The 57,671-nt window shown below is 49.6% G+C and carries 50 protein-coding genes and 1 tRNA gene (1 of these 51 running past the window's edge); 32 read left to right on the top strand and 19 right to left on the bottom strand.

Annotated features, from left to right (window positions below; all coding sequences use genetic code 11):
• The 5 genes in view from ACO0LM_RS24620 to ACO0LM_RS24600 are tightly spaced (at most 26 nt apart) and all read left to right on the top strand, a layout consistent with a single transcriptional unit that may run on beyond the window.
• A protein-coding gene (locus ACO0LM_RS24620) for a ribonuclease catalytic domain-containing protein (RefSeq protein WP_423040893.1) crosses the window boundary here: on the top strand, positions 1 to 1,636 show its 3' portion. It extends 443 nt beyond the left edge of the window; only the last 1,636 of its 2,079 coding nucleotides appear in the window; its start codon lies off the left edge, out of view; the stop codon is at positions 1,634 to 1,636.
• Between the two features lie 26 nt (positions 1,637 to 1,662).
• Entirely contained in the window at positions 1,663 to 2,589 is a 927-nt protein-coding gene (locus ACO0LM_RS24615; RefSeq protein ID WP_423040957.1) for a TonB C-terminal domain-containing protein, read from the top strand.
• Positions 2,586 to 3,437, top strand: a complete 852-nt coding sequence (gene aroE / locus ACO0LM_RS24610) for a shikimate dehydrogenase (protein WP_423040891.1) — start codon at positions 2,586 to 2,588, stop codon at positions 3,435 to 3,437. The genes ACO0LM_RS24615 and aroE overlap by 4 nt, the downstream gene beginning before the upstream one ends.
• Positions 3,437 to 4,132: a monofunctional biosynthetic peptidoglycan transglycosylase gene (mtgA, locus tag ACO0LM_RS24605; protein ID WP_423040889.1), complete on the top strand. Its 696-nt coding sequence runs from the start codon at positions 3,437 to 3,439 to the stop codon at positions 4,130 to 4,132. The genes aroE and mtgA overlap by 1 nt, the downstream gene beginning before the upstream one ends.
• Positions 4,129 to 4,605: a hypothetical protein gene (locus ACO0LM_RS24600; RefSeq protein WP_423040887.1), complete on the top strand. Its 477-nt coding sequence runs from the start codon at positions 4,129 to 4,131 to the stop codon at positions 4,603 to 4,605. The genes mtgA and ACO0LM_RS24600 overlap by 4 nt, the downstream gene beginning before the upstream one ends.
• Before the next feature lie 17 nt (positions 4,606 to 4,622).
• Here ACO0LM_RS24600 and ACO0LM_RS24595 read toward each other — a convergent pair whose 3' ends face one another.
• Complete coding sequence (locus ACO0LM_RS24595; RefSeq protein ID WP_423040885.1) at positions 4,623 to 5,144, bottom strand: GNAT family N-acetyltransferase; 522 nt, start codon at positions 5,142 to 5,144, stop codon at positions 4,623 to 4,625.
• A gap of 218 nt (positions 5,145 to 5,362) precedes the next feature.
• On the opposite strand from ACO0LM_RS24595, the gene ACO0LM_RS24590 reads away from it, so the two are divergent.
• Positions 5,363 to 6,130: a hypothetical protein gene (locus tag ACO0LM_RS24590; RefSeq protein ID WP_423040883.1), complete on the top strand. Its 768-nt coding sequence runs from the start codon at positions 5,363 to 5,365 to the stop codon at positions 6,128 to 6,130.
• Between the two features lie 95 nt (positions 6,131 to 6,225).
• Here ACO0LM_RS24590 and ACO0LM_RS24585 read toward each other — a convergent pair whose 3' ends face one another.
• Positions 6,226 to 6,630 (bottom strand): VOC family protein, encoded by a 405-nt coding sequence (locus ACO0LM_RS24585; protein WP_423040881.1) that lies wholly within the window; start codon positions 6,628 to 6,630, stop codon positions 6,226 to 6,228.
• A 163-nt stretch (positions 6,631 to 6,793) separates the two neighbouring features.
• Here ACO0LM_RS24585 and ACO0LM_RS24580 point away from each other — a divergent pair, with 163 nt between their 5' ends.
• Positions 6,794 to 7,192 (top strand): hypothetical protein, encoded by a 399-nt coding sequence (locus ACO0LM_RS24580; RefSeq protein WP_423040879.1) that lies wholly within the window; start codon positions 6,794 to 6,796, stop codon positions 7,190 to 7,192.
• 34 nt (positions 7,193 to 7,226) lie between these two features.
• Here ACO0LM_RS24580 and ACO0LM_RS24575 read toward each other — a convergent pair whose 3' ends face one another.
• Entirely contained in the window at positions 7,227 to 9,074 is a 1,848-nt protein-coding gene (locus tag ACO0LM_RS24575) for a pentapeptide repeat-containing protein (protein ID WP_423040877.1), read from the bottom strand.
• Positions 9,075 to 9,363: 289 nt separating this feature from the next.
• On the opposite strand from ACO0LM_RS24575, the gene corA reads away from it, so the two are divergent.
• Positions 9,364 to 10,332 (top strand): magnesium/cobalt transporter CorA, encoded by a 969-nt coding sequence (gene corA / locus ACO0LM_RS24570; protein WP_423040875.1) that lies wholly within the window; start codon positions 9,364 to 9,366, stop codon positions 10,330 to 10,332.
• 1 nt (position 10,333) lies between these two features.
• The gene (locus ACO0LM_RS24565; protein WP_423040873.1) at positions 10,334 to 10,732 is read left to right on the top strand and encodes a VOC family protein; all 399 of its coding nucleotides are present in this window, start codon (positions 10,334 to 10,336) and stop codon (positions 10,730 to 10,732) included.
• Between the two features lie 24 nt (positions 10,733 to 10,756).
• Here the strand turns inward: ACO0LM_RS24565 and ACO0LM_RS24560 are convergent, their stop codons facing one another.
• Positions 10,757 to 12,748, bottom strand: a complete 1,992-nt coding sequence (locus ACO0LM_RS24560; protein WP_423040871.1) for a hypothetical protein — start codon at positions 12,746 to 12,748, stop codon at positions 10,757 to 10,759.
• Positions 12,749 to 13,065: 317 nt separating this feature from the next.
• Here ACO0LM_RS24560 and ACO0LM_RS24555 point away from each other — a divergent pair, with 317 nt between their 5' ends.
• The gene (locus ACO0LM_RS24555; RefSeq protein ID WP_423040869.1) at positions 13,066 to 13,770 is read left to right on the top strand and encodes a hypothetical protein; all 705 of its coding nucleotides are present in this window, start codon (positions 13,066 to 13,068) and stop codon (positions 13,768 to 13,770) included.
• 207 nt (positions 13,771 to 13,977) lie between these two features.
• On the opposite strand, the gene fusA is transcribed toward ACO0LM_RS24555, so the two are convergent.
• Positions 13,978 to 16,074: an elongation factor G gene (gene fusA / locus ACO0LM_RS24550; protein ID WP_423040867.1), complete on the bottom strand. Its 2,097-nt coding sequence runs from the start codon at positions 16,072 to 16,074 to the stop codon at positions 13,978 to 13,980.
• Positions 16,075 to 16,610: 536 nt separating this feature from the next.
• Here fusA and ACO0LM_RS24545 point away from each other — a divergent pair.
• The 5 genes from ACO0LM_RS24545 to ACO0LM_RS24525 all read left to right on the top strand — a co-directional run bounded on the left by ACO0LM_RS24545 (position 16,611) and on the right by ACO0LM_RS24525 (position 18,852).
• Positions 16,611 to 17,009 (top strand): hypothetical protein, encoded by a 399-nt coding sequence (locus ACO0LM_RS24545; RefSeq protein WP_423040865.1) that lies wholly within the window; start codon positions 16,611 to 16,613, stop codon positions 17,007 to 17,009.
• 33 nt (positions 17,010 to 17,042) lie between these two features.
• On the top strand, positions 17,043 to 17,432 hold the full coding sequence (locus ACO0LM_RS24540; protein ID WP_423040863.1) for a hypothetical protein: 390 nt from the start codon (positions 17,043 to 17,045) through the stop codon (positions 17,430 to 17,432).
• A 20-nt stretch (positions 17,433 to 17,452) separates the two neighbouring features.
• Positions 17,453 to 17,851 (top strand): hypothetical protein, encoded by a 399-nt coding sequence (locus tag ACO0LM_RS24535; RefSeq protein WP_423040861.1) that lies wholly within the window; start codon positions 17,453 to 17,455, stop codon positions 17,849 to 17,851.
• Positions 17,852 to 17,869: 18 nt separating this feature from the next.
• Positions 17,870 to 18,337: a hypothetical protein gene (locus ACO0LM_RS24530; RefSeq protein ID WP_423040859.1), complete on the top strand. Its 468-nt coding sequence runs from the start codon at positions 17,870 to 17,872 to the stop codon at positions 18,335 to 18,337.
• A gap of 179 nt (positions 18,338 to 18,516) precedes the next feature.
• On the top strand, positions 18,517 to 18,852 hold the full coding sequence (locus tag ACO0LM_RS24525; protein ID WP_423040857.1) for a hypothetical protein: 336 nt from the start codon (positions 18,517 to 18,519) through the stop codon (positions 18,850 to 18,852).
• A gap of 137 nt (positions 18,853 to 18,989) precedes the next feature.
• Here the strand turns inward: ACO0LM_RS24525 and ACO0LM_RS24520 are convergent, their stop codons facing one another.
• Complete coding sequence (locus ACO0LM_RS24520; RefSeq protein ID WP_423040855.1) at positions 18,990 to 19,466, bottom strand: hypothetical protein; 477 nt, start codon at positions 19,464 to 19,466, stop codon at positions 18,990 to 18,992.
• Positions 19,467 to 19,480: 14 nt separating this feature from the next.
• Positions 19,481 to 21,172 (bottom strand): SulP family inorganic anion transporter, encoded by a 1,692-nt coding sequence (locus tag ACO0LM_RS24515; protein WP_423040853.1) that lies wholly within the window; start codon positions 21,170 to 21,172, stop codon positions 19,481 to 19,483.
• A gap of 128 nt (positions 21,173 to 21,300) precedes the next feature.
• On the opposite strand from ACO0LM_RS24515, the gene ACO0LM_RS24510 reads away from it, so the two are divergent.
• The 4 genes from ACO0LM_RS24510 to ACO0LM_RS24495 all read left to right on the top strand — a co-directional run bounded on the left by ACO0LM_RS24510 (position 21,301) and on the right by ACO0LM_RS24495 (position 29,423).
• Positions 21,301 to 22,539 carry a DUF2252 domain-containing protein gene (locus ACO0LM_RS24510; protein WP_423040851.1) on the top strand — a complete coding sequence of 413 codons (1,239 nt, stop codon included), beginning with the start codon at positions 21,301 to 21,303 and terminating at the stop codon, positions 22,537 to 22,539.
• 386 nt (positions 22,540 to 22,925) lie between these two features.
• Positions 22,926 to 23,900 (top strand): VirK/YbjX family protein, encoded by a 975-nt coding sequence (locus ACO0LM_RS24505; RefSeq protein ID WP_423040849.1) that lies wholly within the window; start codon positions 22,926 to 22,928, stop codon positions 23,898 to 23,900.
• Between the two features lie 482 nt (positions 23,901 to 24,382).
• Positions 24,383 to 28,375: a response regulator gene (locus tag ACO0LM_RS24500; protein WP_423040847.1), complete on the top strand. Its 3,993-nt coding sequence runs from the start codon at positions 24,383 to 24,385 to the stop codon at positions 28,373 to 28,375.
• 148 nt (positions 28,376 to 28,523) lie between these two features.
• Positions 28,524 to 29,423, top strand: a complete 900-nt coding sequence (locus ACO0LM_RS24495; protein WP_423040845.1) for a diguanylate cyclase — start codon at positions 28,524 to 28,526, stop codon at positions 29,421 to 29,423.
• A 40-nt stretch (positions 29,424 to 29,463) separates the two neighbouring features.
• Here the strand turns inward: ACO0LM_RS24495 and ACO0LM_RS24490 are convergent, their stop codons facing one another.
• The gene (locus ACO0LM_RS24490; RefSeq protein WP_423040843.1) at positions 29,464 to 29,685 is read right to left on the bottom strand and encodes a helix-turn-helix domain-containing protein; all 222 of its coding nucleotides are present in this window, start codon (positions 29,683 to 29,685) and stop codon (positions 29,464 to 29,466) included.
• A 90-nt stretch (positions 29,686 to 29,775) separates the two neighbouring features.
• On the opposite strand from ACO0LM_RS24490, the gene ACO0LM_RS24485 reads away from it, so the two are divergent.
• Positions 29,776 to 30,462, top strand: a complete 687-nt coding sequence (locus ACO0LM_RS24485) for a S24 family peptidase (protein ID WP_422982799.1) — start codon at positions 29,776 to 29,778, stop codon at positions 30,460 to 30,462.
• A 116-nt stretch (positions 30,463 to 30,578) separates the two neighbouring features.
• Here ACO0LM_RS24485 and ACO0LM_RS24480 read toward each other — a convergent pair whose 3' ends face one another.
• The 4 genes from ACO0LM_RS24480 to ACO0LM_RS24465 all read right to left on the bottom strand — a co-directional run bounded on the left by ACO0LM_RS24480 (position 30,579) and on the right by ACO0LM_RS24465 (position 33,480).
• Complete coding sequence (locus ACO0LM_RS24480) at positions 30,579 to 31,592, bottom strand: ribonuclease T2 family protein (protein ID WP_423040841.1); 1,014 nt, start codon at positions 31,590 to 31,592, stop codon at positions 30,579 to 30,581.
• Between the two features lie 130 nt (positions 31,593 to 31,722).
• Positions 31,723 to 31,796, bottom strand: a tRNA-Gly gene (locus tag ACO0LM_RS24475).
• Between the two features lie 282 nt (positions 31,797 to 32,078).
• Entirely contained in the window at positions 32,079 to 32,849 is a 771-nt protein-coding gene (locus ACO0LM_RS24470; RefSeq protein ID WP_423040839.1) for a VOC family protein, read from the bottom strand.
• Positions 32,833 to 33,480 (bottom strand): TetR/AcrR family transcriptional regulator, encoded by a 648-nt coding sequence (locus ACO0LM_RS24465; RefSeq protein WP_423040837.1) that lies wholly within the window; start codon positions 33,478 to 33,480, stop codon positions 32,833 to 32,835. The genes ACO0LM_RS24470 and ACO0LM_RS24465 overlap by 17 nt, the downstream gene beginning before the upstream one ends.
• Before the next feature lie 854 nt (positions 33,481 to 34,334).
• Between ACO0LM_RS24465 and ACO0LM_RS24460 the strand changes: the two genes are divergently transcribed.
• The 4 genes from ACO0LM_RS24460 to ACO0LM_RS24445 all read left to right on the top strand — a co-directional run bounded on the left by ACO0LM_RS24460 (position 34,335) and on the right by ACO0LM_RS24445 (position 36,351).
• Positions 34,335 to 34,769, top strand: a complete 435-nt coding sequence (locus ACO0LM_RS24460) for a GNAT family N-acetyltransferase (RefSeq protein WP_423040835.1) — start codon at positions 34,335 to 34,337, stop codon at positions 34,767 to 34,769.
• Between the two features lie 54 nt (positions 34,770 to 34,823).
• Positions 34,824 to 35,411 (top strand): transglutaminase-like domain-containing protein, encoded by a 588-nt coding sequence (locus tag ACO0LM_RS24455; RefSeq protein ID WP_423040833.1) that lies wholly within the window; start codon positions 34,824 to 34,826, stop codon positions 35,409 to 35,411.
• Between the two features lie 45 nt (positions 35,412 to 35,456).
• On the top strand, positions 35,457 to 35,828 hold the full coding sequence (locus ACO0LM_RS24450; RefSeq protein WP_423040831.1) for a nuclear transport factor 2 family protein: 372 nt from the start codon (positions 35,457 to 35,459) through the stop codon (positions 35,826 to 35,828).
• 79 nt (positions 35,829 to 35,907) lie between these two features.
• Entirely contained in the window at positions 35,908 to 36,351 is a 444-nt protein-coding gene (locus ACO0LM_RS24445; RefSeq protein WP_422982817.1) for a thioesterase family protein, read from the top strand.
• Between the two features lie 40 nt (positions 36,352 to 36,391).
• Here ACO0LM_RS24445 and ACO0LM_RS24440 read toward each other — a convergent pair whose 3' ends face one another.
• The 3 genes from ACO0LM_RS24440 to ACO0LM_RS24430 all read right to left on the bottom strand — a co-directional run bounded on the left by ACO0LM_RS24440 (position 36,392) and on the right by ACO0LM_RS24430 (position 39,081).
• Positions 36,392 to 36,607 carry a hypothetical protein gene (locus ACO0LM_RS24440; RefSeq protein WP_423040829.1) on the bottom strand — a complete coding sequence of 72 codons (216 nt, stop codon included), beginning with the start codon at positions 36,605 to 36,607 and terminating at the stop codon, positions 36,392 to 36,394.
• Between the two features lie 44 nt (positions 36,608 to 36,651).
• On the bottom strand, positions 36,652 to 37,548 hold the full coding sequence (locus ACO0LM_RS24435; RefSeq protein ID WP_423040827.1) for an amino acid ABC transporter substrate-binding protein: 897 nt from the start codon (positions 37,546 to 37,548) through the stop codon (positions 36,652 to 36,654).
• Positions 37,549 to 37,614: 66 nt separating this feature from the next.
• Positions 37,615 to 39,081: an aspartate/glutamate racemase family protein gene (locus ACO0LM_RS24430; protein ID WP_423040825.1), complete on the bottom strand. Its 1,467-nt coding sequence runs from the start codon at positions 39,079 to 39,081 to the stop codon at positions 37,615 to 37,617.
• 237 nt (positions 39,082 to 39,318) lie between these two features.
• On the opposite strand from ACO0LM_RS24430, the gene ACO0LM_RS24425 reads away from it, so the two are divergent.
• From ACO0LM_RS24425 to ACO0LM_RS24415, 3 genes are all read left to right on the top strand, one after another.
• Positions 39,319 to 40,215, top strand: a complete 897-nt coding sequence (locus ACO0LM_RS24425) for a LysR substrate-binding domain-containing protein (RefSeq protein ID WP_423040823.1) — start codon at positions 39,319 to 39,321, stop codon at positions 40,213 to 40,215.
• 178 nt (positions 40,216 to 40,393) lie between these two features.
• Entirely contained in the window at positions 40,394 to 41,818 is a 1,425-nt protein-coding gene (gene aspA, locus ACO0LM_RS24420) for an aspartate ammonia-lyase (RefSeq protein WP_423040821.1), read from the top strand.
• Between the two features lie 158 nt (positions 41,819 to 41,976).
• Entirely contained in the window at positions 41,977 to 43,278 is a 1,302-nt protein-coding gene (locus ACO0LM_RS24415; RefSeq protein WP_423040819.1) for a dicarboxylate/amino acid:cation symporter, read from the top strand.
• 75 nt (positions 43,279 to 43,353) lie between these two features.
• Here ACO0LM_RS24415 and ACO0LM_RS24410 read toward each other — a convergent pair whose 3' ends face one another.
• Entirely contained in the window at positions 43,354 to 44,091 is a 738-nt protein-coding gene (locus ACO0LM_RS24410; protein WP_423040817.1) for a TIGR00730 family Rossman fold protein, read from the bottom strand.
• Between ACO0LM_RS24410 and polA the strand changes: the two genes are divergently transcribed.
• From polA to ACO0LM_RS24395, 3 genes are all read left to right on the top strand, one after another.
• Complete coding sequence (gene polA, locus ACO0LM_RS24405) at positions 44,092 to 46,881, top strand: DNA polymerase I (RefSeq protein WP_423040815.1); 2,790 nt, start codon at positions 44,092 to 44,094, stop codon at positions 46,879 to 46,881. It abuts the gene before it with no gap.
• 32 nt (positions 46,882 to 46,913) lie between these two features.
• Positions 46,914 to 47,324: a hypothetical protein gene (locus tag ACO0LM_RS24400; RefSeq protein ID WP_423040813.1), complete on the top strand. Its 411-nt coding sequence runs from the start codon at positions 46,914 to 46,916 to the stop codon at positions 47,322 to 47,324.
• 93 nt (positions 47,325 to 47,417) lie between these two features.
• Positions 47,418 to 48,368, top strand: coding sequence for a DUF6414 family protein (locus ACO0LM_RS24395; RefSeq protein WP_423040811.1), 951 nt, complete (start codon positions 47,418 to 47,420; stop codon positions 48,366 to 48,368).
• Positions 48,369 to 48,612: 244 nt separating this feature from the next.
• Here ACO0LM_RS24395 and ACO0LM_RS24390 read toward each other — a convergent pair whose 3' ends face one another.
• Positions 48,613 to 49,587: a sugar kinase gene (locus ACO0LM_RS24390; RefSeq protein WP_423040809.1), complete on the bottom strand. Its 975-nt coding sequence runs from the start codon at positions 49,585 to 49,587 to the stop codon at positions 48,613 to 48,615.
• Positions 49,588 to 49,601: 14 nt separating this feature from the next.
• Positions 49,602 to 50,618: an SPFH domain-containing protein gene (locus ACO0LM_RS24385; RefSeq protein ID WP_423040807.1), complete on the bottom strand. Its 1,017-nt coding sequence runs from the start codon at positions 50,616 to 50,618 to the stop codon at positions 49,602 to 49,604.
• Between the two features lie 244 nt (positions 50,619 to 50,862).
• Here ACO0LM_RS24385 and ACO0LM_RS24380 point away from each other — a divergent pair, with 244 nt between their 5' ends.
• The gene (locus tag ACO0LM_RS24380) at positions 50,863 to 52,644 is read left to right on the top strand and encodes a tetratricopeptide repeat protein (protein ID WP_423040805.1); all 1,782 of its coding nucleotides are present in this window, start codon (positions 50,863 to 50,865) and stop codon (positions 52,642 to 52,644) included.
• A 244-nt stretch (positions 52,645 to 52,888) separates the two neighbouring features.
• On the opposite strand, the gene ACO0LM_RS24375 is transcribed toward ACO0LM_RS24380, so the two are convergent.
• Entirely contained in the window at positions 52,889 to 53,296 is a 408-nt protein-coding gene (locus ACO0LM_RS24375) for an integrase core domain-containing protein (protein WP_423040803.1), read from the bottom strand.
• A gap of 378 nt (positions 53,297 to 53,674) precedes the next feature.
• Here ACO0LM_RS24375 and ACO0LM_RS24370 point away from each other — a divergent pair, with 378 nt between their 5' ends.
• Complete coding sequence (locus tag ACO0LM_RS24370) at positions 53,675 to 57,550, top strand: LysM peptidoglycan-binding domain-containing protein (RefSeq protein ID WP_423040801.1); 3,876 nt, start codon at positions 53,675 to 53,677, stop codon at positions 57,548 to 57,550.
• The last annotated feature ends 121 nt before the right edge of the window (positions 57,551 to 57,671 follow it).

Genomic DNA, 57,671 nt, shown 5'->3' with positions numbered 1-57,671 from the left:
GGAAGAACTGAAACAAAACCACCTGCCCGATGTCATGAAGCCGCTGGCCTTGCAGCTTTTGTTCAAGCCAGATAAAAACAGTATTGAATACAAAGCCCTGGCAGAAGCCTGCGACGTCATGCAAATGTCGCCGCAACGTCTGATGCTGGCAACCGGCGGCATCGCCAGCCCCAAGCATCTGCACCTGGCCAGGTTTCATTACGAGCACTTCCCCAAGGGTGTGGCTTTCCCGGCCATCACGGTCCCGGCCTTGCCAACGGATTTGCCGGTTGCCGATGTACAGGCATTTTCTATCGATGACGTCACCACTACCGAGATCGATGATGCTTTTTCTGTCGTTGACATCGGCAATGGGCAATTGCGCGTCGGCATACATATCGCCGCCCCTGCCTTGGGCATACAGCGTGGCGACGCACTCGACCAGATAGCACGTGGCCGCATGTCCACCGTGTATATGCCTGGCGACAAGATCACCATGCTGCCGGATGAACTGGTAGAAACTTACACCCTCGGTGCTGGCCAGACCCGCCCCGCCTTGTCCCTGTATGCAACCCTGAATACTGAAGACTGCTCTGTCATCAGTACCGAAACCAAGCTGGAAGCTATTCCCATGGCCAGCAATCTGCGCCACAATGACCTTGATGAGCTGGTGACAGAAGACAACCTGGCGAACGATGCTGGCGAGTATCCGCATAAGGCAGATATTGCCCAATTGTGGAAATGGGCGCAGGTGCTGGAGCAGGGCCGCATGCTCAAGCGCGAAAGCTTTGGCATGAAGCCGGAACAGAATAACCGCGTCGATTTCAATTTTTATGTCGAAGATGACGTGGTCTCCATCGTCCGTCGCAAGCGTGGTGCACCGCTGGACAAGATCGTGGCCGAACTGATGATCTTTGCCAACAGCACCTGGGGCAAGCTCATGGCTGACCATGGCATTCCTGGCATTTACCGGGCCCAGGGTGTGGCCGGTGGTCGTGGCCCTGGTGGCTGGGCGGCACGTATGCAGGTGCGCATGCTGACCCATGCAGCGCCACATCAGGGCTTGGGCGTGGATCAATATGCCTGGAGTACTTCACCGCTGCGTCGCTATACCGATCTGGTGAATCAATGGCAAATCATCGCCTGTGTACAGCATGGCGTGACTGCACCGCTGGTTGCGCCGTTCAAACCCAAGGATGCCGACCTGTTCGCCATCGTCTCCGGTTTTGATGCAGCCTATGCGGCTTATGCCGATTTCCAGAACAATATGGAACGTTACTGGTGCCTGCGCTGGCTGGGACAGGAAGAAGCGCGCCAGGTGGAAGCTGTGGTATTGAAGGATGAAGTCTTGCGTCTGGTCGATATTCCCCTCATCATTCGTTTGCCGGGCATGCCGCAAACCGCACGCGGTGCCCAGGTCAGGCTGGATATTTTGCGCTGGGATGAAGTCGATCTCACGGTGGAAGCCCGCCTGCTGGAATTATTGTCCACCGTCACCGAACTGGGTGAAGATGAAGAACTGGATGAAGATACTACCGAAGTGATGGAAGAAATACCCACCACGGAACAAGATGGTGCAGCCGCTGATATAGCGGACGCCAGTGCAGTAGTAGATAAAAGCGATGAACCTACTGCCGAGCAGCCACAAGCAGATTAATGAATAGCCAGACCGATCAATCACCGATGCCGTCAACAAAACTTAAAGACAAGCAGCCTGAGAAAACAACTTTCGACAAGTTGATACTGACCGTTGCCGTCATCATTTCACTGGTCATCCATGCGACCCTGCTGCTATTGCATTTCGTCGCCCCAAGGCCAGAAGAAAGCCGGCCAGCAGACCCGGGGCTGGAAGTCATACTGGTCAACGCCAAGCACGACAAGGCACCCTTGAAGGCCGAGGCATTAGCCCAGGCTGATCTGGATGGCGGCGGTGCCCATGACAGTGGTCGCAGCAAATCCCCTTTGCCGGATATGCGCAAGACAGAAGATGGCGACAGTGCTCAAACCACCAAGCGCCGTATTGCTGAACTGGAGCAGCAACAACAGCAATTGATAGACCAGGCCAAGCGCAAGGAAATATTCCGCTTGCCACAGCAAGAAAAAAAGCCGCTGGATGATAGCCGCAAGCCCGCCACCGGGTCAGATCAGGTGGATACCTCGCAAGCATTGGCACGCATGGCGGCAGAAATTTCTCAAACCATAGAAGACCAGAACAAGCGCCCGCGTAAAACCTTTATTACCCCGAGTACGCAAAAAGCCGGGTATGCGATTTATTACAAGGCGATGCAAAAACGTATCGAAGATACCGGCACGCTGAACTTTCCGCAAAAAGATGGCAAGAAGCTGTATGGCGAATTGATCGTCTATATCCCGATTTTCCAGGATGGCACCATCTATGAAAAAGAGGGTGGCCCGCGCATAGAAAAATCTTCTGGTGACAAAGCCCTTGACACTGCCGCCCTGCGTATTGTCAGACGGTCAGCCCCATTCGGACGTTTTCCGCAAAACATGCGTTCTACCGACAAGGATGACTTGTGGGTAGTGATTACCCGCTTCAAGTTTACCCGTGAACTGCAACTTGAAACGGAACTGCGCGGAGATAAAAGTTGAAGACCACGGATACCAGGTCGGATGCCTATGTCGTTATCGGCAACCCGATCGCACACAGCAAATCACCCGCCATTCATGCCCGCTTTGCCGAACTGACGGTGCAGCATATTGATTACCAACGCCTGTTGGCACCACTGGATGGTTTTACAGCCAGTGTGCATGATTTTATCAAGGCAGGTGGCAAGGGGGCGAACGTGACATTGCCGTTCAAGCTCGAAGCCTTTGCCCTGGCGGACGAACTAAGCCCGCGCGCCCAAGCGGCCGGTGCTGTCAATACCCTGAAGTTTGAGCAAGGCCGCATTTATGGTGATAACACCGACGGTATAGGCCTGGTGGCCGATATCGTGCGGAATGCCGGTGTCAGCCTGCGTGGCAAACGTGTTCTTTTGCTGGGGGCCGGTGGTGCCGCGCGTGGTGCCCTGTTGCCCCTGTTGCAGGAACAACCGGCAGTCTTATTGATTGCCAATCGCACGCTGGCCAAGGCGCAGGATTTGCTGGTACAGACACACAAGCTGGCCGGTAACTGCACACTGCAAGCCTGTCGTTTTGAAGACATTGATCAGGCTGCGGATGTCATCGTCAATGCTACCTCGGCCAGCCTGAATGATGATGTGCCACCGCTGTCGCCAGCTTTGTTCACAGACACTACCCTGGCTTATGACATGATGTATGCCGCTGCACCCACTAGCTTTTTGCGCTTTGCCGCCAGCCATGGCGCACAATGCCGTGATGGCCTGGGCATGCTGGTAGAGCAGGCGGCAGAAGCCTTCGCACTGTGGCGTGGGGTACGCCCGCCAAGTGATGTAGTGCTGGCAGAAATGCGTGCCGCCATGCAGGTGAATGGCTGATGAAACTCCTGGGTCGCCTCTTGTTCTGGCTGCTGTTGATGCCCCTGCTGCTATTCACGCTGGTGCAGGCGTATTTCCTGGTGCAGATATGGTGGTGGATTGATCATAATCCCAGTTCCACCAGCTTCATGCGCCATCAGCTTGATGTCTTGCAGGAAAAGAAGCCGGACTTCAAGCTCCAGCATAAATGGGTGCCCTATAACCGCATTTCCAATAACCTGAAACATGCCGTCATTGCATCCGAAGATGACAGTTTTGTCGATCATGAAGGTGTGGATTGGGAAGCCATGCAAAAGGCTTACGAAAAAAATCAAAAGAAAGGTAAGGTTGTTTCAGGCGGTTCCACCATTACCCAGCAACTGGCTAAAAACCTGTTTCTGTCGGCTGAACGCAGCTATTTTCGCAAAGGTGAAGAACTGATCATTACCTATATGCTGGAAAAATGCATGGACAAGCAACGCATCTTGGAAATTTACCTGAATGTCGTAGAATGGGGTGTAGGCGTGTTTGGTGCTGAAGCTGCAGCGCAACATTACTTCCGTACCAGCGCGGCCAATCTGGGGCCATCCCAGGCGGCCCGACTGGCAGTCATGTTGCCCAAGCCACGGTATTTTGATAAGAACCAGGGTTCCGGGTATTTACAAAGGCGCAGTGAAGTGATTTTGCAACGAATGAATAGTGCGGAGTTGCCATGAGTCTACGTCATCAAAGGGGCATCAGCCTGATTGCAGTAGCCATCGTCTCCATGCTGGTGGCGCTGTTGTCCATGGGTTTGCTGTACTACATGCGCAATGGTCATCTGCCCATGCCAGAGATGTGGGCACGCTGGGGTAAGTCGGCCAATGTCATCACGAATGAATTGAAAAATGCCACTGGCGTGCAATTGCCTGGCAATAGCAACAGCAGCAATAGCAGCAGCGCCCCCGGCCTGCGTCAGGCTGCGACTGTAGAGGAAGGTGTACGCCGTTGCACCATCAATGGCAAGACCGTCTATTCAGACACACTGTGCACCGATACCAATCCCACTACTCGTCAGGTCAAGCTGCATGATGCCAGAGGGATGGAAGCCGCTAAAAGCCTGGCATCGCAGGCTGCTGCGTCAGAACCTGGTGAAGAAGAGCTCAAGAAAAAGATCATGGAACAGGCACTGGGGAATGGTAAAAAATAAGCCCCGTATTCTATTTTTCAGATAGTCTCAGACAGTTTTATTGCCAGCCAGTGTGTCAGCAGTTCTTGCTGATCATTCACCGCATTACCATTATTTTCAAATCCTAGTTTTTGCACTACCCTGGTCGATGCCAGATTATTTGGGCTGACTGTCGCCAGAACATTAGTTGCGCCACCCGCAAAAGCCAGTTGCAACAGGCTACGCACGGCAGCGCTGGCTGCTCCCTGCCTTCTGCATTCCGGCGAGATACCATAGCCAATTTCTACGCGGCCGTTCTGCGGTGGTGATTTGAATCCGCAACTGCCTACGATCAGGCGGTCTTCAATCGATACGATATAAAAAGTGCTGCACCAGTAAGCGGGCGCACCCGCATCAATTTGTGACAATGCACGGGCCGCCACAAAAGCAGGTGGCAGTGCATCCGTGGCGAGATGGTAGTTCAGCGTAGCGGGTATGACGGATCGTTCCAGATCACGCAGGTGTTCCAGGGATACGCTGACGAGTTGATAGCTCACGGTGTGCGACTTATTTTCATTCATGGGGGAGTTGCATTTCTGTTCAAGATTTCGCTCCCGTTTAATCTCGGCTGCTACCATTCGATCCCAGGTTATTACCACTGGTCGCAACTGGCTTGGGGGCGAAATTTTCCTAGCTTAGCATCTCTTGCATCTTACATCTTGCGGTTTTGAAAAACTGCTGGTCTAAGACTTTCATCTGCATCAGTTGAAAGAGTCCGTTCAACTCCCATAGGAAAACCATGAACCAACAACAAGAACTCATCCATCAGTTAAGTCGCCAAAATCGCCTGTTGAAACAGACCCTGGGTGTCAGCGCTGCGGGCCTGGCCATACTCTTGCTGGCAGCCGCCAAACCAACGGAAAATCACGGGAAATTTTCCGAAATCGATGTGGAGCGCATCAATATAGTGACCCCGGAGGGCAAGAATGAAATGGTGATTGCCAATCATCTGCGTGTGCCTGAGCCAATTGTGGACGGCAAACCGGGCAAGCGCAGCGGGCCACAAAGACCTGGCATGATATTTTATAATGCGCTTGGTGATGAAAACGGCGGTTTCATCTTTGATGGCAAGACCGACGAAAAGGGCAGAGCAATCTCGGGTATGCATCTGTCCATGGACCGGTTCGGTGGTGACCAACAGCTCTCGCTCGGTCATTATGAAAGTGGTGGCACCATGGAATCCGGCCTGAATATTTATGACCGTGGCTTGAAGAAGGACTATGCAGACCTGTACGATGCTTACGACAAAGCGCCAGCCGGGCCAGAAAAGGATGCCTTGCTACAGAAGTGGAAAGATGCTGGCGGTCAGCAAACCAATCGCCTGTTTGTCGGCAAGACCCGTGGCAAATCCTCTGCCATCATCCTGGCCGACGCCAAGGGCAAGCCGCGTATCATGATGCTAGTCACGCCGGAAGGTAAGCCCACGTTGAACTTTCTCGACGACAACGGCAAAGTCACACAGAGCTTGCCCCAGACGGATGCCGGTACCGCAGCAGTGGCAAAATAAGCCGCAGGCTGTACTCTACTGTTGGCGATATGTATTGCTCCAGCACATGCTGGAGCAGCGCGATCACACTAAACCCTCCATTTTCAGCTTGGTTGCTATCCGGGTGGCCCTTTCAGCTCAACCACATTCCCTTCCGGATCGCTGATGTAGATGGACGGGCCTTCGCCTTCTGCACCATACCTTTGCTGAACTTCGCCGGCTTCAATACCGTGGGTGTGCAGATATGCCTGTATGCTGGCGGCATCGAAGGGCTCAACCCGCAGACACAGGTGATCAAGATTGCGTGCTTCCTTGCCTGGTGCAGCACCACCCATGCGCCCCAATTTCCCATCGACAGGTACCAGGTCTATCATCGACCGGCCGACGCGCAATTGCACCAGGCCAATTTCATCCTGCCTGCGCTCAACCGGGCATCCAAGTATCTCGCAGTAAAAATGCAGCATGGCATTCAAATCCACTACCCGCAATACCAGATGATCAATTTCACGTATCTTTATCATGAGATGGCCCAGATGCTGTTTTTTGTTGGATGATATTAACTTGCTTCAGCAAATGCTGCAGGGCAGGGCGAAATCTGTATTTTCACTTCCCGGTTTCAGTGCTGATAAAATAAGCGCAATCATTTCTTTTTGTGATGTATATCTAAAATCAGGAGAGACAACCATGAGCGTCGCCTATTACATCGTACTTGATAACGATGAGCCGGGTTTTGATTCCTTCGTCAATGGCAAGGCGATTGCCCATGCCATTGAAGAACTGGATACATTGTGCGAACAAGCTGACTTGCCCAGGTTGGAATCCTTCATGGGACAATCTGCTGAGGATATGGCAGACATGCTGGGCGAAGAAATAGACTTACCTGAAGATGATGCGGCTCCACCTGTCTGGCACACGGCAGACGCCGGCATCGCCTATATTGAGGCCGTGATCTATGCAATAGACAATATGCAGCATGGCTTGCAGGCGTCCGACGATGTGCTGGAAGACCTTGAGGAATATCGACGTGTACTGGAACAGGCAAAAGAAGTTGATGCGAAGTGGTATTTGGCGCTGGATATGTGAGGGAGAGATTGGCTCCAAGATTCTCACTGACTATTTAACTGCCACCACTGCCACTACTGCCTTTTTGAAATCGTGCCCGTATTGCTAAAAAGAGCAAGGCTAGAATTGCCAATGAACCTATGCTTTGCAGTAGCGATAACGCTAGCACCCATCCGCTTGATGATGTTACCAAAGATTTCTCTGATAACAGTGCGAGTGGATTGAATATGTTTTGTAAAGCGAGTGTGAGGGTTGGGGACTCACTTAATATAGATTTCGTTTCACGCAATGCGTCTGAAACGTTGGCTATAGGCTCTTGTGATGAGAGGCCCAAACAATATTGGAATAGACAGATATTCTTTGCCCATAATGCATGTCCCCATTTCTCAAGGCAGTAGAACAAAGAAGAAAATAAGGTGTTCCATAATAGAAAACTCCACATCGCTCTGGATGGTGATTGACCATAAGCAGATACGTTGTCATAAAACAAGGAAATAAGCCACAAAAATGGGTGACCCAAGCGTGGAGGTTTCAATCGAGGCTGATATTCAACTGTGCGTTGCACCTTTAATTCTAGAGCAAAAAACATAGCTTCTTCTTGTTGAGCACGCAGACCTGCCATGAGCAATTTCAAAGTACGAAAGGCAAGCCTGTCGTCATTTGTCCAATGGTTTTTATTGGTCAGATTTTCATTTGAAGCAAAGAATTTGGATGAAAAAAAACTTGAACCTTGATGAAGTTTTGCCCCATGAAACAGTGGTGCACCATAAAATTTGCAAGAACCAAAATCGACAATATTTAGAAAACTACTATTCACATAGCTTGCAGAGGAATGGAATGTCGAGTCGGAGAAAAAAGTTTGCCCTGAGAATATTGCATCATCGAATGATGCTTTATTTTCGAAATTGACTTTTTGGAAATTGCTCGCATCGTGGAATTCTGCTCCGGTGAATAAAACGGTGCTTTTAAATTGTACTTTCCAGAAATGTGCCAAGTGGTTGAAATTTGATTTTTCAAAGATGGCATCATATTTAAATGTCGCGTCGTTAAAATTTGCAACATGTGAAAATTTTATTTTGTTAAACCGAGCTCTACCAAAGAATTGTGTTTCATTGAATGAAGCGAAGTCTTCAATTACTGCGCACGTAAAATCGACTTCGCTCTTAAACGTTACATGCTCAAAATTTCCTTGATTAGAAAATACAGCGTGTGAAAAAATCACCTGTTGTGAAAATTGGGTTTCTTCGAATGTCGCATTTTCATTAAAGTGTGCATTTCTAAAAATTGCCTCATCACTGAATTTTGAATATATAAAGCTGGTGCTACCTTGGAATATGCAATTTGAGAAAAAGCTTTTATACAGAAAATCTACCTGTTCGAACTCTGCTCTACTTTTGAATATTGCACCTTCAAATTTTGCGTCCCCATAAAATTCAGTTTCATTAAAAATAGCGCTGTCGATGAAAGTACATTTATTAAAGCATACGCCCTCATGAAAACGGATATTAGTACAGCAGACAGCGCCCTCAAATGTACATTTTTCCAGATTAACGATACAAAAAAATTCGAAGTCTTGAATAGTAATATTTCCTTGTATGATTAAGTCTTCACACTCTACAGTCCAGACACTGGGTTTAATGGTCGAAATTCCAATTTCAATTTTATACTTTTCTTGCTGCAGTTTTGATACCCCATTGATGTAAGTAAGAAGATCAATTGCTTTTATCGCGCAAATTATCAACGACTCTTGTCGTTCCGAAGAATCATTGTCCTCATTCTCACCTTCTTTGTTGCTAATCAGGAATTTTGCTTGCCGAAATGAGGTATCAAGGGCTTGTTTTCGCTCCACTATCAAGGCTAGCTGCTCATTAGCTTCCTCATAAGTCATGTTAGATTCAGTCATCAGCGTGTCCTATTTTTCTCTTTGAATGGAACATCTTGTGGTTTGTTTTATAAACTGATGATAGTAAGTCTCGTCAATTCGCGCACATTTTTCATTTGAAGTCTAACGCTTGCTCGAAAGCACACAGAAGATAAAGGTAAAGCAAAGTGGTAAATATTGCAATATGAGTGAGGTAATATGGCTAACTCAATATTTCAGAAAAAATAAAACCCACTCCCGTTTCGCTCATCTACGCAAAACGGGTTTACAATCCAGCCAAACCTGAACCTTGCTTTTCCGGAATTTGCCTATGATTAATGTCTTTGTTTTGCACAATGGCCGGCTAAGCCAGATCAATGTGGAAAACCGCGCTGATCTTGAAAATACGCTGCCGATCTGGGTTGACCTGACCGACCCCAACGAAGAAGAGCGTGAGTGGGTCAAGAGTATCTATGGCGTTACCCTGCCAGGCGAGGACGAGGTCAAGGATATTGAAGCCTCTGCCCGTTACTATGAAGCCGACAATGGCGACCTGCATCTGCGCACTGACTTTTTGATCGATGATGATGACGAACCTGCGCGCACGGTGACGGTGGCGTTTATCCTGGCGCGCGATATTTTGTTTTCTGTGCATACCATTGATCTGCCGGTGTTTCGCCTGGTGCGCATGCGTGCGCGTTCACGCCCCGGCTCGATTGCTGATTACAAAGATGTGTTGCTGGATCTGTATGCCACCGATGCCGAATATTCGGCAGATGCGCTGGAAGGCATTTATCAAAATCTGGAAGATGTCAGCCGTAGCGTGCTGCAAAAAAACTTCAGCGATCAGGATGCCGCTGCGGCCCTGAATGCGATTGCGCAAGAAGAAGATTTGAATGGCCGCATACGTCGCAACATGATGGATACCCGTCGCGCGGTCAGCTTTTTGATGCGCGGTCGCTTGTTGAATGCAGATCAGTTTGAAGAAGCGCGGCAGATTTTGCGCGATATCGAATCACTGGATGGTCATACTTCATTTTTGTTCGACAAGATCAACTTCCTGATGGATGCGACTGTCGGTTTCATTAACATTAATCAGAACAAGATCATCAAGATATTCTCAGTGGCCAGCGTGGCGTTCTTGCCACCTACACTGATTGCCAGTATCTATGGTATGAACTTCAAGGGCTGGTTTCCTGAACTGGACTGGCAACTTGGTTATCCGTTTGCGCTGGCATTGATGCTGGCGTCAGCAGTTACTCCTTTCTGGTATTTCCGTCGTCGGGGATGGTTAAAATAAAATGGCAGCGATAGCACTCAATCATTACAATCTGCGCGGCGACCGCGCGACTTTGGATAAACTCAAAGATTTTTATCTGGCGTATGTTGGCCTGGAGGTTGGCCCGCGTCCGCTGAACAGTTTTGGTTATTGGCTGTATGCGGGCGGGCGTGACGTCTTGCATTTGTCAGAGCCCAGGCCAGGTGAGGTACGCCAGACCGAAATAAAAACCGGCTTTGACCACGTCGCCTTTACCTGTACAGACCTGCCTGCCATGCTGGCCAAATTACAGCAGGATGGTATTGCTTACCGCCACGCAGTAGTAGCAGCCAAGGCCGGGTTCGCCACCCAGCAGCAGGTATTCTTCAGTGACCCTGAAGGCAATGGTATAGAACTTAATTTTGTCGAGGCAGCGGCATAAGTGGCGTATGCGGCATACGCAGTATCAATTGTCTTGCAGTATCCCGCTCAACACGATATGCCTGTCAACAGGGCGCAGCCGCAATATATTTTGGTACAGGGCAATCATGGCATCACACTGCAAGGCTGGCTGGTTTGCATAAGCTGGCGGGTTGCCCACTATTTTCAACTGCTCCGTGGATAATTTTGTAGTGACTTGCAACAGACTGGTCTGGAATTCCCTGGATTGTTTTTTAATGACTTTGTCGCGTGGCGCTGATTTTAATGCGCTTTCCAGGAACTGCTTTTCCTTTTCCACTATGGCTGGTGGCAATGTGTGTCGTATATCCAGTTCAGATTTCAGCAATTGGCCGCAAGCTTGGGGGCTGACCTGTCTGGCTGCCTGCATTTGGTCTGTCATCAATTGAGCAAACAGGTCCAGGTGTTCGTCGTCCACGGTTTTGAGCAACTCTGCAAAAGCGGTAGTCATGTATTTGCGCACGGCATTTTGCATGGAAGAATCATTCGCGCCCTGTAGTTTCATTTTCCACAGGATATCGCTGACAGCATCAATTTTTCCCGGATAGTGGGCCTCATAGCCTTGCCATATCGTATTGCTTTTTAAAGTCAGTGCAATTTCGGCTTTTGAGCTCATGCTGGAAAAAGGACTGGTACTGGCTTCACCACCCAGAGAAATGCGGGTGATGACACGGGCGGCAATCATTTCTTCCCGGCTGGGGTACCACATATCGCTGGCCGGTGTCTGACCAATTTTTCTGACAAAGCTTTCCGGCAGATTGATGCTGCGATACTTGTCCAGCATCTTATTGGTGGCCGCAATCAAGGCGGCTCCTTCCAGACCTGGAAAGCTTGGCTGGTGGAAGCCAATTTTTGCATTCACGGTAGCGGCACGGTCCCTGCCAGCCAAAAATACGTAGGTGCAGGCACTGACACAGACAGCTTCCACATAGGTATCCAGTTTTCTCTCTCTGACCATGGCGGCGATATGATCTGCTTCCAGCAACCTGCCACCTTGCGAATTCAGCACGATGAATTTAATTTGTCCGGCTTTGCTCAGTTCTGCTGCAAATTTATTTGCACTACCTTCACCAAAGCTACCGCGCAAGTACAGTGAATCGCCCTTGGGTGAAGCGCTGATGTCGATTTTCGGCATGCTGTCTTTGCCCATTGCGATCAGCGCATATTCACGCATTTGCGGCCAGACTACGTCCCTGACTTTTTGACCAAGATAAATCACGCTGATGACGATCGATGCCTGCACCAGCAAGGCGACGCCGGTAGAGCCACCTCTGCGATTGTGTCTGGAGGCGGAACGCCAGACGCCGACCATTGCCCAGCTCCAGGCCAGCCCAGTCAGTATATAACTTGCGAGCCCAATCGCAGAAATCGTGCGCAGCGAGCTATCTCTCAGTTCGTTCAAACCCGTCAGGACGGTAACGACGATGCCGATCAGCAGGTTACCAATCACTACCCCGTTTAACCAATACGCCACACCCAGCGGCAATTCGCCGCGCCAATGTCTGAGAAAATAATTTCCCGACTGCTGCTGATCTGCATCATCGGCAAATTCTGTCGAAAAATCTTTGTTGATACGAGCTGCCAATGTCATTTCTGCGGCAGCCTGTACACCATGCTCTGCCGACGGCGCATCCTGGATGGCTGCCACTTCCAGTTCCAGAAAACGCCTGTTCATGGCAATGATATTGAGTACGAAGGGTGCGGAAAATATCAACAAGCCCACTAGCGTCTTGGCAAACAATCTTCCTTCAACGAACAGGAAGATGCCAGTCAGACCCAGCAAGATGATGCCGGCGATAGTGAATTTTTTTGCCCGGCTGATTTTGCTTGGGGTAGTGTGTTGACCCAGTGCCTGCCAGGGCAGGAAATAAGCGGCAGTCCATAGGCAAAAAGCCAGCAGCGCACCAATAAAGCCTGGGGTGTTATGTACGAGCTTGAACATGGACGTCGAACCGACACCGACAAGAATAATCAAGATCAACAGGTTGACAACGCGCATTGCCGTAATCATGAAGAGACTGAGCCTTAAGAAATTAAGAATGTATGCATAAAGCACGGCAGCATCGCATAAGATCAGTCCGCCAGCAAGCCTGGCAGACGACGCACTTTATTCATTATTGACGCAGCTTGATTTGTGACTTAATCTGCAAGTGTTTTTGTCATTTGCTGTTGTAGCGTGAAATGTTTGTACCAATGCGCGTATGAATGGTTTTACTGGTAGAGATTTTCTTGTTGGCAATATTTGTTGCAAAAAAATGGCAAATGCATGGGGTGTTTGCCGTACCGGATTCACAACTTGTTCTTGAGTGACACGCCATGCAAACAGCACAGCCATTGAATGTATCTAAATCACCGATCTACTTCTTCCTGTTGTTCCTGGTTGTACTGATAGGATTTTATCCATCCTATTTCGCCAGATTGACCCAGCTCGATCCCAAGCATCACTTCCATGCCATCCTGGCGACCGGCTGGATGTTGATGTTGGTAGTACAAAGCTGGCTTGCCAGCAGGCGGAAGATTTATATTCACCGCACCATAGGCAAGTTATCCCTGGTCATCGTACCTTTGTTCATCGTGTCCGGCATCATGATCATGCATACGATGCTAGCCAGCCATGGTGGGTTCACCAAGGCGTTTGGCAGTCGTCTCGCCTTTGTTGATATGACGACGTTGCTGGGCTTTGCACTGGCTTATGGCTTGGCCATTCATTTCCGCACTAATCGTGCCGTACATTCACGCTGGATGGCGTGTACAGCCCTGCTGGCTTTGCCGCCAGCGGTAGCCCGTGTGTTCCTGAATTTTATTCCTGGCATCGATTCTTTTCCTGCGGCTTTTCATGCCGCGTATTTTGCTACCGAGATACTGTCAGTGATATTGATTGCAAACGACATTAACCTGAAGAAAGCAAAAACACCGTATTGGATGGCGCTTGGTGTACTGCTGGTTCAGCATGTCAGTTTTTTGCTGTTACAACAGTTTCCTGCCTGGACTGCGTTCACGAATTGGCTGGGTAGCCTGTAGATTGATATCTGATCTTGGGTCAGGGGGGGCGAATCACTCACTTGTGGACTGAAGAACTTGACACCATCGCGTCATGAAGCGGTGAAAAATTCGCTGGATGCTTGAATGAAAAAAGCCAGAGCGTCAGCCCTGGCTTTTTCCATACTACCTAGCAGACAGCAAGTCAGCTAAAAATCCAGCCCACTCGTCATCCACATTCAACACGGCCTATACAAACGAAGCCTCTTCCACATCACAAGCTGCATGACGTGCATACACGGCACTCGCAAATGCCCTGCCTTGCGACAGCGAACGCAGGTCAGTCGTATGACCGAATAGCTTGGTCAAAGGCACATCTGCCACCACTTCAACACGACCGGTGTTTTCTGTGATGCCCAAAACGCGGCCACTGCGTTTTTGCAAGTCACCGATGACGTCGCCAGTGTTGATGGCGGGGGCATCGACGGTTACTTTCATGACGGGCTCGAGCAAGACCGGGGTGGCCTTGCGCAAGCCTGTCAGCACGGCTTCTTTGGCGGCGATGATGAAGGCCATTTCGTTACTGTCAACTGCATGGAAATCACCATCAAGCAAAGTGACTTTGACGCCAGTCACTTTTTGCCCCAACGGGCCTTGCTGCAGAGCCTGCTGCACACCTTTTTCAACAGCCGGGAAAAACGCCGTGGGTATCACGCCGCCTTTGACGACATTGGCAAAGGCAAATTCACCGTCTTTGGCATCCAGCAATTCCAGCCTTACAACGACGCGGGCATACATACCTTTGCCACCGTTTTGTTTGTCCAGCTTGCCTTCTGCTTCGACCATGGACAGGCCCATGGTTTCCTTGTACGCCACATGCGGTGCGCCGACACGTATGTCCACCGCAGCTTCACGGCGGGCGCGTTCCAGCACCACATCCAGATGCAATTCACCCATGCCCCACAGCACAGTTTCACCGGTTTCGGCATCACTTTCCAGCCGCAAGGACGGATCTTCACGACGGAACTTGTCCAGCACTGCCAACATCTTTGCCCGGTCTGTGCCATTACCAGGTTCTACCGCCAGCGCCACTACCGGTTCACCGGCATGGATGGTTTCCAGCGTCCATGGCTGCGCCTTGCTGGCCAGGGTTTGCCCGGTCAGCGCATCTTTCAGGTTGGCGATGGCGATGATGCTGCCGGCACCAGACTGCGTTGTGCCTGTGCGTTCATCTGCATGCACGACATACAGACGCCCGATACGTACAGATGTATCCAGGCTGGCATTCCAGATGGTTTCACCTTCATGCAGGCTACCACCGTAAATGCGCACAAAGGCGAGCGAGCCATGTTCATCATGCGTGACCTTGAACACCAGTGCAGCCAAAGGATCGGCATCACCCGTGGCCACAGTCACACGGTCACCATTCAGCGTTGCAACAGGCGCAGCGCGGTCATCCGGTGCGGGCAGCCAGTCAATCACGGCATCCAGCAACGGTTCTATGCCTGCGTTTTTATACGCAGAGCCAGCCAGCATGGGCACGGCTTTCCTGGCAAGCGTCAGGGCACGCAAGCCTTGCAGAATACCTGCATGGCTCAGTGTGTCATTGGCCAGATAGGCATCTGTCAGCGCATCATTGGCTTCTGCCGCTACCGAGGCTGCATAGGCGTACGCAGCCTGTGCCTGTGCCTGCAATTCTGCTGGCAAAGCCGATACCGTCATGCTGCCCTTGGCATCCCATTGCAAGAAACGCTGTTGCAAGACATCAATGACGCCTGTGAATTCATCCGCAGCACCAATCGGTATTGCCAACGGCACGGGGCGAGCGCCAAGATGCGTGCGCACCTGTTCAGTGACACGGGCAAAGTCGGCGCCGACCTGATCCATCTTGTTGACGAAGATGATCATGGGTACGCCATGTTTTTCGGCCTGATGCCAGACCGTTTCAGTCTGTGGCTGTACACCGGCGACGCCGGACAGAACCGTGATGGCACCGTCAAGCACGCGCAACGAGCGTTCAACTTCAATCGCAAAGTCAATATGGCCCGGGGTGTCAATCAGGGTGAATTCGTGGCCGTTCCAGACGCAGCGGGTCGCCGCTGCACCAATGGTGATGCCACGTTCTTTTTCCAGGTCCATATGATCCATGGCCGCATTGCCTTCATGGACTTCGCCAGTACGATGGATTTCGCCGGTTTTAAACAGGATGCGTTCAGACAGCGTGGTCTTGCCAGCGTCTATGTGGGCGATGATGCCAAAGTTGCGCCAATGCTTACGCAAATGAGGATGGGCATTCGCCTTAAAGTTAGCCTTGTTGGTTGCGGCACGGGGTGTGATGTTCGTCATGATGATCTTTCCATAGCGAGCGGTCGTGAATTGTCTGGGGTGACAGCGCCGCGGGGCCATGCGACCACCCTTGTTTCAGTGGTCCCGCGCGCGTTCTACATCGGCTAACTTCATGCTATATGGCTCCTCAAAAGAGAGTGTGTGGTAAAACTGTGATGCAAAGTGCTTACTAAAGTGGTGCTTTGTGATTGGATATCAAGGGCAAAAACAAAGTACCAGAAAACAAAAAAGGCCCATGTGGGCCTTTGTTTTTACTCTTAACAGAGTTTCAACGGGCACACATCAGCGGCCCCGGGATGTCATCCGACATGCCGGGAGGGCGTAGGTAAAAAAGAGTATGCTCAGCGTTTTCATCCTTGCAGGATAGTCCTGTTTTTGTGGCTTGTCAAATGGAGGTAATAAATTTCTAACATGACATAAATTTCATAAAAGCCATCGTCTTAAATTGATAGCTTTTGTGCGATAGTCTCGAATATATAATTTTATTATGGCATGATGTTGTGCCAATCTATGCTGGCTTCGCAGGGCAAGCAACCATGAAAAACATCGCAGATATAGTTGCAGCAGGCAAGCAACGTACTAGTTACCTTGAAATTCTTGACTTGGCTTCTTCAGTCGTAGAGGATGAATTTCGCAATATCACCTATACCTTTATTACTCCGGTGGCGACGATACGGCTCTTCGACTCTACTCTTGACGGTGATATCACTCTTAGTGTTTATGTTGCAGGTCAAGATTCGCCTTTATTGCATCTGGAGCTCATCGGCTGCGAGCTCATCAGCGCCGTCGATGACAAGCGCGGCAAGTACCTGGACTTTTTAGGACAACTGGCGATTGGTGAGTCCTCGCGGGGCTGCTCGAGAAAAGAGGCTGGATTCAGACTTTATCTGGAACCTTTTGTACGGCTGGAGCCGTATTTTAATAGTGGCGCTTGATTTTTCAATTTAAAAGCAATGATGATATCTCGCATGGATAGAGAATACGACTATGGCTTTGACCGCTTAATGGAGGCAGTGCGTTACGCTCCACATACGGTTGCCGGTTTGGTGAATGCAGAACCAGAATTGCTGACTTGTAAAAATTTAATAAACGAAACCGTCATGCACTGGTTTGTCGTTGAAAATGATATCGAGAAAGTTGAATTGCTGAGCGCTTGTGGTGGTCAGGTATCCGAATATGCATTGACCCAAGCTTGCAGTCTGGGACATGTGGATATGGTTTATCTGTTACTGGGGACAGGCGTGATTCCCGATGTAAATTCTTGTCGCATTGGGTTGAAATTGAATCCCGCTTTACCCAGAAAAACAGTCATAAAAATGCGTAGAGCGTTGCATCGGTATGGTTATATTTTGGGATAAATATTCTTCATGAAAAACAATTGCAACGACGCTGTATTTTTTTATTATTTCATATCGCTATCATTCTGGTTTTGACTGGTGGTCAGCTTTTTTGCGTGCATTGGTCTTTTCCCGAAAGAAATGCATTTGGTCGCCTGCTGGCACACCCCGGATTATCGATGCTGCATTTATTTTTTTCTTCCAGTCTTTTGACTTTATTCTGGCTCAAGAATGAGAAAACATACAAACTCATGTTTGGTATGGCACTGGCTGCATGTATTTATGGTGCTTATCTTTGTTTGGCTTATGCAATAGGTATTGATTTTCTGTTGATATTTGGTGCCATCAGAATCATGCGTTTTAGCGCACCGGTGGCATTGCGTGGTGGAATCGGCATATTTTCCAAGCCCGTCCATCGTGCCGACGAAAACGGGAAATAAATTGGAATCATGGTTAAGATGCAAACCCAATCCCGATCTGGCTACCATGTCATTGTATGGACGGAGGGCTTTGATCCTTCGCTGACGCCCATGCTCACTGCTTTTCCTGAATTGATAGTCGGATACCGTATTGTTATCGCCTCTTGCGATAGTGGTCCCTTCCAACCAGATCAGTTAGATTTGGTTCAAGGTTGGACCCTTCACGATACAATGGCAATCAGCCCGCAGGTGAAAAATGTCTCTGATTTACCTACACCAGGCTTTGATGAGTGGTATGTGTATGATGGTCAGGCGCGTTTTGAATATCACGCGTCGTTTGTCAATCGTTATGGCTTTTCTCCGCTAGATGAAAGCTGTGAATATGCAAACGATTTTTGGCGGCAAGTCGGGCAATACCAACCTTTGCATGTGTTGGGGACGGGAGCACCAGCGATGTTTGTCGTTACCAAAGACGAAGATGTGTTTAAGCGGATACAAAGCATTTAAGTGAAAATCTCAATCCATCATTCGTGCAGAAGAAATGTTTCTGGTCTGCCTTTGTTCCCCCCCTAAACATCATGGTATATGTGATTGAAGACTGCACCGTTAGCATACTCAGCATTTGAAATAGCACTCAGGCGTAGCCTTGATTTAGGCCTTAAATAAAATGAAGAGGATAGACCAAGATGCCCGAAATAAATCACTTCATCAATACAACCCCTGTGCGCATGATCTCTCACAGAATCCCGTACGAGCATGGTCCTGTCATTCATGTTGATATCTGCGAAGGTGAACATGTCATCGCTGCAGCACGCCTTATGCCGCCCTACCACCGCAGCATGTTGGAAATTGCAAACAAGAAAACAGAATCCGGGATTGAGTGGGAAGTATTGACACTGTTTAGCTCAGGATCTCTGCCATTGACACCGGGGCGGGTTTTAGAGCTCAGGCGTATCATGGAAGCAAATGGATTTCACAAAATCACACCTATGTACCAGCACCCAGCAGATGTAGCAGTTTGATCTGCACCAGATTTTATTTGTAAGGGTGCCATGCGCACGAGATTCATAAAAAATTTGACGTGTGTAATACGAATTGGTGCGCGCGGCGCACCCTACCAGAGTGGCCAACAGAATTACGCCTCAGACTTCGCATCCCCTCACATAAACAGTGTCTTGTGACGCAAATAATTGCGATAAACGATCTTGAAGTCATCAAGATTTCTGTTGTCATCCTGAATCAGCAAGTCGCGGATTTCGCAGTTTTTATCGTCGATTTTGTAAACCCAGAAATCCAGTATCACTTCGGGGTGGTCTTGTGAAACGATAGAGACACCTTTGCCACCGCCGACGAAGTTGGAATACTGGTAGACCATGAATTTTCCTTTCAGGATCTTTTTATCGATCTTGAATCCATCCAGGATCTTTGCCGCGTTTTCTTCCTCTGCTGCTATTTCAGTGCGCGCATTCACGTACCTGTTCAGGAATTTTCGCAGATGAATGACTTCTGCAGTTTTATAGGATTTGCTATAGCCCGCTAGCTGATCTTTATTCAGATTCAGCTCTTTCACTTCTTGTGCCTGACTGGCAAGGGGAAGCATGAAAAGGGATAACAACAGGATTTTTTGTAAGGTCATTTTTTTGTCAATTTTTAGTGGGTCGTAATTACCTGCTCGTGTTTCATTGCGTCTTGCTGTGGCTCGTGCAGATCATTTTTCTGGTTTAAATATTTTTCCTGCGCGACCACAACCACGTCATCCACACTGAGTTCACTGCTTGGCACTATGTTTGAGTGTTCGATCAGCGCGCTTTGCAAGACCTGGCGTGATGCACTTTTCAGGCGGGCAAACATCAGGTGTTTTTTCTGGTTCTGAAGTGCCGCACAAAAATCAGCGATGGCTTCCACGCTGGAACTGTCCAGATCGGGAGATTCTTCCAGGCTGAGAATGACGACCTTTATATTGTCAGCGGCAGTGAGATATTTTTTTGCCTGTGCCATGGTGCGTTCTGCATTGGCAAAAAACAAGCCAGCTTCGGGACGCATGATGAGTATGCCGGGGATGCTCAGGGCGTCCGGATAATCTGTCTTGCTGACAAAATCATGGCCACCGCGCAGACGACCAAGGACTGAGATATTGGATTCTGCCAGCTTGCGTAGCAACATCAGCAGGCTTACGCCGATGGCAACCAGCAAGCCATCCAGCACGCCCAACAAGAGTACGGCAACCACAGCACCGACGGCAACGAATCGGTCGCGGCGCATGGCGAAATAAGGTGTAAAGGCTGACAGGCGCAATGAATGACTGACTGCGTGAATAACGATGGCGGCCAGTATCGGGGATGGCGTCAGCGCGATAGTGGGCAGCATGGTCAGGATGACGAGCAGCAAGCCCACGGCTGCAGCCCAGCCGGCCCATTTCGATTGCGCGCCATAGGCTTCGTTGGCTGCGGTGGCAGAAAATCCGGCGCCAACCGGCATGCCCTGGAAAATACCGGACATCAGATTTGCCGTGCCCAGGGCAAACAGATCGCGATTGGGCGATATGATGTCGCCATGCTTCATCGCAAAATTGCGTACCGAGCTATAGGATTCGGCATACAAGATCAGCAGCACGGCGATACTTAATTCGCCGATGCGCAGCCACTGTACATAGGTCATGGTGGGCAGAATGGGAACTTGCAAATCCAGATCAATCTGGCCAACGAAGCTGACACCATACTGTTCCAGTCCCAGCCATTTTCCGGCGAGGATGCCCAGAAAGATCACCACCAGGCCAGCGGGCATATACGGTATTTTTGCCAGTCCAAACAAGAGTAGCAAGGCCAGCAGACCTACTGCGACGGAAGCCCAGTTCCAGGCATTGATTTGGCTAGCCAGTTCGTAGGCAAACCGTATCATGTCGGTATGGTGGGTATGTACGCCAACCACATGCGCAAACTGTTTGAAAATGATGACAATGGCCAGGCCGAATGCAAAGCCGCGCAAGACGGGTTTGGCAATAAAGTCTGAAATGCCGCCCAGACGTGCCACGCCGGCAAAAATGAAGAAAACACCGGTTAATAACACCATACCAGCGGCAACCAGCAGACGCAGACCGGTATCACCGTTCGACAGGGCAGCAGTAGCCGATGCCAGCACCGCTGCCGATGACGAGGTTGCCGCAACGATGGCAAAGCGGCTGCTGCCGATCAGTCCGTAACAAACCAGGCCGGCAAATAGTGCCACTATCCCTGCCTGTGGCGGCAGGTTGGCGATACTGGAATAGGCAACGGCTTCAGGAAGCAAGAGGCCAGCCAGGGATAAACCTGCAACGATATCTGGCCAGGCCCAAGGGGTTTTCATATTATTTTTCTGGAGGTAATTTGGTTTTTATCTGTTCTAGTATAAGCTTTGTCTATTCGATAATAGTTATTAATGCTTATTTGATGCTCATTTAATACATTACTAAATGTGGTTACGAGCCACTTTGAATGATTGACGTCTATGAAAGCCTGCCTATCATGCTTGATCCATGCCAAAGAATTTTTTCTTACAATTCAGGACGTGACCCTGAAAGACTGAAAATGAAGTATGCCAATATGCGGCATAACGCCTTCGTTTTTTTACGTGGCAGTTGTCATCTCTTTTATGATCGCCTGGCAGAAGACAAGGCCGTGCCACGCACGCCGCTGGTATGGTGTTGCGGTGATTTGCACCTGGAAAATTTCGGGTCCTATAAGGGCGATAACCGGCTCAGCTATTTTGATATCACCGACTTTGATGAATCAGCCCTGGCACCGCTTGCATGGGATTTGCTGCGGTTTGTGACCAGCGTGCAGGTGGGGGCGCAAAGCCTGGGATTGAAAGCATCCCAGGCAAAAGCGTTGGCCAGGAGCTTCTTGATGGCATACAAAAAGACGATGTGTACAGGCAAAGGCTATTGGGTAGAAAGGGATAATGCGGATGGTCTGGTCGGTCAATTGCTGGAAAAATTGCGCAATAGACAAAGGACAGCATTTCTTGATCAGCGTACTGTATTGAAAGGAAACCGCAGGCGTTTGCGTATGGATGGCAAGAAGGCCTTGCCAGTCACTCCTGAACAACGGGAAAGAATAAGCGCTTTCTTTGATGACTATGCCAGGCAACAGAGCAATCCCGAATTCTTCAAACTGGAAGACATGGCCCGGCGCATAGCCGGCACCGGTAGCCTGGGTGTGGATCGCTACATCATTCTTGTACAGGGCAAGGGCGGGCCAAATGGCCATTATTTGCTGGATTTGAAAGAAGCCCTGCCTTCATCATTGGTGCCGCATTTGAAAATAAAACAGCCTAAATGGAAATCAGAAGCAGAGCGTGTGGTTACCTTGCAGCGACGCTTGCAAGCCGTGTCGCTGGCTTTTCTGCAGCCTGTCAAGGTAGAGAAAAAAGCGTATATCCTGCGTGCACTGCAACCAACTGAAGACCGTGTTGTGCTTGATCATTCGGTCAGCTCATTGGATGAGCTGGACAATGTTATGCAATGGATGGGCTGTATCGTCGCCTCTGCGCATGTCCGTGGTTCTGGCCGGCAGGGGTCGGCAATCAATGATGAGTTGATTGCATTTGCAGAAAAAAATAAATGGATCGATGCTATGTTGACCCAGGCGGCACTTTGCAGCAAACAGGTCAACAAGGACTGGAAGGCATATAGCAAGGCATTTGATCTTGGATACTTCAGGTCTGCGGTGTAGCCTGGAAAGCGTCTGGAAAAGCCCCCGGGGAAGCCGCAATGACAGTTGTGGCAGAAAAACCTCCTAATCGTTTCCCAGCAAACTTCCTCATCCGACAACATGGGTTAGTGGCTGTTCTGCGATGTCGCCTCAATGTTTCTTAAAAGCAATTTCTATACTTTATGTTACAAACTGGCTTCTATAGCCAACAAATCTGCTACTCTGCATCCATCCAAAAATCCATTTAGTTGTCGCAAAGCAGGTTTGTGGAACAGTTTTCAGGCTATTTTCTGTTAATTTTATACAAATTAGTGACAAAATGACGACAAAATTACTGTTGCATACTGCTGTCATTTTCGGATACATTCAGTTACATTGATATACGTTAAGATGCAAATGGTGCAGCTGTGAATATTTTGAATTGGCGAGAGGTATGGCATGCCTACCAGTCTCATGAAGAACCTGCAGTAAAACAGACTCAACAATCGGCATCATTGCTGGATAGTTTGCGTTGGGCCGTGCATCTGCGCCTGACAGACAGCAATAGCCATTTCAAGAGTAAATGCCTGTTTCTGTTGCGTAGCGGTCTGCGACCTCGCACCAGCCTGGCCTGGTACGCTTATCTGCATCAGACTTATCTGCGCAAGGTCATACGCAAGGACATTGCATTGCTGGATGCGATACACCGCCCTTTCTTTGATCGCAACATCGGCCCGGATTCACGCTTGTCGCTGATGCAGAACCATTTTCATTTATCCTGTATTTTATTTGGCAAAAATGTGGCGCAAGACCTGCTCGCAGGTAAGGCCTTTGATATTGCCAGCCTGCAGGGTAAAAATCAGGAACAATATCGCCTGAGCCTGTTTCGCTGCAGTTCGTTCAAGCGTGAAGGTGGATTGACGCTGGGCCTGTTTCAGGGAGCGCATTTGCTGCAATGTCTGAGTTTTTCATTCGATCATCAGCAGCAGCAAGTATCAATACGTGTAGGTGGCGTGCAGTCCTGCAAGCAGGATGCGCGTGAATTGATACGTGTTTGTACCAAGAGCCTGCATGGCATACAGCCGCGTTTGCTGCTGATAGAAGCCTTGCGCTGCATCGCGCAGGAATTGAATTGCGTGACGATAGAATGCATCGCCAAAAAGAATCATATTTATCAATCCTGGCGCTACCGGTTCAGTAAATGCATACGCGCCGAATATGATGCTTTGTGGCAGAGTGCCGGTGCCATACCGCACAGTAACGGCAACTATCTGCTGCCGCTCAGCGTAGAAGAAAAACCCTGGTCGGCCCGGCCGAGCAATAAACGCAGCGAATATCGTGCGCGTGATGTGTTGACAACGGACATGCGCAAGGACATTGCACAAAGCCTGGCCGCAACCTGATTTCATATTGCGTTTGGCCAGCGATGCTTGCAGCATGAAGCGCTTTTCGCCCGATTCGCGCCTGAAAAACGGAAATACATGCAGGAACGAACGCATGCCGTTGTGTGCAAGCTGCGTCATTCAAGACATGGAGCCATTCTGGGCTTTTAGAACCTGTTTACGATCTTAAGCGCGGGCGCAATCGGAGTCCACGCGGGGCTCATGCGCTGCTCAAAATGCTCATGGTCTTAAGTACATTCCGCTTTTTGCGCTGCTCTTCACTCCCGCTGACGCTCGCTCGCTACAGATCGTAAACACGTTCTTAGTCAAAACTTACCGAAAAATCATCTTTTCTTTCCGTTTCTCCCTTGTTCTGCCTTATTCTCTATTAATATCATGTAAACTTAAACGCAAAGCAAGATGCGTTGCCTGATATCCGGCATCTCAGCCGCCCAGCTATCACCATATCAAAAGCGCTGCACTACATACGGAGAACGAGCTTGATGAGTGCTCAGCAATATCCGCCGTTGGCAGTAAACTCTATGGTACAGGCCAGCCTGCTGTACTTTGTGCTGGCCGTGGCGGGCATGTTGTTGTCACGTAATGCGGAGAGTGTTGCCATTCTCTGGTATGCCAATGCGGTCGCCGTTGCCTATCTGTGCGACCAGCCTCTCAGGCGCAATGGTCCCCTGCTATTGTTTTTCGCCGCTGCCAATTTCAGTGCCAATATGTTGCTGGGGGATGGTTTGCTGCTGTCGGGATTGTTTACACTCTCGAACGGAATTGAAGTCCTGCTGGTCAGCTATACCCTGCGCAGTGCCGATCTGGTGAAAGATTTTGACAAAGCTGGCAGCAAACTGACCAAGCTGATCTTGCTGGGATTTTTCTTGCCTTGCGCCTGTAGCGCGACCATTGGTGCGGCGCTGGCTACATGGGCAGGAATGGGAAACTTCAGCCATATTTTCCCCACCTGGTATGTCGGGGCCACGCTGGGTCTGGCCCTGATCTTTCCCATGATGCGCATGGCGATGCGTCATACGGCGGCCGCCTGGTCGGCCAACATTCAATGGTGGAGGGTTGTCCGTTACGCCCTGCCTACCGTTGCCATGGTGTTTGTGGCACTGACATTCTTGCCGTTTCCTTTTGTGTATGTGCTGGTTGCGCTGACTTTCGGCATACAAAAACTCAGCTACGAAGAATCGCAGTTGCTGATCGTACTGACGGTTACCAGTTTGGGGCTGATGATTTCACTGGGGCACTTCGTGTCACCCGACATTGAGTCCAACTGGCAGCTTTTTTTGGTGTATTTGCCGGTGCTGATTACCGCCATTCCACCCATGATATTGTCTGCCAGCCTGAATGAGGGGCGTATCAAGGAAGCTGAACGCCTGCAATTTGCGGTTGAATTATCAAACAGTCAGGCGGCCCTGCAAACCGTGATTGATCACATGCAAGCCATGATTGGCTATTGGGACGTCGATTTGAAAAACCGTTTTGCCAACGGTGCCTATAAAAAATGGTTTGGCTTTGATGCGCATGCCATGCAGGGCATGCACATACGTGAATTAATAGGGGAAGACGGTTTTCAGCAAAGCTGGTTTCATATCCAGGCAGCGCTGTTAGGTGAGTCGCAATTATTTGAGCGCACCATCGTCGATACGGAAGGTGAAAAAAAACATGCGCTGATTTCGTATATCCCGCATGCGCTGGATGGTGTGGTGCATGGCTTTTATAGCTTCGTGACAGATATTACGCAATTGCGGCAGGCACAAATGCAAGAAATACTGGCGCGCGCCAAGCTCACCAGCATGTTTGAAGCTGCCAGTGAATTTGCCATTATCGCCACCGATACTGTGGGCAATATCCAGATTTTTAGCAAAGGTGCCGAACGCCTGCTAGGTTACCGGGCCGATGAAGTCATCAACCAGCGACCCAGCATCGAGATACATCTGCGTGAAGAAGTGCGGCTGCGTGGCAAGGTACTGAGCGCCGAAATGGCCTATCAGGTATCTGGCTTCGAAGTGTTTGTTGCCAAGGCACGCATGGGCCAGTCTGAAGTCCAGCAATGGACGTATGTCACCAAGCAGAGGCAGCACATACCTGTCAGCCTGGTTGTCAGTGCCATACGCAATGACAAGAACGAGATAGAAGGTTTTCTTGGCATTGCTTCCGACATCAGTCGCCAGAAGCAACTGGAAGCTTCGCTGATTGCCGCCAAAGAGCAGGCCGAAATGGCCAGTCGTGCCAAATCTGAGTTTCTGGCAAACATGAGCCATGAAATCCGTACGCCCATGAATGCCGTATTGGGCATGAGCTATTTGCTTAACAAGACAGAGCTGTCTACGGTACAAAGAAATTATCTGAACATGATACGTTCTTCGGGACAGTCCTTGCTTAGCATACTGAATGATATTCTGGACATTTCAAAGATCGAGGCGGGTCGCATCGAGTTGTCACCGACACGGTTTTTCCTGAAAGACGTGCTGAGTGCTTTGGCGAATATGATGTCAGTGAATGTCGGTGAAAAAAACCTGGAACTATCGCTGGGTATCGATGCCGGTGTACCAGGCGAGATGATAGGCGACGCCTTGCGCCTGCAACAGATATTGATCAACATCATAGGCAATGCCATCAAATTTACCGAAAGCGGTGAAGTGTCGCTGCTGGTGCAAAAGCAGGAACCGGCGGAAATAGCAGATAACGCAGATAGCGCAGCACTGCTGATACAGTTTATCGTGCGCGATACCGGCATAGGGATGTCGGCCGAACAGATAGGCAGATTGTTTACCGCCTTTGAACAGGCAGATGCATCCACCTCGCGCCGCTTTGGTGGCACAGGACTGGGGCTGGCTATTTCCCGCCGGTTTGTTGAATTGATGGATGGTTCCATCGAAGTCAGCAGTATCGAAGGGCAGGGGACCGAATTCCGTGTCAGCATACCCATGCTGCCGGTTGTCAGTGATGCCGATGCTCCTGTGGGTATGCAGCGCATGTCGGGCACTGTACAAGCCCAGGGCAACTTGCAGCACATCCGGAAGATACTGGTGGTCGACGACAATATTACCAGTCGTACCTACATTGCCAAGACCATACAGGCCTGGGGCTGGCAGGCTGACGTGGCGGCATCCGGTGCCGAAGCCATACAAAAAGTCCAGACACTGGTGAATACCGATGCCGCCTATAACGCTATCCTGATTGACTGGCATATGCCCGAACAGGATGGCCTGGAAACCGTGCAGGTGCTCGATAAGCTGCTGGCAGAAACCCAAATGCCGAAAGTACCGCTGATATTGATGAGCAGTGCCTATGACCGCAGTGCATTGGTACTGGAAAACACCCGGCGCAAGCCGGATGCCATCTTGCTGAAGCCGGTGACGGGGTCCAGCCTGTACGATATCTTGCAAGAAACCTCCGGACATGCCAATGGGGCAGGGGGATTCAGGCAGGTGCCGGTCGTTGGCCAGGGCAGCTTTGCCGGTGCCCGCATCCTGCTGGTGGAAGACAATAAATTCAACCAGATTGTTGCTGCCGAAATTCTGGAGCAGGCAGGTATCAGCATAGAGATAGCCAACAACGGCAGCGAAGCGGTTGAACTGCTGAAAACCTCAGCTGATCGTTTCGACCTGGTGTTGATGGATGTGCAAATGCCTATTATGGATGGCTGGACAGCGACCGAAGTGTTGCGCAAGGAATACGCCCTGCAACTCCCCATACTGGCGATGACCGCAGGCGTCATGCAGGCTGAACGCGAACGCTGTCTCGGTGTCGGTATGAATGACCTGATTTTCAAGCCCATCGATGTTGAGCAAATGATGGCTGCGCTGGCGCGTCATTTACCGCGGGCTGCAGTCAACGTCGATCAGGCATTGCCTGTGCCGCAGCAGAGTGGTGCGCCTGCCGGTACAGAGCCGGGTATTTTTGACCCGGTCAAATTGCTGTCCCTGGCCAAGGGCAACCCGGCCATCATCAAGACCCTGTTGGCTGCCATTGAAAACATGACGGGTGTTGCGCAAGTCGAATTTGGCAAGGCAGATCATTGCTGGCGTGAAGGCAATGCCGTGCAGGCCGCCCGCATTTTGCATACCTTGCGCGGCAGCATAGGTACACTGGGGGCCAATGAATTTGCGCAAAGCGCGCTCAGTCTTGAAAATGCCATCAACAGCAATCAGCAAGATCTGGTTGAAACTTTGTTTATCGTGGCAAAAGCCAGGCTGGATCAGGTTGTTGTCAGCGTGAGCGACTGGCTGAAGACGCAACGTCAGGATGAAAAAGCTGAGCAGCCTGTTGCAACAAAAACACAGCCAGACCGCTTGAAGCTGGCCGAACTCAAAACCCTGCTGACAACCCAGAATATGCGGGCCAGCGAATTACACCAGATAATGTACACAGACCTGTCTGTCTGGCTGACGGAAGAAGGACGCCAAAAGCTGGATGACGCCATGATGCAATTGGATTTTCAGGCAGCGCTGCATATCTTGCAACAGCAGGAACTGTAATTTCATTGCTCTATGAACATTTTTTAATGGATGATGCATTTGCTGTTATGCTTGGAAAATACGATTAAAACCACGCTCAGCCATGGTCTGATATTTTAAGCTTATGCCGACACCCAAATACCTGGAAGCACTTCAGGGCAATCTCTCTATGCTGACAAGGCGTCCGCGCGTCCTGATTGTTGATGATCAGGCAATCAATATACAAGCCCTGTATCAGATTTTCTCTGAAGACCATGACGTATTCATGGCCACCAGTGGCCAGAAGGCATTGGAATTTTGTCGCCAGACCCCACCCGACCTGATTTTGATGGACATCATGATGCCGGAAATGGATGGCCTGGAAGTCTGTCGACATCTGAAAGGTGATGAACATACTGCCGATATACCCGTACTGTTTGTGACGGCGCAAAGCGATCCCGATGAAGAATCACGTGCATTGATGGCAGGTGGCATGGATTTCATCAGCAAGCCAGTGAATCCGGATGTGGTGCGGGCCCGCGTCAAAACCCATATCACCCTGAAATTGCAGCGCGACTTGTTGCGAAAACTGGTCTACACCGATGCCTTGACCGGCCTTGCCAATCGCCGTAGTTTTGATGATTCATTTGACCGCGAATGGCGACATTGTCAGCGTTACGGCAAGTCATTGTCCATTCTGATGCTGGACATTGATTACTTTAAAAAGTACAACGACCGTTATGGGCATCAGGAAGGGGATCAGTGCCTGGCCGCTGTGGCTGCCAGCCTGCAGGCGAATTTTGGCAGGCCGCATGATGTGGTCGCCCGTTTTGGCGGCGAGGAATTCATATGCCTGATGCCAGAATGTGAATTGACCGGTGCCGTCAGCAAGGCAGAAAACCTGCGTCATACCGTGATGGCCATGGCGATTCCACATGTGGATTCGAAAGTGGCACAAGTGGTGACGCTCAGTATGGGCGTGGCATCCGTGGTGCCCAATGACAGGCAAAGCAAGTCGGCCCTGATTGCCGCCGCCGACGCCAAACTCTATGAAGCCAAGCACACCGGCCGCAATTGCGTGGCATTCTGAATTATTTCCCCTTGTTTGATATGCAGCCTGCTTGATATGGTCAGCGTGTCGCACCTGCTGGTGTCACTAATACTGTGATGGGTGGCTGGCTGTTTTGCAATGCTTCTTCCAGGCGTTTTCCCTCACGATAAGAAAGATCGGATGATTTGCCATTGATCAGGCGACTGATGGTGGCCTGATTGACTCCAGCAATAGCAGCGACTTCTGCCTGACTCTTTCCATCTGCCAGCAGTGCCAGTGCAAGATTTTTCGATGAATTCATGTTGATACAATTATATTCCAATATGAATTAAAACAACACCATTTCGTTTTCTTTGCTTGCATTTTCTATGCATTAATGCATAATCCGGGCATGGACGCTAAAACAAACATCAAATACTTACTGGAGCGGTCGGGCATGAACCCGACCTCGTTGGCAACTGCGCTGGAAAAATTCTTTCCGGAAGATAAATGGGTGCCACAGGCAACCATTTTCAGGATAGTCGAGGGGATCACCAAAGATCCGCGCACCTCTTCGCTGGCACCTATCGCTGAATACTTCGGCGTCAATATCTCTGACTTGCGCACCAAAGACTTGCGCGTCATGGAAGAGAGCACCCCCCGGATACAGGATGAGAATGGCATTGCCTGCATCAACTATTATTCAGCCAAAGGCTCTTGCGGTGGCGGTGCCCATAATGAAGACGCCGAACCCAAGGGCCAGCTCATCAAGGAAGCCAGCTTCTTCAAGAAATACAATGTCAAGCCAGAAAACCTGGCCGCCATTTATGCCGATGGCAGCTCCATGGCCGATTTCATCGTCGATGGCGACATGGTCATCATCGACAAGACTAAGACCGAGCCACAGAGCGGCAAGATCTTTGCCATTCAGCATCCGGATGGCTTGCGCATCAAACAGTTGCGCCGCGAGATAGATGGCACCTGGGTGTTGGAAAGCCGCAATCCTGATAAACGCAATTATCCGGATGAACGCATCACGCCAGAGAACGTTGGTTTGCTAAAAATTCTGGGGCGTTTTGTCTACCGCCAGGGCGGCTAAGTTGCTGTGCCCGGTTGAGGTGGTCACATATTTTTTGAGTAATACGAAATTGTATTGTTCAATCCATGGGGCATGGCTGTGAATACACTGGCAATAATTGCGCATTCACCGCCATGTTACTGGCGGCTTTTGCCGCTGGATTCAACCACAATATCAGCGCCGCATTTGTCCAGTTGGCTGGAAAACCCCTCTGCCTGTCCTATGAGCTTTTCCAGGCCCTTGCCGGTCTCGAAATTCAGTGGCAGGTGAAAGCGGATTTCTTGCAGATATTTGCCACCCGCACAACTCAGCATGATGCTTTTCGCCACGTTGTCGCCATAGTTTTTCTTCACATCGGCAAAGAAATCAGCAGCCGCAAAAGACTTGCCTACGCGTGACAAGATAAATTTGCCAACCATCGAATTGTTGACCTCTTCCACCGCAGCTACCGCCGTCCTGAAATAGGTATCGGCATCACGCGCCTGGCAGGCACCATGTTTTTGCCATTCATATTCACCGAACTTAGTCTCATACATAAAATTCGGCATCCATGGCGATATGCGCGACACCGAGTCCTTGGACAACCGTAACGGTGATGACGGGCAATTCCCATAATTGATGCCACATTCTTTCTTGTTGGGCCACAGGCCATGCAGCGTCAGGTTGGACACGACCAGTTCACCGTTATGGATGGCATCACATTCCGGCTTTTTACCCTTATACGGAAAGTGTTCACAAAACCCCGGTTGCCAGGTAATGGCTAGCACATAACTGTCTTCTTTATTCGGGGTAGAGCAGACATCGCCCGCGCTGGCACCATTATTCTTTGCTGACGCAGGCTGCTTGTTTGCTTCATCCAGTGTAAAGCTGCCACAGTCACGCGCTACCCAGCGCAGCCTGGGGCTGGCTTCCGGTACATCCACCCTTATCCATTCAAAATTATTCGCTTTATTGATTTCGCGTATGTCATACGCCAGCCCTGGTTTTGTCTTGGCCGAATCGGGATTGGTGCTCTTGGCAAACGACGCATACAAATCACAAGACTTACCCGCAGTAAAACTGCCGGCGGCGCGTTCGCTGGCATACGCCGACAATCCGGAAAAGACTCCTGCTAACAGCAACAGAGCCTGTTTCAATAAAATTTTTCTCACAGTGTTTTTTGCTTTTTAGATGAATGCGAATGATGAAACGCGGGAAGATGGGACGCCGCAATCATCACCCTTAGAAAGAGGCCGGGACGGATAAGCCAGAAACAGGGTATGTCACAGGCTGGGTAATAACTGGAGCGGGTGAAGGGAATCGAACCCTCGTATGAAGCTTGGGAAGCTGCCGTTCTACCATTAAACTACACCCGCGATATCCACATTCTACGCGGGTTTCACGGGTGTTTGCAATCTACCAAAATGCCTGCCGCAGTGAAAACTGTGATGACTGCTTTCTTCTCCGGTGATCAAAGTTTCAAGCCGACTGACGTATGGTCAAACCTTGGAGTAATCTCCCGCTAGAGTCGAGGGGATTATTTTATTTTTTAGCGATAAGTACATTTTATCATTACGATGATTAATCAAGCAATGTAGGTTAGTGAAGCACTGCCCAAGCGCGCTGTTAGCTATTTTTTTCATTGTTACCGACATTGTTCAATTCTTTGGCCCAACCAGTGCAAATTTGCATTGCTGCGGATCGGTTGCATGAATAATCCAGCCACCACCTGGAACCTGTTGCGGCCCAAAGCTTACGATACCGCCCGCAGCGACTACCCTTTCCATGGCCGCTTCTATATCGTCAACGCAAAAATAATAAAGCCACATAGGAGTCTGGCATTCTGGAGACATAGTCATCATGCCGCCTATGTCACCTGAACCCGCACTAAAAACGTGATAGGTTCCCATAGGCCCCATATCCATGCTGTTGGTGTTGGTCCAGCCAAATTGTTCAGAATAAAACCGCAGTCCGGCTTTGCCATCGCTAGTTCGCAATTCGTTCCAGCTACAGTGACCTGGAACGCCCTCTGCATAGGCCGTGCTCTTTCCCTCGCCGCTAGGAGTCATGATATAAAAGCTGGCTCCCTGCGGATCAGTCATTCGTGCAATGCGCCCCGCATTGGGAATATCAGTTGCTGGCCATTGAACTAGTCCTCCGGCAGCAGTAATTTGGGTGATCGCTGCATCAACATCCGGCACATTGACATAACCAAACCAGATCGGCTTCATTCCCATTGAGATGGCCTCCACCGGGATGGCCGTGATGCCACCTATTCCCTCATCTTTTGCCATCAGAATGCGGTAGTTTATGTCGGCTTGGCCGGAGTCCGTTGTTTTCCATCCCACCACATGGCCATAAAATTTTTGCGCTGCGTCAACATCAGTTGTCATCAGCTCATACCAAATGAAATTACTTGTCATCATCATTCTCCTTAAGTTGTTGCGGGTTGAACAAAAACTCAAAATATCGACGCAAATGCTTGATACTGTCGAGAGCAATGTCTGGATCGTCCTTGGCTTTGGCGAGGACGAACGCCCCTTGCAACACGGCTTGGGTATGCAGCGCCAGACTCTTCGCTGTCAGCCGTTTATCTACCTGATTTTCTGCCAACGCTTCCGCAATGTCGCTCACCAGTGTTTCTGCATGATCAGTCATGCTGGCGTAGCAGGCATCCCGGATTGTCGGGTTTGTTTGAAAAACTTCCTGTGCCATCGTTCCTGCCAGGCAGGTAAACCCGGCAATCGTGCCTTGAATAATCTGAGCGCGGAAATCTATATAGCCAAGCACTCTATCCCGTGCGTTTGCATGTCGGTGATAAGGTGCAGTTGAAAAAAGCGTATTTGCCCTCTCGGTCCAGTATTCAGTTGCTGCCACGGCCAACTCTTCTTTGCTTTTGAAATAATGGAAGAACGCACCCTTAGTGACGCCGGCTGCGCTGCACAGGTCATCTACGGTTGAGCTGGAATAGCCTTTTTCACGGATGACCTGCACAGCCGCGTCCAGCAACTTGGTACGCGCAGTACTTATTGTTTTTAGGGGAGAGTGAAGATTTGTCATTTGTAAACAATACCAACCAGTCGGTATGTTGTCAATAATAATATATTGTGAATTTATAGATCACCGCAGGAAGGCTTGTCTTTTCTGATTATTGGACACAAAGCTAAGGCTAGTGCCTTAGCAAGCGCGTTGTAACAACCTCGCGCTGCAATGCGCCCGCAAAGTGTAAATACGGCTAGCTCCCTGAGGGTTTGCCTCATAACGCGTGCTGGGCCGCAAGGTGTGAACAATTCGACTTGTCGTCAATAGCCCCGTTATTGACTGCCTCATCCATAGTTTTAACATTGCCAGCCCACGTTATGAAACAAACACATCTCACCTGTATTTATGAAATGAGTTCTAATATTTGTTGAGGCAATTGCAAACCACACCATTAGCCCCTTTAAAACGTGGTGTTGCGGAAAATGTGATGGCTGATAACTCCGTGATTACGGTGGAATTTTTTGAGGGGAAATTTTGAAGTTGTGAAGAATTGTATGAACAGTGGGGGATTTAAACCATAGAGGTGCTTGGGAAGCTGCCGTTCTACCATTAAATTACATTCGCACACATGAACAAATTACGGCTTTATTCTAGTGTAGTGCTTTGCAAATTCTTGAGCCATCAAGAATCGACTGTTACTGAGTTGTTCGATGAAGGCTGTAGATCGGACATTTCGCAAGCACCACACTAGCAGGAATTTTCTGGCTATTGCGACATGCATAGGGACTGTTTCCCATGGCCATGTTCTTGCAAGATGATGCATAGGGATTTCATTAAAATCAGTAGCAAAACAATTTCTCGCTGCATATGATAAATTCTAAACTCGTACTGTTTTTCACATCGCTTACCTGCTGGTTTTTACTACTTGAGAAATGACTGCTAACACTATTGTCACTGCCTATCACGTCCTGTCTGCCATACCTGATGTCGCTACCTATCATCATTTGCGCGCTGCGGCCGGTCTTAGTCCTAAAACACAGGAAGCTGCCGAACGTGGTTTGCCGGGTAGTCTGTTTGCCGTGCAGATACTGCAAGGCGATATAGTGGTGGGCATGGGGCGACTGATTGGTGACGGCGGCTGTTTTTATCAGGTCGTGGATATTGCAGTCCTGCCGGAGCATCAGGGGCGTGGCCTGGGCAAGATGATCATGGGTGAGATCATGCAGCATATCGATCAGCATTTGCCGGACAGCGCCTATGTCAGCCTGATTGCAGACGGGCAGGCGCAAGATCTGTATGCGCAGTTTGGATTCAAACACACGGCACCACGTTCAGTCGGCATGGCGATCAAAGTCGCACGTACATAAGACTGACGCCCTTCTCATACAAATAAACTCACCAATAAACTTAGTTTGAACTCTATGGAACAATTTCTGGCAAGCACGACCTATATTGATTGGCAACACCCGGCCGTACTGCGCCAGGCGCAGCTATTGGCGGCAGAGGGTAGTCAGGATGCGGAAGAGATAGCCCGACGCTGTTTTCATTTTGTCCGTGACCAGATCCGGCATAGCTGGGATTATCGCCAGAACCCAGTCACCTGCAAGGCGTCTGAGGTGCTGGAGCACGGCACTGGCTATTGCTATGCCAAAAGTCATTTGCTGGCGGCGCTGCTCAGGGCCAATCAAATACCTGCTGGTCTTTGCTACCAGCGTTTAGCAATCACTGAAGAACCGCCATATTGCCTGCATGGCCTCAACGCGGTGTATTTGCCGAAGCATGGCTGGTACAGGGTCGATGCGCGCGGCAATAAGCCGGGTGTCGATGCCGCCTTTTGCCCGCCGACAGAACAACTGGCATTTGCCATTGCAAGAGACGGGGAAAAGGATTTTGACCCTATCTGGGATGCCCCGCATCCTGCCGTGCTGAAGGCCTTGACGAGCTATGCCACGGTAGAGCAGGTCATCGAAAACCTGCCTGATATCGTCCCCGGCACGGAACTACAATAGCAGACTGCTCATCAATCAATATTGGATTACAGACGGAGTACAGACATGACAGCAATTTATCCCTCTCCCGAAGTCGTGGTGCAGCGCCAGCTCGACGCCTACAATGCCCGCGACGTTGATGCCATCATGAAAACCTATGCGGCGCATGCCCTGCAGTTTGAATTTCCCGGCAAGTTGCTTGCCAGCGGCCATGTTGAAATCCGGGCGCGCATGGTTTTGCGCTTCAAGGAAGCCAATTTGCATGCAAAATTGGTCAGACGTGAAGTGATAGGCAATATCGTCATCGACTATGAAGATATTACCCGCACTTTTCCTGAAGGCACGGGCCGTCTGGAGATGATCGCCATCTATGAAGTCAGGGAAGGGCTGATACAAAGCGCATCCGTTGCGATTGGTGCCAAGACGCTGGATAGCTGATAGCGTTTACATCGCTTTATGATAGGCGCGCAGGCATTGCGCTGTAAAATGGTGGTATTCCCTTTATTCCTGATCCGCCATGGCACGCCTGCAACTGCATTTCCCTGAAGACCAGTACTATTATTCAACTCAACTGACGGTACGTGTCACTGATATCAATGGTGCCAATCACCTGGGCAATGATTCCATGATCTCCATGATTTCAGAAGCCCGTGCGCGTTTCCTGTATGAATTCGGGATACGCGAAACCGCAGCCAGCGGCAGCGGTATTATCGTGACGGACCTGGCAACTACCTATAAGGCAGAAGCGCATGCGCGTGACCAGTTGCTGTTTGAAGTCGGCGTCATGGATTTCAATCAGTATGGTGGCGACATCACTTTTCGCATCACGCGTCCGGCAGACCAGAAACTGATTGCCATGGCGAAATCAGGCTTTGTATTTTTTGATTACCGTGCCGGCCGTGTGGTGGAAATGCCGGAAGATTTCAGGGCAAAGTTTGCCAGAGTCAATTATCTGGCGTAAGCACGGCTTGATCGGATTTTTGGTTGCTTAATTACCCAACTTATTTGGTCGGTTTTTTACTGATCGCATCCTGGCAAGCCGTGTACCACCGCCAGCGGCTACGCATCAGTGCGTACAGCATTTGATATTCCTCTTCTTCCGTACTGCTACGCGGGCTTTGTTCAAAAAGCTGTACAAAGCGCAACGAGATCACATTCGGGTTGGCAGCTTCTTTGGTAAGCTGAATTTCCCGCTGCAGATAGTGTTTTAGCTTCATGGGTGTTTTGCCTGATCAATGTGCTTCATGTAGGGCTTGATCAATTAGTGCGGCAGGTCGGCGACATCATCGACAGGGAAGCGGATGGATGAACGTAGCAGATGCCCCATGGGCATATTCAAATTGATTGCCTGTGGCGGGATAGGTCGCTGAAACCATTTTTCGTAGATTGCATGAATTTCTCCATCCAGCATGAGGCGGCTTAGTTCCCGGTTCACTACCTGTTTGAAGGCGGGGTCGTTCTTGCGGATGACGATGGCATAAGGCTCAGTCGATAGCGAGTCACCTACCACCTGGAAATCCGCAGGGTTTTTAGCCGATGCTTTCAGGCCGGATAGCAATACATCGTCCATGGCAAAGGCGGCTGCCACGCGTTGCTCCACCATGCCAAAGCCTTCTGCATGGTCCTTGCTTTCCAGCAGTTTCAAGTTGAGCGAACGAATTTGCCCGCGATCAGCCAGCGTCCTTGCATTGGTTGTTCCCCTGGTGGTGACCACGCTCTTGTCACGCAGGTCAGACCAGTTCTTGATGCCTGAATCTGCTCTCACCACCATTTTTGCACTGGCAATAAAATACGCAATGCTGAAATCAACCTGCTGCTTGCGTTCTACTGTATTGGTAGTGGAACCGCATTCCATGTCTGCATCACCGCTGGCGATAAGCTGCAGACGGTTGGCCGGGGTTACCGGAACATACTTGACGGCCAATGTTGGCAGTTTCAATTCACGCCTGACTGCATCCACCACTTTCATACACAAGTCGATGGCATAGCCCACAGCTTGCTGATGGCCATCCAGATAGGAAAAGGGTATCGATGATTCACGATGTGCAATGGTGATGGTCTTCCGTTCGCGTATTGTACTCAGCGTATCCGTGGCATTGGCCATGACGGGAAGCGCACATACAAGCAGGGCAGCGGTCTTGCGGGCAAGAGTTGGCATATATATCTCCGTCAATGAAAATGCTATGGCACCAGCGTTCCAGATTTATTGCGTCTGCTTTGTAGATTAACGCTGCTGGCCGCTGATTTCGGAACGCACGACACAACTGCGCGCCAGTATGGTGGTGGGGTCCAATAAGGCAATGTGCGATCCCGCTATCGGAAAAGCCAGGTCCTGCTTCAACAATAAAGGTAGTTCTGTGCAGCCAAGGACGATGACAGTTGCACCTCTTTGTACCAGGTGCAGTAAGGCAGCCATCAAATCATCCCGGCATGCACCCTCGGTGTAGCCTGCCTTGATGCCTTCAGGGCCATAGATGGCATGCATGACCCTGCCTTGATGGTCGTCGTCAGGCACCAGCAATTCGAAAGCCTGCCCATCCGCCGCTTCGTGATAGACGCGGCTGGCAATGGTACCCGACGTCGCCAGCAAGCCTGCTTTGACTCCTGGGGGAAAATGTTGGCTGATATAGGCAACGGTTTCTTCCAGCATATTGACGATTGGTATCGACAGGTGAGCCTGGATTCTTTTGACATAGGCATGGGCCGTATTGCAAGGGATGGCGATCAGTGCTGCATCGTTTTCTTCCAGGCGCTTGCAGGCGGCATACAGGGCAATGGTAGGGTCTTCGCCATCTGCAATCAGGTTGGCGGTTCTATCGGGTATTTTTGGATTATGCTCAACGATAATCTTGATGTGATCCTGATCGCGTGAGGCACTGGTGTTGTGGATGATTTTATTCATGAAATCAACCGTGGCGGCTGGCCCCACCCCACCCACCACACCGATTTTGAAGCTGCGCGGGATGGGTTTTTCCCTGTTTCTTAATGCATAATCGACATAGACCTGATTGGTATCGACAATGGGTATGCCGCGGCTACGCAGCAAATCTGCCACGATGGCAATGTCGGTAGCACCAGATACGATGACATCCGCACCACGGTCCAGCAAATGTACGCAAGCCTGATGCAAAAGATCAACAGCATCCCCCCGCAAGTTGCCCGCCTTGATGCCCTGGTCGCCATAGATGGCGTGCATGACGCAATGGGTTTGAATGGAATCTTCAGGGTAGCTCAGGCGGATATCATGGCCTGAAAAAGCATTTTCAAAAAGCTTTTTGCTTTTGACATAATCAGATGCCAGGATGCCGATGTGACAGGCGCCTGTAAATTGTTCTTCCAGATGAAAACGCAAGGCATCCATGATATTGACGATGGGCGTCGTTACTTCCGTCTGCAGTTCCCGGATGAAGGTATGGCTTATAAAGCAGGGTACCAGCACACTTTCGACATGGTGTTTTTCAAACTGCCTGATCATATCGAAAATGTATAATTTTCTTGCATTAAGATTGGGTTTTTCGCCACCCGAATTTTCATTCCCATCGAAGGGGTGTTGTTCGAAAAATAATTCATAATCTTCGGAAATACCTTCCCTGGCCAGGCTTCTGACAAGCTTGAAATATACGTCCACACCTGCCAGTGCGCCTAAGCCACCTATGATGCCCAGGCTGGTCTTGGGGTTTTGTGTACTCATGAAATTCTCGCTCGCCAATGGTTAGCGCTAAAGATAACTCAGCCACGTCCAAAGATTATGCAAATTCGGTCTAGCTTTATGTCATTGCCACATAGATAGGTTTGTGGCATCGCATTCGGATGAATTGCGGATATACAATGGCCAGGCAGGCATGATAAAGCGTGATAGAACGTAATAAGCGCGGTGTGTTGAGTGATCATATAACAGGGACACAATAGGGATACGACAGGAAAACAAATGGACATCAAATGGCTGGAAGATTTCTTGAGCCTGGCACAGACGCGGAATTTTTCGCGTACCGCTGACGACAGGCATGTGACGCAGTCAGCACTGAGTCGCCGTATCCGCGCACTGGAAGCCTGGGTAGGCGCAGACCTGGTAGACAGAAGCACTTACCCACTCATACTGACACCCGCTGGCAAGGTGTTCAGCAATTCGGCAAGCGAGGCCATGCGCTTGCTGAATGATGCCAAGGCACAATTGCGAGTGCGTGGCCAGAATGAAAACCTGTTGCGCATTTCTGCTGGTCATACCTTGTCATTGAACTTTTTCCCCATGTGGCTGAACGGCATGCAGGCTCAGGCAGGTGATATTCATGCCAGCATCCTGCCTGCCAATGTGCATGATTCAGTGCTTTCTCTGGTTGAAGGTAACTGTGACCTGTTGCTGTCCTACTACCATGCCGAACTGCCGGTTGAACTGGATGCCTCGCGCTATGCCTTCGTCAGCCTTGGCAGCGAAGTGGTATTGCCCGTCTCTGTGCCTAATCGTGAAGGTGCGCCGACTTATTCCCTGCCTGGCAGCAAGATTCACCCCATCCCTTGCCTGACCTATATCAAGGCTTCATTTTTTGGGCGGGTCGTCGATCGCATTTTGTCCAGAGCTGGTCAGGCCTGCTATTTCACTTGCGCCTACGAAAGCGACATGGCCGAACTATTAAAGAGAATGGCCCTTACCGGCCACGGCCTGGCCTGGTTGCCAGAGAGCAGTATTGTTCGGGAATTGGCAGAGGGCCGCCTGGTGCGTGCCGGTGGCGATCAATGGTCGATGACCATGGATATTCGTTTGTATCGTTCCATGGACAATCAAAATGCCGCGCTTGACAGGCTCTGGCAACATTTACTGAATCGCTGAAGGTTTTTCATTTAGCCAGGTTACCAACAGAAAATCACACGCATGCTGATTCGGAATACATGTATGTCGAATCAGAATAGATTCATTCAAATTCCTCCCTAAAATCCGGGCATGGGATGTTTGCCGGGCATTCGGCCCGCAGGCATATGACCAGACATGCTTTATTCAGGAGGTAATTTTGTCTTCTCTTTCAACCAGGATCGAGCATGATTTGCTCGGTGATCGTGCAGTACCAGCCGACGCCTATTATGGTATTCACACCTTGCGTGCACTGGAAAATTTCCCTATTACAGGCATACCTGTTTCCAGCTATCCAGACCTGATCGACGCGCTGGCCATCGTCAAACAGGCGGCGGTACAGGCGAATCAATCATTGGGCCTGGTCAGTGATGAACATGCTGCAGCCATTACGCTTGCCTGCGAAAAAATCCGTCAGGGTCAATTCCACACCCATTTTGTGGTGGATGTCATACAGGGTGGTGCCGGTACTTCCACCAACATGAATGCGAATGAAGTCATTACCAATATCGCGCTCGAACATCTGGGTCATGCACGCGGTAGCTATGGAATTCTGCATCCCAATGAGCAAGTCAATTTCAGTCAGAGCACCAATGATGTGTATCCAACTGCCTTGCGTCTCGCCGCATACAAAGGCATTTTTCGTCTGATTGATGCAATGGAAATTCTGAAAATCGCCTTCAACAAAAAAGCGCAAGAATTTAAAGATCTACTGAAGATGGGGCGTACCCAATTGCAGGATGCCGTACCGATGACACTGGGACAGGAATTCAGTACCTATGCCGTGATGATAGACGAAGACCAGGACCGCCTGCGGGAAGCCGCAAAACTGATGTGTGAAGTGAACCTGGGTGCCACCGCGATTGGTACCGGGATCAATACGCATCCTGATTACGCAGGCCGGGTGTGCCAGGCCTTATTGGAAATAAGTGGCATACCGGTGACGACGTCACCCAATCTGATTGAAGCAACCCAGGATGTCGGCTCGTTCGTGCAATTGTCAGGCGTGTTAAAACGCGTGGCCGTGAAACTGTCCAAAATCTGCAACGACCTGCGTCTGCTTTCCAGTGGTCCGCGTGCCGGTTTTGGCGAGATCAACCTGCCGGCGGTACAAGCCGGCTCCAGCATCATGCCCGGCAAGGTCAATCCTGTCATCCCGGAAGTCGTCAATCAGATTGCTTTTGAAGTGATAGGCAATGATGTCACCATCAGTTTTGCTGCAGAAGCCGGGCAATTACAACTGAATGCCTTTGAGCCCATCATCGCGCATAGCCTGTTCAAAAGTGCAGCACACCTGACCAGAGGCTGCCTGGTGCTGGCTGAGCGCTGCGTCGATGGCATCACAGCGAATCATCAGCGCTTGCGTGACATCGTTGAAAATTCCATCGGTATGGTTACTGCACTGAATCCTTACATAGGCTATAGCACATCCACCGAGCTGGCACAAGAGGCGCTGTTGACTGGAAAAAGTGTCTATAAGTTGGTGCTGGAAAAGAAACTGCTGACAGAAACAGAACTGGCAGAAATATTGCAGCCACACAGGCTGACTGCGCCGCGTCGGATGCTAGCACCAGAAGTGCCTTGATCCCTGGCTGTAAATCACATCAGTTTCCTGCAGTTTTCCTTCTCATCCACCCGGTGAGAGTGAAAGCTGCACACGCTGATTTTTAATCCCCCTGTTCTGCACACATAAAATCACCAGACTCTGGCAGGCAGGGAAAAATTTTTCTGGAGGAGATAGTAATGAAAAAAAATCGACTGACCACATGGATCATCGGCGGCATGATCCTGGGACTGATGGTGGGCTACCTGTGTCATTCGCAGGCACATGATGCTGCTGAAGCCAAAGTGATTGCAGGCTATTTTTCTGTAGTGACGGATATATTCCTGCGACTCATCAAGATGATTATCGCGCCGCTGGTGTTTGCCACTCTGGTGTCGGGCATGGCCCGCAGTGAACCGGGCTCGATCGGACGAATCGGCTTGAAAGCCATGACCTGGTTTTTAAGTGCGTCGGTCATCTCATTGCTGATAGGCATGCTGTTTTCAAATTATTTTGAACCGGGACGCTCGTTGGCTCTGCCTTTGCCTGATGCCAGTGCCACCACCAAACTGGCGACAGGGTCGCTGAACTTCAAGGATTTCCTCACGCATGTATTCCCGCGCAGCTTCTTTGAAGCGATGGCGGGCAATGAAATTTTGCAGATACTGGTGTTTTCCATCTTCTTTGGTTTTGCTCTGTCGTCGCTGCAAGGTAAAGGCCCGCGCGTGTTGGTGCATGCCATAGACGAAACGGCCAATACCATGTTGAAGATCACCGATTACGTCATGCGTTTTGCACCCATAGGTGTGTTTGCTGCGGTCGCGGCGGCAATTACCGTGCAGGGCCTGGATGTATTGACTACCTATGGAAAATTTTTGGGCTCATTCTTCCTGGCGCTGGCTGTATTGTGGCTGGTACTGATAAGCGTCGGTTTCCTGTTCCTTGGCCGGGATGTGTTCCGTCTTATTGGCCTGATCAAAGAGCCTATGATCATTGCATTTTCAACCGCCAGCAGTGAAGCGTCTTATCCTAAGACCATAGAACAACTGGAAAAATTTGGTGTCAGCAGCAAGATCACCGGCTTTGTCCTGCCTTTGGGGTATTCCTTCAATCTGGATGGTTCCATGGTGTACCAGGCTTTTGCAGTACTGTTCATTGCCCAGGCCTATGGCATACACATGAGCATCTCGCATCAGATCACCATATTGCTGGTGTTAATGGTCAGCAGCAAGGGGATGGCCGGTGTGTCGCGTGCATCGCTGGTGGTCGTGGCGGCAGTATTGCCCATGTTTAACTTGCCGGAGGCGGGCTTGCTGCTGATCATGGGTGTGGATCAGTTTTTGGATATGGGCAGAACCGCAACCAATGTACTGGGTAATAGCATCGCCACTGCCGTTGTCGCAAAATGGGAAGGGGTTGAAAATGAAAGCCAGGTCATCCCTATGGAATCCGCAGCGCATGCCGAACACCTGCCTGTGCTGGCAAAAGTGGCTAATGGCTAAAAAGGTTTAAAATTTGATATATAAGGATGCAGGGGCATGTATGACATGCCCCTGTTTTTTGTGTACAGACGCAGATTACAGATACAGCATCTTTTGCCGTTCGTCCTCAGACGGCTCGATATCCCTGGCTTCATAATAAGCAAAGATGGCATCGACGATGTTTGCCGGTTCATCGATCAATTGCACCAGATAGAGGTCATCAGGGTTTATCATGCCGTTGCCAGCCATCTGCACCTTGATCCATTCCAGCAATCCACTCCAGAAGCTGGTACCAACCAGAATGACCGGGATATGGCGGGTCTTGCCAGTTTGTATCAGGGTTAACACTTCACTGACTTCGTCCATGGTGCCAAAACCACCTGGGTAGACCACATAGGCGTCGGCGTATTTGACAAACGCCACCTTGCGCGCAAAAAAATGACGGAAAGACAGGCTGATGTTTTGCCAGGGGTTAGTGCGTTGTTCGTGCGGCAATTCTATGTTCAGGCCAACCGAGGGTGATGCGCCCTCGAACGCGCCCTTGTTGGCTGCTTCCATGATGCCAGGGCCACCGCCAGAGATGACGGCAAATCCTTCGTCGGACAGGCGACGCGACAAATCCACACAACTGAGATAATACGGGTTGTCCGGCTTGATTCTGGCCGAGCCAAAAATGGTGACTGCCGGGCGTATTGTTGAAAGGCGCTCGGTGGACTCGATAAATTCTGCCATAATCGTGAACATATGCCATGATTCACGCGCTTTCAGCGAGGTTGCCTTCTCCTGATCGATAATCTGGCGCAATCTCGTTACATCTTTCCGGTTTCCGTTCATATGCAAAATACCCTCTTGTTAGTTGATGGCTCCAGCTATCTGTACCGTGCCTTCCATGCCATGCCAGACTTGCGCAACCCGCAAGGCGAACCGACAGGCGCCATCTACGGCATGATCAATATGTTACGCCGTTTGCGTACTGATTACCCGGCAGCATACATGGCCTGTGTTTTTGATGCAAAAGGCAAAACCTTCCGCGATGATCTCTACCCTGAATACAAGGCCCAGCGCGCCCCCATGCCAGACGACCTGCGTCTGCAGATAGAACCCATCCATGCCGCAGTCAAAGCCATGGGCTGGCCTATCCTGATGGTGGAAGGGGTAGAGGCAGACGACGTCATCGGCACGCTGGCGGTGGAAGCCACCAAGCTGGGCTTCGATACCATCGTTTCTACCGGCGACAAGGATCTGGCGCAACTGGTGAATGCCAATGTCACCCTGATCAATACCATGAGCAATGAAACGCTGGACGAACCCGGCGTGCTGGCCAAGTTTGGCGTGCCGCCAAACCGCATCATCGATTACTTGACCCTGATCGGCGACACCGTCGATAACGTGCCCGGTGTGACCAAATGCGGCCCCAAAACTGCCGTCAAATGGTTGAGCGAATATGACAGCCTGGATGGCGTCATCGCCAATGCCGACAAGATCAAGGGCGTGGTCGGCGACAACCTGCGCCAGGCGCTGGAATGGTTGCCGCAAGGCCGCGTGCTGATCACCGTCAAGACCGATTGTGACCTGGCCGAGCATTACGCTTCCATACAAGACAGCCTGGTGGCCAAAGAAGAAAGCCGCGAAGACATGCTGGCCTTCTTTAGCCGCTATGGTTTCAAGACCTGGCTGCGTGAAATTACCGGCGATGCTACCGCAGGCGCGACACCATTGCCCGCTGCCAAAGCCGCAACGAGTGGTGGCAACCATGCCCAGGCCGGACTGTTCAATGATGATGCTTCGGCAGACGACAGTGAACCTGCTGTACCCGTCAACCAGAATTACGAAACAGTGCTGACCGAAGCCGCCCTCGATGAATGGCTGGCCCGCATCAATGCCGCCAAGCTGACATCGGTGGACACCGAAACCACCTCGCTGGAACCAATGACGGCGCAACTGGTCGGTATTTCGCTATGCTGCGAAGTGGGTCATGCGGCTTACATTCCCGTTGCCCACAACTACCCCGGCGCGCCTGAGCAATTGTCGCGTGAATTTGTGCTGGGTAAACTCAAAGCCTGGCTGGAAGACGACAGCAAGGCCAAGGTCGGCCAAAACCTCAAATACGATAGCCACATCTTCGCCAACCAGGGTGTGCAATTGCACGGCATTGTGCATGACACCCTGCTTGAATCCTATGTGTTTGAATCACATAAATCGCATGACATGGACAGCCTGGCCATGCGTCACCTCGGTAAAAAAACCATCAGCTTTGAAGAAGTCTGTGGCAAAGGCGCCAGCCAGATCGGCTTTGACCAGGTGGATATCGAACGCGCTACTGCGTACGCCGCCGAAGATGCCGACATCACCCTGCAACTGCACTTGGCCATGTGGCCAGAAATTGAGCCGGATGCGAATTTGCTGCGCGTGTATCACGACATAGAATTACCGACTTCGGTCGTGTTGCAAAAGATAGAACGCAATGGCGTACTCATCAATAAAGACCTGCTGGAAACACAATCGCATGAAATCGGCATACGCCTGCTGGAACTGGAACAAAAGGCCTATGAATTGGCAGAACAGCCTTTCAACCTGAATTCACCCAAACAACTGGGCGAAATTTTCTTTGGCAAACTGGGCTTGCCAGTCGTCAAAAAAACCCCATCGGGCGCACCCTCAACCGATGAAGAAGTCTTGCAAAAATTGGCTGAGGATTACCCCTTGCCCAAAGTCTTGCTGGAATACCGTGGCCTGGCCAAACTTAAATCGACCTACACCGACAAATTGCCTAGGATGGTCAACGTCAGTACTGGCCGCGTCCACACCAATTATGCGCAGGCCGTGGCCGTGACCGGCCGCCTGGCATCGAACGACCCCAACCTGCAAAACATCCCCGTACGCACGGCAGAAGGCCGTCGCATACGTGAAGCCTTTGTGGCTGCGCCCGGCAACGTCATCATCTCTGCCGATTATTCGCAGATCGAATTGCGCATCATGGCCCACATCTCTGGCGACGCCAGTCTGTTGGCTGCATTCGCCAACGGTGAGGACATCCATCGCGCCACCGCTGCTGAAATTTTTGCCGTACCGCTGACAGAAGTGAGCAGCGAACAACGCCGCTACGCCAAGGTCATCAATTTCGGCCTCATCTATGGCATGAGCGCTTTTGGCCTGGCAGGCAACCTGGGTATAGAACGTTCCGCCGCACAAAGCTACATCGATAAATACTTTCAGCGTTACCCCGGCGTCGCCCAATACATGGCCGACACCCGCACCAAGGCCAAGGCCCACGGCTATGTAGAAACCGTGTTTGGCCGCCGCCTGTGGCTGGCTGAAATCAATTCCCCCAACGGCCCCCGCCGCGCCGGTGCCGAACGCGCCGCCATCAACGCCCCCATGCAAGGCACCGCCGCCGACCTCATCAAACTCGCCATGATCGCCGTACAGGGTTGGCTGGAAACTGACCAGCTGCAATCAAAAATGATCATGCAGGTACACGATGAACTGGTGCTCGAAGTACCACAAGCCGAGCTGGAACTGGTCAAACAAAAATTGCCTGAGCTGATGGCGAATGTGGCGACACTGGATGTGCCGTTATTGGCGGAAGTGGGTGTGGGGGGGAATTGGGAAGAGGCGCATTGATAAATTTGAATATTTAAATAAGTTATCTAAATATGGAAAATAAAAAAATTAAATGGCTAATATACACTGTATTGATCGGATTAATTCCGATCATAACAAGGTTATTTGTTTGGGGAGTGACAAAATCAGGAGCTACCAATTTGCTTGCGGCTTCAGACATTATTGCATTTGGATTAGTCCTTCACGTGTCAATCATAAATGAAATTGAACATTTGAGTGCTGAAGATAAATCATGGAAAACCATCCAGAATGGGATGTCGATTATTTTTATTGCGATTTATTGTGTGCTTTCCACCTTAGTAATGCTTAATGAGAAATTTTCTTCCTTTATTGATGACAGTGCATTAAGAATATGTACCATCGCACTAGCCATTGTCTCGATGATTTTAAGTTATACGATTTTTGATCGAATTTCAAAAAGTTTTAAGAAAGAGATCAAATGACTATTTTTGTGATTATCCTAACGGTTTTCGTTGGAATTTTAGGACTTGGTGTTGCGATTTGGTCTTATTTGGACACAAGAAAGAAATATTTTGATGAATATCAAAGAAGGAAAAAATAGAATGATTAAGAGTTTTATTTATCTAGATGAACAAAAAATGTATTCCCTATCATCTCAAATTTTTGAAGGGATAACTGAATATGTTTTGCAGGAAAGTGCTACAGGAAATGAAGCTACTGAAAATCAAAAAGGCCCAGTAGGTAGTGGTCGTATCCTAGCAGATGTAATTAAATCTAGCATCAAATCGACTGAGAAAAAATTCTTTCATGATTATTCTTATTCTATTTTCGAAAAGTATTTGCTTGATCAAAGTAAAGTTTTGACAGTAGAACGGACTAACTCTAACAAAAACGAAATTTTAGAAGGCTTCAATAGTTTCTCATTTATCAAAGTGAGGCTCAAGGCCGTATTTAATGACGTAAATAAAGCAATTCATCTTTTTGAAAACTTTAATGAAATTGGCCAAGCACTTTCGTTTGTAAACTCACTTCCGTTAATTGAAAATATTAATTCCGCTATGAAAAATAGCTCCGGAAAAAGCGAAAGAAATGAACTGCAGAACGCTTTAAAAAAAATCACTGACGGTACCGCAGCTAAAGAAGCTGGTTTGTATCAAGATCCACAGTTTTTAAAAAGCCTTCTAATTGTCACAAAATATGGGTTTTCAGATCAATTTGAAACTCAACAAAATATCGAAGGAATGCTTTTCACTTCTAACTTAAAGCGCGAATACTTAAGAGAAAAAGAGGATCTACTTATTAGAAAATATTCACGGAAAACAGAGCGTGAGATTGTTGTGTTTGGGATGATTTCACAAGGAATTACGCATGAATTGGATCTGCTTAGCACTAACGAAACCCCAGGAAATATGAAAGAAGCATGGATGAATGTTGTAGAGCATCTTGCTAATCTTGAAAAGTCTATTTCAGGTAAACAAAAAATGGAAATAGTTATAGATCCTATTGCTGTCTATGTAGAGGTTTGACGAATTTATAGTTTGAGTGATGCAAATATGATTTGTGTTTTAAGTTTTGTATAAATCGCAATTCGCATTTAACTGGTACAAATTTCATAGACACGATTTTGAATGCGTGGATTGGAAAATGGGAGTAAGAGCCTATTTCAATTTTATTCTATTGAATGGATTCTTATGATACAAGGGTGCGCCGTTCGCACCATTTTTGCAAATGCGAGACCGGGATTTAGTGTGCATGGCCCACCCTGCTTACCTACACCACCAAATATCCGCGTCTGTCCGCTATACCTATCTCTGCCGTCAGGCCCGCATTGAATTCCAGGTAGTCCGCTTCTATGCCATCGCTGAAGATGACGCCATGTTCTGGCATCAGCGATGTGACTTGCAGTTTGCTGCCTTCCCGAATTTGACCACGGACTAAAGTCGCAGATGAGATCTTGCTGGGGAAGGGTTCACGTACGGCGAATTGTAATTCTCGGGCGTCCCAGTTGGCGGGCTCTGGCATGGACATGGGTGGCAACTCATAAGGTAATTCGTCAGCAGCGGATTGACAGATGGCTGTAGCACCAGCGAATATACTTTTCATCCAGCCTGTGGAGCCCAGGCCGGTAGAGATGATGATGCCGCTGGACGATTGCCGTTCCTGGCGCTCTTGCAGCTGTATGGTGTAGCTGGCCGAGGTATGAGTTTTGGGGCCGATAAAAATGTCATTCACACCCAGCATGGTCTGGCCATTGTTCAGTCTGGCCATGGCCATGGCGACTTCGCGCACGGGACGGCGTTCTTGCAGCGCTTCAGGGACGATTCTGGGTAAATCCCTGACCTGGAAGGGTAGCAGCACGCCGTCCCAGCGTTGTGCATCAGGATTCACACCGATGATACGTTGGCCTTCCAGGTATTTCATGGTGTTGACGACCAGGCCATCTTGCCCCAGAGCGATGACGATATCGTCCCGGCCAAAAATCATGTTTGGCAAGAAGCCGCGGTCTATCTTTTGCAGGCGTGCCAGGCACAGCAGGCTGCTTTCTGCGGCACTGACACAGGCGATGTAATTGTCATGTTCATCCTGGTAGGCGGCAAAATCGCCGCCCAGATGCTCTATGTAAAACCGTGCCTGTCCCACAGTGTTGTACTTGACGATGAGTTCTTCCAGCCTGGTCTTGCGGGTGACAAGTATGATCTTGTTTTCTGTCGTCCGTGCTGTACTGCTGCTGCTGATGTTGCTCATAGCATTTTCCTGGTTTACCCTGGCTGATTGATGAGTTCTCGTAACAGGTCCGGTGTAATGTTCAATTGCCCTATGGCCCCGGCTTTTTCCGCCAGTTCCTGGAAGGCCAGGGCAATCAACTGGCCGGATTGCATATTGCCCATGGACAGCGCCTGCAAAACTTTGGGGTCGACGCCGCTATACGCATTCATCAGGGTTTGTGCAGCATAGGCGCGGCTATCAGCTTCTGTCCTGGCGTTTTCTGTAGCTAGTTTGACGAGAGTAGTTTGCTGGTTTTCTTCGGCTATTTTGGCTTGTACCTGTGCCAGCTTCAATTCGCTTTCCTTTTGTTGTATGCTTTTTTCAGCTTCCATCTGGGTTTCGCGTATCTGGCGTTTTTTACTTTCGACGGCGATTTCGGTATTCAATTCATTCTCACGAATGCGGCGCTCTTGCTCCACGGCGGCATTGCGGCGTTCATAGATGGCATCGTCAGCACACTTGAGAATTTGTTCACGCGCCTGTGCTTCCAAAGCCTTGGCTGCTTCTGGTGTAGGTTTGAGCGCCAGAAAATTCAAACCCAGCAATTCCACCCCCAATGCTTGTAACTCTTTACTGTCGCGCACCGCCATGCTGACTGCTGCGCCAAGTGTGTCAGCGGCTTTCAGGGCGTCACGCAGCGCCAGGCTTTGCAAGCCTTTGCGGGTCAGCACTTTGACAAGATTGACAATGCGCTGCGAGAGTTTTTGCGGGTCATCCGAGATGTATTGCTGACTCACAGGATTGATGGCGAAATTGAGCAAGGCCCCGACTTTTTGTGGCTCGCTGATACGGTACGTGACCTGCCCCTGCACCGTGACGGTCTGGAAATCAGCAGAATTTTCTTCAAAGATAAATGGTGTGTCCGTACTCGCCATGGGTATGGCCAGCATGGAAGTGGTAGGTGCATAGTAAAAGAAAGCCAGCCCTGCACCTTCGCGCCTGATTTGGCCGTTCTTGAATTGCAACACATACGTGGTGGGCTGAAATTTGATGAATTTGATGCTGAACATGGCATTTCCCTTTCTTTTTATGTGTCCTGAAGTGTTTTGCGGGTGCTAATTTTGACTTCGGTGTTATTTTCTATCTGCTTGAATACAAGGATAATCCACTTAATTTTAAAATGCAACTAAGTTAGTTGAATATTTTAACTAAGTTGAATGTGCTGGATTGCGTGATACAGAGACATCTGCTGTTTTTCGGAATATCTCTCTATAATCCCTATTCTGGACAAATTTTAAAAATAGGACATCCGGCATGCTCAACTGGCTTAAGCAACTCTTTACTTCGGTGGAAAAGCCTGAAGAACAAGTCCTGCCGGCACCGTCACATCCGGTCTATGTTGCGCCGCCAGTTATGCAAGACAGTGCGGAGTTGAAGAAGCAGGGGGACGATCATCTTGCCAGGGGCGATATGACGTCGGCCGCAACTTGCTATCGCAAGGCGATAGGGATGGACCCGGATTTTGCCAAGGCGCATAGCAATCTCGGTTTTGTACTGATGCAGCAAGGTAAGGCGGATGAGGCAGAAAGAAGCCTGAAGCAGGCGCTGGCGCTGGATCCAAAAAATGCAGATACCTGTTTCATGCTGGGTAATCTGGCCATCCTGTCGCGTAGCGATCTGGAGTCTGGCTGCCAGTATCTCCAGAAGGCCGTTGAGCTGATGCCAGATTTTGATGTCGCTTATCTTGACTGGCGCCGTTACATGAGTTTGCAAGGCAAGCTGGAACAGGTAAAGCAGTTCCTCATAGCTGGTATTGCCAGCGACCCCAACCATTGTGATTTCCAGAATTACCTGGGTAATATTTACCAGGATGAACAACAATTTGAACTGGCGATGGCGTGTTTTCAGCAAGCACTGACGATACGCCCGGATGATGTTGATGTGCTTGAAAACCTGGGCTTTGTCTTGTTCAAACAAAACCAGGTGTCGCAGGCAAACACTGCGTACGACAAGGCACTTGCTTTGCGGCAGCAGGTAATTGTTGCCGCACCAGATGATCTGGACTTGCATTACAAGTTGGCGACCTTGTTACTGGTGTTGAACAGACATCAGGAAGCGATTACCACCTTCAACCAAATTTTGAGTTTGAATCCTGGCTATGTTGAGGCCCGCCTGGGACGTGGATTGACCTCTCTTCTCATCGGTGAATTTGAATCTGGCTGGAAGGACACCAGGGACCTGGCCAGCTACGCAGCAATCGGCTATCCGGAATTCAAGCAGCCATTGTGGCTCAATGATTGTGACATTGGCGGCAAATCCATCTTGCTGTTTGCCGACCAGGGCTTGGGCGACACCATACAGTTTGTACGCTATGTAGAGCAAATCAAAAACCTGGGTGCAAGGGTCTATGTGCAGGCACATAGTTCACTTAAGTCTTTACTCAGTACACTGGCCCATGTGGATGTTGTTTTTGGTGAAGAAGACATCTTGCCTTTGTTTGACTATTGCTGCCCCTTGTCGAATGTGGCCTTGGCATTTAACACTAGTCTGGAAACCATACCTGCCAGCGTGCCTTATCTCCAGGCTGCAAAAGACAGAGTGGCCTATTGGGAAACGCAGTTGCGTGGTTTTCAGGTGCCGCGCATAGGGTTGGTCTGGTCGGGTAATCCCTTGTTCCGCAATGACAAGAACCGGTCTGTGCATCTGCAAAGATTGTCTGCCTTATTGATGGATGGAAGCCGGCATTTCTTTTTATTGCAAAAAGAAGTGAGAGCACTGGATGCACCGTTCATGGCCGGTCTGAAGAACGTGACTGACCTGGGACCGCAGTTAAACGACTTTGCCGAAACAGCCGCAGTCATTGCCAATCTGGATCTGGTCATTACCGTCGATACATCCGTCGCTCATCTGGCGGGTGCTTTGGGAAAACCGGTCTGGATACTGCTGCCTTTCGCCCCGGATTTTCGCTGGCTGCTGGACAGGAATGACAGCCCCTGGTATCCAACGGCACGGCTGGTCCGTCAGCCGACGATAGCCAATTGGGATAGCGTGATTGACGCTATCAGGTATGAACTGGATGTGGAATTTCCCAAATAAAAATCGTGCCCTGTTCAGTATTTAGTTAAACCAAATTTCTCCGCCATATCAGCAAATTTTGCAAAACCCGACAGAGATTTTGGTTCAGTTGAACACTAAACAGACGATTTTTTAATCAGCGCGAACAATAAATTTTGTTCGCCCGATTAAAATATAAGCAAATTATTTGATCAAGACGAGCATTGCCCTGAACACCTAAAAATGTTCAACGTCGAAAGCTATTTGTGTTCAGAAAATGGAATGACTAACGCCTCAAATGGTAACCAGTCAGCAAACCATCCCAAGCACTAAAATACTGAACAGATTTTGGTGCCGAGACATAAGGATCAACACCAGTCCACACCTCGTTTGGCGTGTATCCATGCAAATGCTGATGTGGCCTGATCAGGTTATACCAGGCCGTAAAATCGCTCAGCAAGCAGTCGAGCATCAAGCCATTGACAGGAACAGTCAGGTTCAATTTCTCTTTCAGCGTTAAAAAGAAACGCTCAATTCTTCCGTTCTGCCACGGCTTGCCCTGCGCACTGAATTCCTGGCGTATTCCTAACTCCCTCATACCGCGCCTGAATTTTTTACCGAAACACAGAGGCATTATCTGTACGAATGATTCTCGGCTTGCCAAATAAACTAATCGCATTTTTAATGCATTCAAGTATCTCAGTCGAAGTCGTCAATTCCAAACGCTGCAACAGCAAATTCATCTGCGTACCATGATCTACGACACCAAGAATAAAATGGTTCACACCATCCGCATCAAACTTCCCCGTACCATCCATACTAAGGCTACCAAACCAGCGCCGAACACTTTTTACTGAACACCGAATCCAGTACGAAAGTATATCCAAAACCCAGCAATAAATCACGTCAAAAAACTCATTTTCCATCAACATAAAACAAATAAAAGTAAAAAAATAACGCGCAATACTGAACACTCACAAGGCTTGATGACTGCAACGTTAGTGACAGCCGTAACCGCGTCATCAACGCCAGCAGCAGCGATGGCAGCAGCCAGCAATGGGACTACGACAGCGTGGGCAACGTCACCCCGTATGCCGAATTCAAAAACGGCCAGATCAGTAAAATGACCCGCAGCCGCTACGACCAGGCTGGCCAGGTCGTCTGGAGCCGCGTCGATGAAAACACCGGCACCCCCAAAGCCAGTATGCAAGAAACCACCAATCAATACGATGCAGCAGGGCATTTGCTGGCCAGCAGCCTGCACATGATTGACGACAAGGTCAACAAATCCTATCAATACCTGCACGACATCGACGCCACCGGACAAGAAAACCGCATCCGCGCCTATGGTGACGCCAATGGCAGCAGCAGCCTGGTCTACAACGCCAACCACCAATTGGTCACTGTCAACCAGGGCAAGGGCGATGGCAAAGACAGGGCAGAAATCACCAACTACCTCTACAACGCCGACAACCAGATACTCAGCAAAATCCATGATGATGGCAAACACGGCGTCGAAAGGATGGAATACCACTATACCAACGGCAATATCGAGGCCCAGACCGGGATAGACGCAGAAGGCAAAAACCAGAGCAAGATCGACACCGGCAACTACGCCCTGTTCCAGATGCTTGACGACAGCCACCCCGGCATCGTCAGCCGCTACACCATCAGGACAGGCGACACCCTGCAAAGCATCGCCAGCGCCGTGTATGGCACGTCCAGCCTGTGGTATTTGATTGCCGACGCCAATGGCCTGATGGCAGACAGCCATCTCATCGATGGTAACGTCATCACCATCCCGAATACGGCGCAGACAGGCAAAATCGACAGCAACCGCTTCAAGGTCTATAACCAGAGTGAGATAGAAGGCAGCAAAATGCCTAATCTCATCTTGCCAGGCGACCGTTGTGGTGCGCTGTCGCAGCTCATCGGCGTGGTCGTTACTGCGGTCGTGACCTTCTTTACCGGTGGTAACGCTGTCGTAGGTGCAATGGCTGGTAACGCCGCTACGCAATACTCAGCCGCAGCCTTCAATGGCCGACTGGACTGGGGTGACCTGTTCAAGCGCACCTTGACCGACGGCGTCGTATCCCTGTTTGACCCGACTGGTCTGGCAGTGGTGTACCGTAACCGGGATCTGAGCCATCCGCCGGGTTTTACCGATTCTGAATACAATTGGAAATCGACCGTCATTGCCGGTGCTGCCGCATACGTAGGCGGGCAACTGGCGAACGGCGCCTCACCACTGAGCGGCTCCACCTTTGGTGCCGTAGTAGGTCGCGCTGCCGTCACCAACGTGGTTAGTCAAGGCCTGTCCATCGCCGCCCACCAACAAAATGGCTTTGACTGGAAAGGCTTGGCCAAGGCTGGTGTCAGTTCAAGTGTCAGCTACGGAGTCAGTAACCTCGTAGGTCAGAGCCAATACGGCAGCGAGCGCTGGGATGCCATGCAAAGCGGCAAAACCTCAGCCGACCTGATGGCCTTGTCAGACAGCCAGCGTGACTGGAGTAACACCTTTGTGCGCAACGCAGCAGGTGATATCGCAGGTAATGTTGCCGGTGACGTGGTGACGACAGGCCGTCCGCACTGGCAAAGCGACATTGTTGGTGGCTTGGGCAGTGCCGCCGTTGCTGCGACAACGGATAAGTATGTTGAAGCGGACAAGACACGTAATAATGCTCTGGAACGGGCGTGGCAAGAACAAAATGCACCGGCCCAGTTTGGACCAAAATCTGACATCTTTACAAACTGGCGTGCTGCTGAAAAAGCAAAAGAAGATGCACGTATCTCGTTTGAGGCACAAGACGAAACCCGGCGCTTGAATCAGCTCGGGCCTTTGGGGAGTGGCGGGATGTCGATTGATGAATTGGCGGCGCTAGTAACGAATGATAAAGAGATTACAGTGCTTCCTGATGGCAGAATTCTCTTCCCAGATGGGCACATAAGAACGAATAGGAGTACGGGTTCTACAATTGCCAGTAACGAAAGCAACAATGCGACTGTCTACGGACAAAATCTCAATTTAATTCCATTAGATGATCCGAGTCCTAATACGTCATTGTTGTGGAAAGGGAGAGATAAATCTACGCAGCCATCCGCTATTGAAAAACTTGATAATGGAAATACTCGCTATCACTATCTTGATTATGCAGTAGATGTAAACGCCAACGGTGGGTATTCAGAAAAAGAAACACCGTTGAGCACCAGAGTTAAATTGCGTGACGGTATGTATGAAGTAATGGAAGAACGTCTTAAGATCGTTTCCGCAGCAGCGAACCCAATCGCAGAAGAGCGAACGCCATTAAATGACTTCCTGTTCCGTCGGGAAGATGGTTTGCGTAAAGGTGACTATGCTACTGTCAAAGCTGTATTTGACAGTTATGAAGATGGTTATCAATTACATGGAGACATGCGCCATAGAGCCGAAATCATGGCATATGGAAGAGCTTTAAACCCTGACAATCAATGGGGTAAAGTGCCAGACATGAAAACGCAGTTGTTAGTTTTAGGCAGTATTTCTGGCTTAACCGCGGCTGTAGCGGCCGCGCCAGCAGCCTGGTCTGCTATTAGTTATGGAGCACGTTACAGTAAGACTTTCGTTGTTAATGCTGTAACGCAAAGATCAATTGGATTTGCATTATTTGCTCAACCTGCTGTCGCGAAGATAGGCTTGGTTGTCGCAGACGTTGCTTCACAAGTACTGACAGACTCGAATGCACCTTCGCCAGTGGGAGAACTCGTTTTAGAAGCGAAGGAAGCGAAGAGTGCAGTTCAGGAAGTAAATGCGCTCAATCAAGCACGAAAGCTCAATCCATTAGTACTTGAAAAAGCACTTCCTGCAATTGAACAAGACGCTAAAAATACAAACTATGCCATCAATGAGTCCAGATTAGCTTCTGGCAATGTGCAAGCGGAAATGAATGTGCTTTCTGATGCAGCAAAGACTGATATTAAAGGACTAGGAACGGCAAACTCTTTTGCAAAAGTGGAACAAGAAGCTGCAAGAGATTCTGGGAGTTTTACGCGGACGTTGAACCAGGAAGGCAATCTGGGAGCGTCATCACTGAAAAATGATGCTGCTATCTTCAATGCGGAGGCAAAAACGGGTTCCGTTGTAATCCGCAATGAAGCTTCCGCTGCAAATAATGCTTTGGAAATAAGACAGGTTGAAAAAAATCTGGCGACAAACCAAGCGAATTTCGCCAATGGAGTGGATCGCTTAGAAAGTTCTGCTGCGGCGCAAGTCGCTAGAAATGAAAGTGCATTTGCTCGTGTTGAAATTGGAAATGTATCGAAACCAGATCAAATTCAAATAACACGAAATAAATTGAATGAAGATGCTGCAATTGCTTTCAAATCTGCAAACCTTGATGAGCAGTTAGAGATTGCTAAATTGCATAGTGGTAATGCACCGAAGGATATTGAGGGGCTATTGGAGCAAATGACCATCAAAGCACGTAAGGAAGCGAATGCAGCAAAGTTGAATTTTGATGGTTATGTACCCGATGTTTACAATAAATTAAAAACCAGTCTTGCAAATTATGAAACCGTCGTCAATCGAGGATATCCTTTTGGCTTTGAAAGCCTAGAAAAATTCAACGCATATAAGCAAACACTGAATGAAGCAGTCAGTAAATTTTCTGTGCCGATAAACGATATTCGTGTTCAGGGCAGTTCTGTGCATAAAGTGAATCCAGGTGATATTGACATTATGATTGCAGTTGATTCAGAAACTTTTGATTTGCTTGCCAGCGGATTTATCGACATTTCAAGTAATAATAATGTAACGAAGGAACTGATAAAAGAAGCTAGTAAAGGCAAAATACCCGGCCACCGTTTTATTACTGATGGAACTGAAAAACTCCGTTCCCCTGCTCAAGCAGTGTATGATTTGGTTCCGCTTAAGAGTCAAGTGACTTTGATAAAAAAAGGTAGCCCATTGTAGTGGTCAAGTATTTTCGGACACTGGGATAGGTTCTTTTTCTGCCATTTTTTGCTCATAGACACTGGGTGGCAGATTGCCCAGGGCAGAATGCAAGCGAACGTTGTTGTAAAAGCCCACAATA

It is taken from the genome of Undibacterium sp. Di26W (assembly GCF_049340265.1).
GTDB lineage: Bacteria > Pseudomonadota > Gammaproteobacteria > Burkholderiales > Burkholderiaceae_D > Undibacterium.
Note: the sequence above shows the minus strand (reverse complement) of the source record. Positions and strands in the feature narration are given on the sequence as shown.

Bases quoted from the DNA above. Each gene is read 5' to 3' on its own strand.
- ACO0LM_RS24615 (WP_423040957.1), top strand. From the start codon at position 1,663: ATGCCGTCAACAAAACTTAAAGACAAGCAGCCTGAGAAAACAACTTTC.
- mtgA (WP_423040889.1), top strand. From the start codon at position 3,437: ATGAAACTCCTGGGTCGCCTCTTGTTCTGGCTGCTGTTGATGCCCCTG.
- ACO0LM_RS24600 (WP_423040887.1), top strand. From the start codon at position 4,129: ATGAGTCTACGTCATCAAAGGGGCATCAGCCTGATTGCAGTAGCCATC.
- ACO0LM_RS24595 (WP_423040885.1), bottom strand. From the start codon at position 5,144: ATGAATGAAAATAAGTCGCACACCGTGAGCTATCAACTCGTCAGCGTA.
- ACO0LM_RS24590 (WP_423040883.1), top strand. From the start codon at position 5,363: ATGAACCAACAACAAGAACTCATCCATCAGTTAAGTCGCCAAAATCGC.
- ACO0LM_RS24585 (WP_423040881.1), bottom strand. From the start codon at position 6,630: ATGATAAAGATACGTGAAATTGATCATCTGGTATTGCGGGTAGTGGAT.
- ACO0LM_RS24580 (WP_423040879.1), top strand. From the start codon at position 6,794: ATGAGCGTCGCCTATTACATCGTACTTGATAACGATGAGCCGGGTTTT.
- ACO0LM_RS24575 (WP_423040877.1), bottom strand. From the start codon at position 9,074: ATGACTGAATCTAACATGACTTATGAGGAAGCTAATGAGCAGCTAGCC.
- corA (WP_423040875.1), top strand. From the start codon at position 9,364: ATGATTAATGTCTTTGTTTTGCACAATGGCCGGCTAAGCCAGATCAAT.
- ACO0LM_RS24565 (WP_423040873.1), top strand. From the start codon at position 10,334: ATGGCAGCGATAGCACTCAATCATTACAATCTGCGCGGCGACCGCGCG.
- ACO0LM_RS24560 (WP_423040871.1), bottom strand. From the start codon at position 12,748: ATGCGCGTTGTCAACCTGTTGATCTTGATTATTCTTGTCGGTGTCGGT.
- ACO0LM_RS24555 (WP_423040869.1), top strand. From the start codon at position 13,066: ATGCAAACAGCACAGCCATTGAATGTATCTAAATCACCGATCTACTTC.
- fusA (WP_423040867.1), bottom strand. From the start codon at position 16,074: ATGACGAACATCACACCCCGTGCCGCAACCAACAAGGCTAACTTTAAG.
- ACO0LM_RS24545 (WP_423040865.1), top strand. From the start codon at position 16,611: ATGAAAAACATCGCAGATATAGTTGCAGCAGGCAAGCAACGTACTAGT.
- ACO0LM_RS24540 (WP_423040863.1), top strand. From the start codon at position 17,043: ATGGATAGAGAATACGACTATGGCTTTGACCGCTTAATGGAGGCAGTG.
- ACO0LM_RS24530 (WP_423040859.1), top strand. From the start codon at position 17,870: ATGCAAACCCAATCCCGATCTGGCTACCATGTCATTGTATGGACGGAG.
- ACO0LM_RS24525 (WP_423040857.1), top strand. From the start codon at position 18,517: ATGCCCGAAATAAATCACTTCATCAATACAACCCCTGTGCGCATGATC.
- ACO0LM_RS24520 (WP_423040855.1), bottom strand. From the start codon at position 19,466: ATGACCTTACAAAAAATCCTGTTGTTATCCCTTTTCATGCTTCCCCTT.
- ACO0LM_RS24515 (WP_423040853.1), bottom strand. From the start codon at position 21,172: ATGAAAACCCCTTGGGCCTGGCCAGATATCGTTGCAGGTTTATCCCTG.
- ACO0LM_RS24510 (WP_423040851.1), top strand. From the start codon at position 21,301: ATGATTGACGTCTATGAAAGCCTGCCTATCATGCTTGATCCATGCCAA.
- ACO0LM_RS24500 (WP_423040847.1), top strand. From the start codon at position 24,383: ATGAGTGCTCAGCAATATCCGCCGTTGGCAGTAAACTCTATGGTACAG.
- ACO0LM_RS24495 (WP_423040845.1), top strand. From the start codon at position 28,524: ATGCTGACAAGGCGTCCGCGCGTCCTGATTGTTGATGATCAGGCAATC.
- ACO0LM_RS24490 (WP_423040843.1), bottom strand. From the start codon at position 29,685: ATGAATTCATCGAAAAATCTTGCACTGGCACTGCTGGCAGATGGAAAG.
- ACO0LM_RS24485 (WP_422982799.1), top strand. From the start codon at position 29,776: ATGGACGCTAAAACAAACATCAAATACTTACTGGAGCGGTCGGGCATG.
- ACO0LM_RS24470 (WP_423040839.1), bottom strand. From the start codon at position 32,849: ATGATGATGACAAGTAATTTCATTTGGTATGAGCTGATGACAACTGAT.
- ACO0LM_RS24465 (WP_423040837.1), bottom strand. From the start codon at position 33,480: ATGACAAATCTTCACTCTCCCCTAAAAACAATAAGTACTGCGCGTACC.
- ACO0LM_RS24460 (WP_423040835.1), top strand. From the start codon at position 34,335: ATGACTGCTAACACTATTGTCACTGCCTATCACGTCCTGTCTGCCATA.
- ACO0LM_RS24455 (WP_423040833.1), top strand. From the start codon at position 34,824: ATGGAACAATTTCTGGCAAGCACGACCTATATTGATTGGCAACACCCG.
- ACO0LM_RS24450 (WP_423040831.1), top strand. From the start codon at position 35,457: ATGACAGCAATTTATCCCTCTCCCGAAGTCGTGGTGCAGCGCCAGCTC.
- ACO0LM_RS24445 (WP_422982817.1), top strand. From the start codon at position 35,908: ATGGCACGCCTGCAACTGCATTTCCCTGAAGACCAGTACTATTATTCA.
- ACO0LM_RS24440 (WP_423040829.1), bottom strand. From the start codon at position 36,607: ATGAAGCTAAAACACTATCTGCAGCGGGAAATTCAGCTTACCAAAGAA.
- ACO0LM_RS24435 (WP_423040827.1), bottom strand. From the start codon at position 37,548: ATGCCAACTCTTGCCCGCAAGACCGCTGCCCTGCTTGTATGTGCGCTT.
- ACO0LM_RS24430 (WP_423040825.1), bottom strand. From the start codon at position 39,081: ATGAGTACACAAAACCCCAAGACCAGCCTGGGCATCATAGGTGGCTTA.
- ACO0LM_RS24425 (WP_423040823.1), top strand. From the start codon at position 39,319: ATGGACATCAAATGGCTGGAAGATTTCTTGAGCCTGGCACAGACGCGG.
- ACO0LM_RS24415 (WP_423040819.1), top strand. From the start codon at position 41,977: ATGAAAAAAAATCGACTGACCACATGGATCATCGGCGGCATGATCCTG.
- ACO0LM_RS24410 (WP_423040817.1), bottom strand. From the start codon at position 44,091: ATGAACGGAAACCGGAAAGATGTAACGAGATTGCGCCAGATTATCGAT.
- polA (WP_423040815.1), top strand. From the start codon at position 44,092: ATGCAAAATACCCTCTTGTTAGTTGATGGCTCCAGCTATCTGTACCGT.
- ACO0LM_RS24400 (WP_423040813.1), top strand. From the start codon at position 46,914: ATGGAAAATAAAAAAATTAAATGGCTAATATACACTGTATTGATCGGA.
- ACO0LM_RS24395 (WP_423040811.1), top strand. From the start codon at position 47,418: ATGAATATCAAAGAAGGAAAAAATAGAATGATTAAGAGTTTTATTTAT.
- ACO0LM_RS24390 (WP_423040809.1), bottom strand. From the start codon at position 49,587: ATGAGCAACATCAGCAGCAGCAGTACAGCACGGACGACAGAAAACAAG.
- ACO0LM_RS24385 (WP_423040807.1), bottom strand. From the start codon at position 50,618: ATGTTCAGCATCAAATTCATCAAATTTCAGCCCACCACGTATGTGTTG.
- ACO0LM_RS24380 (WP_423040805.1), top strand. From the start codon at position 50,863: ATGCTCAACTGGCTTAAGCAACTCTTTACTTCGGTGGAAAAGCCTGAA.